General features: G+C 38.5%; 46 protein-coding genes. 12 read left to right on the forward strand and 34 right to left on the reverse strand.

The annotated features are described in order from the left end of the window. Positions 1-84: 84 nt before the first annotated feature. Together rraA and menA are read right to left on the reverse strand one after the other, a co-directional pair. Positions 85-582 (reverse strand): ribonuclease E activity regulator RraA, encoded by a 498-nt coding sequence (gene rraA, locus ABW51_RS06790; protein ID WP_053466115.1) that lies wholly within the window; start codon positions 580-582, stop codon positions 85-87. A gap of 51 nt (positions 583-633) precedes the next feature. Continuing rightward, positions 634-1,545, reverse strand: a complete 912-nt coding sequence (menA, locus tag ABW51_RS06795) for a 1,4-dihydroxy-2-naphthoate octaprenyltransferase (protein WP_053466116.1) — start codon at positions 1,543-1,545, stop codon at positions 634-636. A 61-nt stretch (positions 1,546-1,606) separates the two neighbouring features. Between menA and tsaA the strand changes: the two genes are divergently transcribed. Beyond that, positions 1,607-2,326 carry a tRNA (N6-threonylcarbamoyladenosine(37)-N6)-methyltransferase TrmO gene (tsaA, locus tag ABW51_RS06800; protein ID WP_053466117.1) on the forward strand — a complete coding sequence of 240 codons (720 nt, stop codon included), beginning with the start codon at positions 1,607-1,609 and terminating at the stop codon, positions 2,324-2,326. Between the two features lie 52 nt (positions 2,327-2,378). On the opposite strand, the gene tehA is transcribed toward tsaA, so the two are convergent. The 9 genes from tehA to ABW51_RS06845 form a co-directional block, all read right to left on the reverse strand. Continuing rightward, the gene (gene tehA, locus ABW51_RS06805; RefSeq protein ID WP_053466118.1) at positions 2,379-3,323 is read right to left on the reverse strand and encodes a dicarboxylate transporter/tellurite-resistance protein TehA; all 945 of its coding nucleotides are present in this window, start codon (positions 3,321-3,323) and stop codon (positions 2,379-2,381) included. Between the two features lie 194 nt (positions 3,324-3,517). Then, entirely contained in the window at positions 3,518-7,768 is a 4,251-nt protein-coding gene (gene rpoC / locus ABW51_RS06810) for a DNA-directed RNA polymerase subunit beta' (protein WP_053466119.1), read from the reverse strand. A 125-nt stretch (positions 7,769-7,893) separates the two neighbouring features. Next, a complete protein-coding gene (rpoB, locus tag ABW51_RS06815) occupies positions 7,894-11,922 on the reverse strand; it encodes a DNA-directed RNA polymerase subunit beta (protein WP_053466120.1) in 4,029 nt (1,342 codons plus the stop codon). Between the two features lie 383 nt (positions 11,923-12,305). Further along, positions 12,306-12,995, reverse strand: coding sequence for a 50S ribosomal protein L1 (rplA, locus tag ABW51_RS06820; RefSeq protein ID WP_005687003.1), 690 nt, complete (start codon positions 12,993-12,995; stop codon positions 12,306-12,308). A gap of 4 nt (positions 12,996-12,999) precedes the next feature. Then, positions 13,000-13,428 carry a 50S ribosomal protein L11 gene (gene rplK / locus ABW51_RS06825; RefSeq protein ID WP_005630840.1) on the reverse strand — a complete coding sequence of 143 codons (429 nt, stop codon included), beginning with the start codon at positions 13,426-13,428 and terminating at the stop codon, positions 13,000-13,002. 171 nt (positions 13,429-13,599) lie between these two features. Continuing rightward, positions 13,600-14,316: a purine-nucleoside phosphorylase gene (gene deoD / locus ABW51_RS06830; protein ID WP_005658023.1), complete on the reverse strand. Its 717-nt coding sequence runs from the start codon at positions 14,314-14,316 to the stop codon at positions 13,600-13,602. 81 nt (positions 14,317-14,397) lie between these two features. Continuing rightward, complete coding sequence (locus ABW51_RS06835; RefSeq protein WP_005649475.1) at positions 14,398-15,651, reverse strand: NupC/NupG family nucleoside CNT transporter; 1,254 nt, start codon at positions 15,649-15,651, stop codon at positions 14,398-14,400. A 98-nt stretch (positions 15,652-15,749) separates the two neighbouring features. After that, positions 15,750-16,538, reverse strand: coding sequence for a 4Fe-4S cluster-binding domain-containing protein (locus tag ABW51_RS06840; protein WP_053466121.1), 789 nt, complete (start codon positions 16,536-16,538; stop codon positions 15,750-15,752). 8 nt (positions 16,539-16,546) lie between these two features. Further along, positions 16,547-18,091: a YjjI family glycine radical enzyme gene (locus ABW51_RS06845; RefSeq protein ID WP_053466122.1), complete on the reverse strand. Its 1,545-nt coding sequence runs from the start codon at positions 18,089-18,091 to the stop codon at positions 16,547-16,549. 216 nt (positions 18,092-18,307) lie between these two features. Between ABW51_RS06845 and yczE the strand changes: the two genes are divergently transcribed. Continuing rightward, entirely contained in the window at positions 18,308-18,964 is a 657-nt protein-coding gene (yczE, locus tag ABW51_RS06850) for a membrane protein YczE (RefSeq protein WP_053466123.1), read from the forward strand. Here yczE and ABW51_RS06855 read toward each other — a convergent pair. The 4 genes from ABW51_RS06855 to ABW51_RS06870 all read right to left on the reverse strand — a co-directional run bounded on the left by ABW51_RS06855 (position 18,920) and on the right by ABW51_RS06870 (position 23,257). After that, positions 18,920-19,960, reverse strand: a complete 1,041-nt coding sequence (locus ABW51_RS06855) for a glycosyltransferase family 9 protein (protein ID WP_053466124.1) — start codon at positions 19,958-19,960, stop codon at positions 18,920-18,922. The genes yczE and ABW51_RS06855 overlap by 45 nt on opposite strands. A gap of 67 nt (positions 19,961-20,027) precedes the next feature. Continuing rightward, positions 20,028-21,107 carry a class II fructose-bisphosphate aldolase gene (gene fbaA, locus ABW51_RS06860; RefSeq protein WP_053466125.1) on the reverse strand — a complete coding sequence of 360 codons (1,080 nt, stop codon included), beginning with the start codon at positions 21,105-21,107 and terminating at the stop codon, positions 20,028-20,030. Positions 21,108-21,218: 111 nt separating this feature from the next. Continuing rightward, positions 21,219-22,379 carry a phosphoglycerate kinase gene (pgk, locus tag ABW51_RS06865; RefSeq protein WP_053466126.1) on the reverse strand — a complete coding sequence of 387 codons (1,161 nt, stop codon included), beginning with the start codon at positions 22,377-22,379 and terminating at the stop codon, positions 21,219-21,221. Between the two features lie 95 nt (positions 22,380-22,474). Continuing rightward, positions 22,475-23,257 (reverse strand): ribonuclease T2 family protein, encoded by a 783-nt coding sequence (locus ABW51_RS06870; RefSeq protein WP_053466127.1) that lies wholly within the window; start codon positions 23,255-23,257, stop codon positions 22,475-22,477. Between the two features lie 76 nt (positions 23,258-23,333). On the opposite strand from ABW51_RS06870, the gene ABW51_RS06875 reads away from it, so the two are divergent. Beyond that, on the forward strand, positions 23,334-23,594 hold the full coding sequence (locus ABW51_RS06875; RefSeq protein ID WP_053466128.1) for a YfhL family 4Fe-4S dicluster ferredoxin: 261 nt from the start codon (positions 23,334-23,336) through the stop codon (positions 23,592-23,594). 142 nt (positions 23,595-23,736) lie between these two features. On the opposite strand, the gene ABW51_RS06880 is transcribed toward ABW51_RS06875, so the two are convergent. From ABW51_RS06880 to tsaD, 3 genes are all read right to left on the reverse strand, one after another. Further along, positions 23,737-24,957, reverse strand: coding sequence for an aromatic amino acid transport family protein (locus ABW51_RS06880; RefSeq protein WP_053466129.1), 1,221 nt, complete (start codon positions 24,955-24,957; stop codon positions 23,737-23,739). A 36-nt stretch (positions 24,958-24,993) separates the two neighbouring features. Beyond that, positions 24,994-25,575 carry a thymidine kinase gene (locus ABW51_RS06885; RefSeq protein ID WP_053466130.1) on the reverse strand — a complete coding sequence of 194 codons (582 nt, stop codon included), beginning with the start codon at positions 25,573-25,575 and terminating at the stop codon, positions 24,994-24,996. Between the two features lie 140 nt (positions 25,576-25,715). After that, positions 25,716-26,744 carry a tRNA (adenosine(37)-N6)-threonylcarbamoyltransferase complex transferase subunit TsaD gene (gene tsaD / locus ABW51_RS06890; RefSeq protein WP_053466131.1) on the reverse strand — a complete coding sequence of 343 codons (1,029 nt, stop codon included), beginning with the start codon at positions 26,742-26,744 and terminating at the stop codon, positions 25,716-25,718. Between the two features lie 231 nt (positions 26,745-26,975). On the opposite strand from tsaD, the gene rpsU reads away from it, so the two are divergent. The 3 genes from rpsU (at position 26,976) to rpoD (ending at position 31,061) form a co-directional block, all read left to right on the forward strand. Beyond that, positions 26,976-27,191: a 30S ribosomal protein S21 gene (gene rpsU / locus ABW51_RS06895; RefSeq protein ID WP_005627632.1), complete on the forward strand. Its 216-nt coding sequence runs from the start codon at positions 26,976-26,978 to the stop codon at positions 27,189-27,191. Between the two features lie 133 nt (positions 27,192-27,324). Continuing rightward, entirely contained in the window at positions 27,325-29,106 is a 1,782-nt protein-coding gene (gene dnaG / locus ABW51_RS06900; protein ID WP_053466132.1) for a DNA primase, read from the forward strand. A 71-nt stretch (positions 29,107-29,177) separates the two neighbouring features. Next, entirely contained in the window at positions 29,178-31,061 is a 1,884-nt protein-coding gene (rpoD, locus tag ABW51_RS06905) for an RNA polymerase sigma factor RpoD (protein ID WP_053466133.1), read from the forward strand. Between the two features lie 99 nt (positions 31,062-31,160). On the opposite strand, the gene rplI is transcribed toward rpoD, so the two are convergent. The 5 genes from rplI to infA all read right to left on the reverse strand — a co-directional run bounded on the left by rplI (position 31,161) and on the right by infA (position 32,974). Then, positions 31,161-31,610 (reverse strand): 50S ribosomal protein L9, encoded by a 450-nt coding sequence (rplI, locus tag ABW51_RS06910; protein ID WP_005627626.1) that lies wholly within the window; start codon positions 31,608-31,610, stop codon positions 31,161-31,163. Between the two features lie 16 nt (positions 31,611-31,626). Continuing rightward, positions 31,627-31,854: a 30S ribosomal protein S18 gene (gene rpsR / locus ABW51_RS06915; RefSeq protein ID WP_005598105.1), complete on the reverse strand. Its 228-nt coding sequence runs from the start codon at positions 31,852-31,854 to the stop codon at positions 31,627-31,629. 12 nt (positions 31,855-31,866) lie between these two features. Continuing rightward, entirely contained in the window at positions 31,867-32,193 is a 327-nt protein-coding gene (gene priB, locus ABW51_RS06920) for a primosomal replication protein N (RefSeq protein ID WP_046949346.1), read from the reverse strand. After that, positions 32,180-32,557, reverse strand: a complete 378-nt coding sequence (gene rpsF, locus ABW51_RS06925; RefSeq protein ID WP_005627620.1) for a 30S ribosomal protein S6 — start codon at positions 32,555-32,557, stop codon at positions 32,180-32,182. The genes priB and rpsF overlap by 14 nt, the downstream gene beginning before the upstream one ends. Positions 32,558-32,755: 198 nt before the next feature. After that, positions 32,756-32,974, reverse strand: a complete 219-nt coding sequence (infA, locus tag ABW51_RS06930) for a translation initiation factor IF-1 (protein WP_005627617.1) — start codon at positions 32,972-32,974, stop codon at positions 32,756-32,758. 212 nt (positions 32,975-33,186) lie between these two features. On the opposite strand from infA, the gene ABW51_RS06935 reads away from it, so the two are divergent. From ABW51_RS06935 to ABW51_RS06960, 6 genes are all read left to right on the forward strand, one after another. Beyond that, positions 33,187-33,864: a glycosyltransferase family 25 protein gene (locus ABW51_RS06935; protein WP_053466134.1), complete on the forward strand. Its 678-nt coding sequence runs from the start codon at positions 33,187-33,189 to the stop codon at positions 33,862-33,864. Next, the gene (locus ABW51_RS06940; RefSeq protein WP_053466135.1) at positions 33,857-34,888 is read left to right on the forward strand and encodes a glycosyltransferase family 9 protein; all 1,032 of its coding nucleotides are present in this window, start codon (positions 33,857-33,859) and stop codon (positions 34,886-34,888) included. Before ABW51_RS06935 ends, ABW51_RS06940 begins: the two co-directional genes overlap by 8 nt. 40 nt (positions 34,889-34,928) lie before the next feature. Further along, the gene (rsmA, locus tag ABW51_RS06945; protein WP_053466136.1) at positions 34,929-35,792 is read left to right on the forward strand and encodes a 16S rRNA (adenine(1518)-N(6)/adenine(1519)-N(6))-dimethyltransferase RsmA; all 864 of its coding nucleotides are present in this window, start codon (positions 34,929-34,931) and stop codon (positions 35,790-35,792) included. A 16-nt stretch (positions 35,793-35,808) separates the two neighbouring features. Then, positions 35,809-36,636, forward strand: coding sequence for a bis(5'-nucleosyl)-tetraphosphatase (symmetrical) ApaH (gene apaH, locus ABW51_RS06950; protein ID WP_053466137.1), 828 nt, complete (start codon positions 35,809-35,811; stop codon positions 36,634-36,636). 9 nt (positions 36,637-36,645) lie between these two features. Further along, positions 36,646-37,269 (forward strand): glucose-6-phosphate 1-dehydrogenase family protein, encoded by a 624-nt coding sequence (locus ABW51_RS06955; protein WP_053466138.1) that lies wholly within the window; start codon positions 36,646-36,648, stop codon positions 37,267-37,269. A 102-nt stretch (positions 37,270-37,371) separates the two neighbouring features. Further along, positions 37,372-38,706, forward strand: a complete 1,335-nt coding sequence (locus ABW51_RS06960; RefSeq protein WP_053466139.1) for an NAD(P)/FAD-dependent oxidoreductase — start codon at positions 37,372-37,374, stop codon at positions 38,704-38,706. 40 nt (positions 38,707-38,746) lie between these two features. Here the strand turns inward: ABW51_RS06960 and rseB are convergent, their stop codons facing one another. From rseB to ABW51_RS07020, 11 genes are all read right to left on the reverse strand, one after another. Then, positions 38,747-39,694, reverse strand: a complete 948-nt coding sequence (gene rseB, locus ABW51_RS06965; protein ID WP_053466140.1) for a sigma-E factor regulatory protein RseB — start codon at positions 39,692-39,694, stop codon at positions 38,747-38,749. A 79-nt stretch (positions 39,695-39,773) separates the two neighbouring features. After that, positions 39,774-40,361: a sigma-E factor negative regulatory protein gene (locus ABW51_RS06970; protein WP_053466141.1), complete on the reverse strand. Its 588-nt coding sequence runs from the start codon at positions 40,359-40,361 to the stop codon at positions 39,774-39,776. Between the two features lie 16 nt (positions 40,362-40,377). Beyond that, positions 40,378-40,956 (reverse strand): RNA polymerase sigma factor RpoE, encoded by a 579-nt coding sequence (gene rpoE, locus ABW51_RS06975; protein ID WP_053466142.1) that lies wholly within the window; start codon positions 40,954-40,956, stop codon positions 40,378-40,380. A 108-nt stretch (positions 40,957-41,064) separates the two neighbouring features. Further along, positions 41,065-41,322 carry an FAD assembly factor SdhE gene (locus ABW51_RS06980; RefSeq protein WP_005643996.1) on the reverse strand — a complete coding sequence of 86 codons (258 nt, stop codon included), beginning with the start codon at positions 41,320-41,322 and terminating at the stop codon, positions 41,065-41,067. A 94-nt stretch (positions 41,323-41,416) separates the two neighbouring features. Next, on the reverse strand, positions 41,417-41,803 hold the full coding sequence (mscL, locus tag ABW51_RS06985; protein ID WP_053466143.1) for a large-conductance mechanosensitive channel protein MscL: 387 nt from the start codon (positions 41,801-41,803) through the stop codon (positions 41,417-41,419). 74 nt (positions 41,804-41,877) lie between these two features. Further along, the gene (gene trkA / locus ABW51_RS06990) at positions 41,878-43,254 is read right to left on the reverse strand and encodes a Trk system potassium transporter TrkA (protein WP_053466144.1); all 1,377 of its coding nucleotides are present in this window, start codon (positions 43,252-43,254) and stop codon (positions 41,878-41,880) included. Between the two features lie 12 nt (positions 43,255-43,266). Next, complete coding sequence (gene rsmB / locus ABW51_RS06995; RefSeq protein WP_053466145.1) at positions 43,267-44,619, reverse strand: 16S rRNA (cytosine(967)-C(5))-methyltransferase RsmB; 1,353 nt, start codon at positions 44,617-44,619, stop codon at positions 43,267-43,269. Beyond that, entirely contained in the window at positions 44,619-45,575 is a 957-nt protein-coding gene (fmt, locus tag ABW51_RS07000) for a methionyl-tRNA formyltransferase (protein WP_053466146.1), read from the reverse strand. The genes rsmB and fmt overlap by 1 nt, the downstream gene beginning before the upstream one ends. 74 nt (positions 45,576-45,649) lie before the next feature. Next, positions 45,650-46,159: a peptide deformylase gene (gene def / locus ABW51_RS07005; protein WP_053466147.1), complete on the reverse strand. Its 510-nt coding sequence runs from the start codon at positions 46,157-46,159 to the stop codon at positions 45,650-45,652. 468 nt (positions 46,160-46,627) lie between these two features. Next, positions 46,628-47,113: a hypothetical protein gene (locus ABW51_RS07015; RefSeq protein ID WP_053466149.1), complete on the reverse strand. Its 486-nt coding sequence runs from the start codon at positions 47,111-47,113 to the stop codon at positions 46,628-46,630. Further along, positions 47,106-47,291, reverse strand: coding sequence for a hypothetical protein (locus ABW51_RS07020; protein ID WP_053466150.1), 186 nt, complete (start codon positions 47,289-47,291; stop codon positions 47,106-47,108). Before ABW51_RS07020 ends, ABW51_RS07015 begins: the two co-directional genes overlap by 8 nt. Positions 47,292-47,557 lie beyond the last annotated feature (266 nt).

A 47,557-nucleotide genomic window follows, 5' to 3' on the forward strand; every position in this document is an offset into this window, starting at 1 on the left:
AAAAATCTGCACCTCAATTGTTGGTTTGTTGAGTCCAACTTTTGGGGTGCAGATCATTTTTAACCGCACTTTTGCTCTTTCGTATTATTCGTCCGAATCATCTAAATCTAAGGGCTCTTGCGAAAGTATAATGCCTGTCAGATCTGCGTAAATATAATCTTCTGGGAAAAAGGTGACACCACCAAAATTCACTGGAACATCACTCTCACCAGCGCTGCTCTCATCTGCACTGACTGGAATTGGCGCAAGGGCATGAATACCAATATCGAGGTTTTCTAATTGCTGAATTTGGCGTACTGCACCATATACAATAATTCCCTCCCAACCATTATCAACGGCAAGTTGAGCCAATTCTGCATCAATCAAACCACGGCGTACCGCACCACCGCCATCAACGACAAGCACTCGACCTTCGCCGTTTTCTTCTAATACTTCAGCAATTAATCCATTACTTTCAAAGCATTTTACCGTAGTGACTTTACCATAAAAATTACTTACGCCACCAAAGCTTGAAAAAATTGGCTCCACGACATCCACTTGTTCTGCATAAAGATCGCAAAGTTCTGAAGTATCAATAAACATAACTTTCCCCTATAGATTGTTGAAATTTTGTTTGCTTTAGTATATGCCGATTTAGCCGATAAGCAAGCCTAAACTAAACAAGATATTGATTAATAACGAAATCATAGACATTTGAGCCAACATTGGACGCAATTCACTTGGCTGCTGACTACGATAAACAAAAATCGCGTGTTTAGCTAACAATGGCATTGCCAATACAAATAAATAATTTGTCCAAGAAATGGCCGTTACCACCGCAAATGCTAAATAACATAGGGCCGCCAAACTTAATAAAATACAATGATAAACACGCCCTTTATATGCACCTAAACGAACGGCTAGGGTATTTTTGCCAGCTTTTGCATCCTGTTCAATATCGCGTAAATTATTGATATTTAATACCGCACTTGCCAATAAGCCAGAACCCATAGCAGGCAAAATAATGTGGCTATCAATACTGTGAGTTTGCAAATAATAAGTGCCGCCAACTCCAAGCAAACCAAAAAATACCAATACGGAAATATCGCCCAATCCCATATAGCCATAAGGTTTTGCGCCAACCGTATAAGTAATGGCTGCAACAATAGCTAAAATGCCAAGCCCTGCGAAAGCGAATAAATCGGAGAGGTTTTCATAAGCGATACCAATCAAAAAGCTTCCTGAAAGAAAACTTGCCACCACCATTAGAATTAATCCCCATTTCAGTTCTTTTGCTGAAATTGCGCCTTTTTGAATGCCACGTAATGGTCCAATACGTTCTTCAGTATCTGAACCTTTTTTATGATCCCCATAATCATTGGCAAAATTAGAAAGCACCTGTAATAAAATTGTCGTAAGTAAACAAAGTGCCATTACAAGCCCATTAAAACCTTGTGGATTCGCCCAATAACCTAATGCTGAACCTGTAAAAATCGATGCCAACGCTAAGGGCAAAGTTTTTGGTCGAGCCGTTTCCCACCACATTTTCAATTTTTCATTTGTCATTTTTTTTGACCGCACTTTTGATTACAATAGGTCGCGTATTCTACACTAAGACACCCAATTTATGAATGATTTAACCTTATCGCCTATCGCCATTATCCACACGCCTTATAAAGAAAAATTCTCCGTACCACGCCAACCTAATTTAGTTGAAGACGGAGTAGGCATTGTAGAACTCTTACCGCCGTATAATTCTCCTGAAGCTGTGAGAGGATTGGAACAATTCAGTCATCTTTGGTTAATTTTTCAGTTCGACCAAATCCAACAAGGAAAATGGCAACCCACCGTACGTCCTCCGCGGTTAGGCGGCAATCAACGAGTTGGCGTGTTTGCTTCACGCGCAACGCACCGCCCGAATCCTCTCGGTTTATCCAAAGTCGAATTACGTCAAGTAGAATGTATCAACGGTAACGTTTTTCTCCATTTAGGTGCGGTAGATTTAGTGGATGGCACGCCGATTTTCGATATCAAACCCTATATTGCCTATGCGGATAGTGAGCCAAATGCGCAATCGAGCTTTGCCCAAGAAAAACCACCAGTAAAACTGACTGTTGAATTTACCGAGCAAGCTAAAAGTGCGGTAAAAAAACGAGAAGAAAAACGACCGCACTTAAGTCGTTTCATTCGCCAAGTGCTAGAGCAAGATCCGCGCCCAGCCTATCAACAAGGTAAACCGAGTGATCGTATTTATGGAACGAGTTTGTACGAATTTAATGTGAAATGGCGAATTAAAGAGGGTACGCTTGATTGCGTAGAAGTAATTGAAATAGAAAAAGACAAATAGATGGAATATATCAATAAGGTAGGTAATCCCTGCCTTAGTTAATTTAAATGTCTTATTTTAGGAAAAATTGCCCTTTAGTTAATTTATAGATTGTCATTAAAACCAATAAGCCAATCATTACATTTGAGAAAACAAAGACAAAAATAGACACGCCTTGTAAAACATCACTGTAATAAAAAACAGTTGCGCTATTTGCCATAGAAGCTAATCCGAATGAAAATCCCCATAAACCAACGTTAAGCCCTTTTTCTATAACCCAAGGGAATAATCGCAATAAGAAAAATAATTGCAAAAACCCATATCCCCAAAGAATTTTAGCTAAAGTATCTACTTCGCCGTGATTGAGCGATAAATAAGCAGATACACACACAAACGCAGGTGCTAAAACAATCCCCATTGTGGCCCTAAATTGTGGCTCAAGAGATGAAATACGTAAATGTTGTAATAATACAGGTTCAAAAATAATCCAAGCAATCATTCCTGCGCCAAAGAATAAATGGCCTAAATCATGATAGCCAAGTAATGCTAGTGAACTTGCACTGGTGAAATTTGCAGCTACCGCAGGCAAATAAAACGGAGGACGAGTAGATTTTTGTTCAAATACACCACCTTGCCATAATTCACTGACACGTAATGTTGAGAAAAGCAATTGACCAATCGTTCCAATCCAAATCATCACTTCAGCAATTAAAGGGTTCCAACGATAAATAATATCGCCCACTAACATGGTTGTAATAGGAATCAACGCAATAAAGGAAAAACGAACTGGGCAATGATACTCTGCTCGAACTTCCTCAAAGTAATAACGAAGTTTATACGCATACATTAAAATGAATAAAATCCAGACCGCACTTGCTACAATGCCGAGAACATCACTGACCATTCGCACAGCAGGAAATAAGTTTTCTAAATGAAGCCAAGCTAAAGATAAGGCTGCCAAACCAAGAGGAATACCGAAATATCCCGTTGGAATAGGGAAAGGTTTAGTTGTATTCATAATATGATCCTTATTTTGAAAAAATCTGAGCAAAGTATAACATAACTACCAACAACAGACTTTTCTAAAAATCTCAAATTTTTGTGAAATTTCTATAAAGAAACAAACTTATTGTTATGGAATAAAGCGTCTACCAATTTTCATACAAATAAAAAACCCGAACTTTCATTCGGGTTTTCTTATGTAGGAATTAATTATTCCGCATCATCTGCCATGTTAAGCATTTCAGCTAAGTTTGCACTCGCATCATCTGCAGTCATGACAAATTCATCAGCGATAGCAGCTTCATCTTCTTCAGATAATTTCGCTACAACATCATCAACTAAACGATGTTTATGACGATTTTGATGATACGCAAAACCTGTACCCGCAGGGATTAATCGACCTACGATTACGTTTTCTTTCAAGCCACGTAATTCATCACGTTTACCTGCCACTGCTGCTTCGGTAAGAACACGAGTAGTTTCTTGGAACGATGCAGCAGAAATGAAAGATTCAGTCGCAAGTGACGCTTTAGTAATACCCAATAATTCGCGTTCAAATTCAACTGGCGGTTTACCTTCTGCTTCACGTTGACGGTTAACGATTTTCACGCGAGCCACTTCGACTTGTTCCCCTTCAAGGAATTCGGAATCATAGGCTTTCGTTACAATCGCTTTACGCAACATTTGGCGAACAATCACTTCGATATGTTTATCGTTGATTTTTACCCCTTGTAAGCGGTAAACATCTTGTACTTCGTTCACGATGTACTCGGTAACTGCACGCACGCCACGTAAACGTAAAATATCATGTGGTGTTTCAGCACCATCAGAAATTACGTCACCACGTTGTACCATTTCACCTTCAAACACGTTGAGCTGACGCCATTTTGGAATCATTTCTTCGTAAGTTTCGCCTTCCGCAGGAGTAATTAATAAACGGCGTTTACCTTTGGTTTCTTTACCGAAAGATACGATACCAGAAATTTCAGCCAAGATAGCAGGCTCTTTTGGTTTGCGTGCTTCAAATAAATCTGCAACGCGCGGTAGACCACCGGTAATATCTTTAGTACCCACAGATTCTTGCGGAATACGTGCTAATGGTTCACCCACTTTTACTGCTGCGCCATCGTCTAAACTTACGATTGCTTTACCCGGTAAGAAATACTGCGCAAGAACATCAGTTTCAGGTAAGAAAATATCGTTGCCATTTGCATCAACTAATTTAATAGTTGGACGTAAATCTTTACCCGCAGTCGCACGTTCACCCACATCTTGAACGACGATTGATGATAAACCTGTTAATTCATCGGTTTGACGCGTTACAGTTAAGCCATCAATAATATCAACGAATTTCACAAAACCAGATACTTCAGAGACAACTGGCATTGTATGTGGATCCCAATTTGCGATAGTTTCACCTGCTGTTACATCTTGGCCGTCACCTTTGCTTAACACCGCACCGTAAGGCACTTTATAGTGTTCTTTAGTACGACCAAATGCATCGGTAATAGTTAATTCAGTATTACGAGAAGTTAATACTAATTTACCTTCATCATTAGTAACGAATTTCGCATTCATTAAGTGTAATGTACCAGTGTTTTTAACTTGTACACTCGATTCTTTTGCTGCCGCAGATGCCGCACCACCGATATGGAACGTACGCATGGTTAACTGTGTACCCGGCTCACCGATAGATTGGGCAGCGATAACACCTACTGCTTCACCTTGGTTGATGAGGTGACCACGAGCTAAGTCACGACCATAACATTTCGCACATACACCAAAATCAGTATCACAAGTTACAACAGAACGTACTTTTACGCTGTCTACAGAGTTTGCATCCAACACATCACAGAGTTTTTCATCTAATAACGTGTTACGAGGAATTAATACTTCTTCTGTACCTGGTTTTAAAATATCTTCTGCCGCTACACGACCTAACACTAATTCACGAAGTGGAACTTTTTCATCACCACCTTCGATTAATGGGGTCATGACTAAGCCTTCGTGCGTACCACAGTCATCTTCTACGATCACTAAGTCTTGTGCTACGTCAACTAAACGACGAGTTAAGTAACCTGAGTTCGCTGTTTTTAATGCGGTATCCGCCAAACCTTTACGCGCACCGTGAGTTGAAATAAAGTACTGTAATACGTTCAAACCTTCACGGAAGTTTGCTGTAATTGGGGTTTCAATGATCGAACCATCTGGACGAGCCATCAAACCACGCATACCTGCTAACTGACGAATCTGCGCTGCAGAACCACGCGCACCAGAATCAGCCATCATAAAGATACTGTTAAAGGACGCTTGCTTTTCAGGATTACCTTCTCGGTTGATGACTTCTTCTTGAGATAGGTTTTCCATCATCGCTTTCGCTACGCGCTCATTCGCTGCAGCCCAAATATCGATTACTTTATTATAGCGTTCGCCAGCAGTCACAAGACCTGATTGGAATTGCTCTTGGATCTCAGCCACTTCTTCTTCCGCTGCAGAAATAATTTCATATTTCTTCGCTGGAATTTCCATATCATCAATACCAACTGATGAACCAGAACGTGCCGCATACGCAAAACCGGTATACATAATTTGGTCAGCAAACATTACCGCTTCTTTTAAACCTAAACGACGATATGCTTCGTTAATCAGTTTAGAAATAGCTTTTTTACCTAATGTTTGGTTAAACAATGAATAAGGCATTCCTTTTGGTGCAATCATCCATAAAATCGCACGACCGATAGTTGTATCAGTAAGCGTTGTTTTCGCATCAAATTCGCCCGCTTCATTTTTCACATATTCAGTAATACGTACTTTAACGCGAGAATGTAATTCTGCTTCACCTGTACGATATGCTTTTTCAGCTTCGCGAGGATCTTGCAATAACATACCTTCGCCTTTACCGTTCACTTTTTCGCGGGTCATATAATAAAGACCTAATACCACGTCTTGTGATGGAACGATAATTGGATCACCGTTTGCTGGTGAAAGCACATTGTTAGTGGACATCATCAACGCACGCGCTTCTAATTGAGCTTCAAGCGTTAATGGAACGTGTACCGCCATTTGGTCACCATCGAAGTCTGCGTTGAACGCCGCACAAACGAGTGGGTGTAATTGAATCGCTTTACCTTCGATTAAGATCGGTTCAAACGCTTGGATACCCAAACGGTGAAGTGTTGGCGCACGGTTCAATAGAATTGGATGCTCACGAATAACTTCTGCAAGAATATCCCAAACGATCGCATCTTCACGCTCAACCATTTTCTTAGCTGCTTTGATTGTCGTAGCATAACCACGGCTTTCTAATTTAGCGTAGATAAACGGACGGAATAATTCCAAGGCCATTTTCTTCGGCAAACCACATTGGTGTAAGTGCAAGTATGGACCTACAGTGATTACAGAACGGCCTGAATAGTCAACACGTTTACCTAATAAGTTTTGACGGAAACGACCTTGTTTACCTTTAATCATGTCCGCTAATGATTTTAATGGACGACGGTTAGAACCCGTAATCGCACGACCGCGGCGACCATTATCTAATAACGCATCAACAGATTCTTGTAACATACGTTTTTCGTTACGCACAATAATATCTGGCGCAATTAAATCTAATAAACGTTTTAAACGGTTGTTACGGTTGATCACACGACGATATAAATCGTTCAGATCTGAAGTCGCAAAACGACCACCATCAAGCGGTACTAATGGACGTAAATCTGGTGGAAGAACTGGTAATACAGTCATCACCATCCACTCTGGTTTATTACCAGATTGAACAAATGCTTCTAATAATTTTAAGCGTTTAGTGATTTTTTTACGTTTAGTTTCAGAGTTAGTTTCTTGTAATTCTTCACGTAATTTTTCACATTCAACTTCAAGATCCATGCCTTTTAAGAGATCTTGAATCGCTTCAGCACCCATTTTCGCTTCGAATTCATCTTGCCAACGATCTTCAGCGTCAAGGTATTGTTCTTCTGTTAATAATTGACCACGCTCTAAATCAGTCATACCTGGCTCGGTCACGATGTACATTTCAAAGTAAAGTACACGTTCGATATCGCGCAATGGCATATCTAAAAGTAAACCAATACGAGATGGCAATGATTTTAAGAACCAAATATGTGCAACTGGCGATGCAAGTTCAATGTGGCCCATACGTTCACGTCGAACTTTAGTTTGAGTAACTTCAACACCACATTTTTCACAAATCACACCACGGTGTTTTAAACGTTTATATTTACCACATAAACATTCGTAATCTTTTACAGGCCCGAAGATACGCGCACAGAAAAGACCATCACGTTCAGGTTTGAACGTACGGTAGTTAATGGTTTCAGGTTTCTTCACTTCACCAAATGACCAAGAACGGATCATATCTGGGGAAGCTAACCCAATTTTAATCACATCAAAATCTTCACTGGTTTTTGATTGTGCTTTTAAAAACTTAACTAAGTCTTTCACAAATGTTCTCCTGTCGGAGTTAAAGGTTTAAAGTGCGGTTAAAAATTTCAATGTTTTTTCACCGCACTTCGGCGATTTTTATTTCGTAAGGTGAGTGAATCAGAAATTTTTCACTCCCCTACTGATTACTCTTCGTCTAACTCGATATTTAAACCAAGTGAGCGGATTTCTTTCATAATTACATTGAAAGATTCCGGTGTGCCTGGGTCCATGTGTTGGTTACCACTTACGATGTTTTTATACATCTTCGTGCGACCATTCACATCATCAGATTTCACCGTTAACATTTCTTGTAAGGTGTAAGCTGCACCGTATGCTTCAAGTGCCCATACCTCCATCTCACCGAAACGCTGACCACCAAATTGCGCTTTACCACCCAATGGCTGTTGTGTAACAAGGCTATAAGAACCTGTTGAACGAGCGTGCATTTTATCATCAACTAAGTGGTTCAATTTGAGCATGTACATATAACCCACGGTTACTGGACGTTCAAATTTCTCGCCAGTACGGCCATCGTAAAGGGTAATTTGACCTGAAGTTGGTAATCCACCAAGTTTTAATAGCTCTTTGATTTCCGCTTCGTCTGCACCATCGAACACTGGCGTTGCAACTGGTAAGCCCTTACGTAAATTTCCCGCTAAACGCAATACTTCTTCATCAGTGAAGGTGCTTAAATCCACTTTTTGTGAACCATTACCTAAGTCATACGCTTTTTGGATATAACCACGTAATTTTTCCACTTCTTGTTTTTGTTTAAGCATTGTATTGATTTGATCACCAATACCTTTTGCTGCTAAACCTAAATGAGTTTCAAGGATCTGACCGATGTTCATACGAGACGGTACGCCCAATGGGTTTAATACGATCTCAACTGGTTGGCCATTCTCATCGTATGGCATATCTTCAACTGGGTTAATTTTCGAGATAACACCTTTGTTACCATGACGACCCGCCATTTTATCACCCGGTTGGATTTGACGTTTCACCGCGAGATAAACTTTAACCACTTTTAACACGCCCGGTGCAAGATCATCACCTTTGATGATTTTCTTACGTTTCACTTCAAGTTTATGTTCAAACTCTTTACGAAGTTCTTCGTATTGCTCTGCAAGCTGTTCTAATTGATTTTGTTTTTCTTCATCTGCAATGGTTTGTTCTAACCATTTAGTACGATCTAATTTATCTAATTGCGCTGCATCAACACCACTAGAAATAAGAAGATGACGAACACGAGCAAATAAGCCAGCTTCTAAAATCTCTAACTCTTCAGTTAAATCCTTTTTCGCTTCACGAAGTTGCATTTCTTCGATTTCTAATGCACGTTTATCTTTTTCTACGCCATCACGAGTGAAGACTTGAACATCAATAACCGTACCTGATGTACCGTTTGGCACACGTAATGAAGAATCTTTAACATCAGAAGCTTTTTCACCAAAGATTGCACGTAAAAGTTTTTCTTCTGGGGTTAATTGAGTTTCACCTTTAGGCGTTACTTTACCTACTAAGATGTCACCACCTTTAACCTCTGCACCAACATAAACAATACCAGATTCATCAAGTTTGCTTAGCGCTGACTCACCTACGTTTGGAATATCTGCAGTAATTTCTTCTGCACCTAACTTGGTATCACGCGCAACACAAGATAATTCTTGAATATGGATGGTAGTGAAACGGTCTTGTTGAACAACACGTTCAGAAACTAACATTGAGTCTTCGAAGTTATAGCCGTTCCAAGGCATGAATGCCACGCGAATATTTTGACCTAATGCAAGCTCACCTAAATCAGTAGAAGGACCATCTGCTAATACTTCACCACGATTGATTGGATCGCCTAAATTCACACAAGGAATTTGGTTAATACAAGTATTTTGGTTAGAACGGGTATATTTGATTAAGTTATAAATATCAATACCAGCTTCACCTGCAATGGTTTCATCTTCATTTACTTTAATGACGATACGAGAAGCATCGACGTACTGAACTGTACCACCGCGTTTTGCAACAACTGCAACACCTGAGTCAAGTGCGATTGGTTTTTCCATACCTGTACCAACTAATGGTTTGTCAGCACGTAATGTTGGAACTGCTTGACGTTGCATGTTCGCACCCATCAACGCACGGTTCGCATCGTCATGCTCAAGGAATGGAATTAATGCAGCCGCAACAGATACCACTTGTTGTGTCGAAACGTCCATATAGTGAATATCTTCAGGTTTGTATAAACCTGATTCACCACGTTCACCACGCGCAGTAACAAAGGCATCAGTAAAGCGGTTATTTTCGTCTAAATTTGAGTTTGCCTGTGCAATGATATAGTTTGCTTCATCAATTGCAGATAGGTATTCAATTTCTTCAGTAACTTGGCCATCAACCACTTTACGATATGGTGTTTCTAAGAAACCATAATCATTAGTACGTGCAAAAGCAGAAAGTGAGTTGATCAAACCGATGTTTGGACCTTCAGGGGTTTCAATCGGACATAAACGACCATAGTGGGTATTATGTACGTCACGCACTTCAAAGCCTGCGCGCTCACGAGTTAAACCGCCTGGACCTAATGCAGAAATACGACGTTTGTGTGTCACTTCTGATAATGGGTTGTTTTGGTCCATAAATTGCGAAAGTTGTGAAGAACCAAAGAATTCTTTCACCGCTGCAGAAATTGGTTTTGGATTAATTAAGTCTTGCGGTGTGATTGCATCTAAATCACCTAAAGATAAGCGTTCTTTGACCGCTCTTTCAACACGCACTAAACCGATACGGAATTGGTTTTCAGCCATTTCGCCCACGCTACGGATACGACGGTTACCTAAGTGGTCAATATCATCTACTTCGCCGCGACCATTACGGATGTCGATTAATTTACGCATTACCTCAATAATATCTTCATTGCTTAAAGTGCCTGAACCTTCACCTTCTGCGATCGCTAAAGAACGATTGAATTTCATACGACCGACAGCAGATAAATCATAACGCTCTGCAGAGAAGAATAAATTATTGAATAACGCTTCTGAAGATTCTGGTGTTGGCGGCTCGCCCGGACGCATCATACGATAAATTTCGTAAAGCGCACTAGTTTTATCATAAGTAGGATCAACACGTAGCGTTTCAGAAATATATGGGCCATAATCTAAATCGTTAGTAAATAGAGTTTCGATCGTGGTGTAACCAGCTTGTGCTAATTTTGCGAGGGTTTCTAACGAAATTTCGCCATTTGCAGGACAAATAATTTCGCCAGACTCTAAATCAACATAATCTTTAGATGCAACTTTACCTAAAATATATTCAGAAGGCACAACCACTTGTGAGATATTATCTTTTTCTAATGCTTTAATATGACGTGCGGTAATACGACGACCACGTTCAACATAAACTTTACCATTTGCTTCAATATCAAAAGAAGCTGTTTCACCACGTAAACGTTCTGGCACTAAAGTCATTAACAATTTATCGCCAGCGATTTCAAAGGTAATTTTATCAAAGAATAGATTTAAGATTTCTTCAGTGGTGTAACCTAATGCACGAAGAATGATTGTTGCCGGTAATTTACGGCGACGGTCAATACGTGCAAATAAGTTATCTTTTGGATCAAATTCAAAATCCAACCAAGAACCACGGTAAGGAATGATGCGTGCGTTATAAAGCACTTTACCTGAAGAATGGGTTTTACCTTTGTCAGAATCGAAGAATACGCCTGGGCTACGGTGTAATTGTGAAACAATAACACGCTCGGTACCATTAATTACGAAAGTACCGTTATCAGTCATTAATGGGATTTCGCCCATATAAACTTCATTTTCTTTAATATCTTTAACTGCGCGTGAAGAAGATTCTTTATCGTAGCTCACTAAACGTAATTTTACACGTAAGCCTGCTGCATAAGTTGATCCACGAATTTGGCACTCACGTACATCAAACTCTGGTTCTTCTAAACGATAATCTACATATTGTAATTCTGTATAGCCATTATTGCTTACAATAGGGAATACAGAACGGAATGCCGCTTCTAAACCTTGCTGACCTTCAGGATCTTTTTGAATAAATTTATCAAAAGAATCCAACTGAATGGTTAATAAATAAGGAACATTTAAAACTTGCGGACGTTTACCGAAATCTTTACGAATTCGTTTTTTTTCAGAATAGGAGTAACCCATTGGTTTTCCTCTGCTAACTGTTCAGTGACCTAGCCACAAACTAACTGTGACGTGAATGACCGTTAAAATGACCGCACTCTGAACCTTACTTCTGTAGTGGGGTGACAACTCAAATTACATAGGACGACAACTTGAGCAAAACAACGACAAATAACGGTGAATTTGCCATTGTATGGATGTGCTTTCTATCAAAAACACAGTTAAATTAAACAATAAAAGGTCAAAATTGATTAAAAATCAATCTAAACCTTTGCTAATTTTAAGGCGGTAAATTCTAAATGAAGATAGCGTTTTCGTCAAGTTGAAAAATTATGTAGAAATTTTATGAAATAAAAAAACCGCACTTTCAAAAAGTGCGGTTTAAAATCTATCAATTCTTTAAATTATAAAGAAGCTTGATCAACAGCAACACCTGCCCCCATAGTGGTAGAGATGCTTACTTTCTTGATAAAGATACCTTTAGCTGTAGTTGGTTTTGCTTTGTTTAAAGCTACCAATAATGCTTGAAGATTTTCTTTTAATTGAACTTCAGAGAAGTTTGCTTTACCGATAGTGGTGTGGATGATACCGTTTTTATCATTACGATAACGGATCTGACCAGATTTAGCATTTTTAACTGCTTCAGCAACATTTGGAGTTACAGTACCAACTTTAGGGTTTGGCATTAAACCACGTGGGCCTAATACTTGACCTAATTGACCAACAACACGCATTGCATCAGGAGAAGCGATAACAACATCAAAGTTCATTTCGCCTTTTTTGATTTGCTCTGCTAAATCTTCCATACCAACTAAATCAGCACCAGCTTCTTTAGCTGCATCTGCGTTAGCACCTTGAGTGAACACAGCTACGCGTACTTCACGACCAGTACCGTGTGGTAATACAGTTGCACCACGAACGTTTTGATCTGATTTACGAGGATCGATACCTAAGTTTACTGCAACATCAACACTTTCAACGAATTTAGCCGTTGCAAATTGTTTTAATACCGCGATCGCTTCGTTGATTTCGTATGCTTTAGTAGAATCTACGCCAGCTTTGATTGCTTTCATTTTTTTAGTCAATTTAGCCATCGTATTATTCCTCCACCACTAAGCCCATTGAACGAGCAGTACCAGCGATTGATTTCATTTTGGTTTCGATAGTCGCACCAGTCATATCTGCTGCTTTAGTTTCAGCGATTTGACGAACTTGATCTAAAGTTACTTTACCCACTTTATCTTTGTTCGGTTTACCAGAACCAGATTTGATACCTGCAGCTTTTTTCAATAATACTGCTGCTGGTGGAGTTTTAGTGACGAAAGTAAATGAACGGTCTGCATATACAGTGATAACAACTGGAATTGGTAAACCTTTTTCTAAACTCTCAGTACGAGCGTTGAATGCTTTACAGAATTCCATGATGTTCACACCTTGCTGACCTAATGCAGGACCAACTGGTGGTGATGGGTTTGCCATACCCGCTGCAACTTGCAACTTAACATAGGCTTGGACTTTTTTTGCCATTTTAGTTTTCCTCTAATTGGGTAATAACGCTATTAAATAGCTCCCCGATAATTTTCAGTGCAACATCATTGCACCACACAAAAATATGAGCCGCGAACGGCTCACAATGGGCTCGGATTATATAAAAAGTGCGGTTGTTTTTCAAGCACTTCTTAAATCCGCTATAAGAAATTATTGCGCATCACCAATTAATACGGAATCTAACGCAATTTCAATCATATCATTGAATGTTAATTGACGTTCTTCTGCCGTGGTTTGTTCGTGAGTACGAATATGATCAGACACGGTACAAATCGTTAAGGCTTTCGCACCATATTCTGCAGCCACACCATAAATACCTGCAGCTTCCATTTCCACGCCTAAGATGCCGTATTTTTCCATTACATCGAACATTTCTACATCAGGTGTATAGAATAAATCCGCCGAGAATAAGTTACCGACACGAACGGCTTTGCCTTTTGCTTTTGCAGCTTGAACAGCAGCTTGCGCCATATCGAAGTCAGCAATAGCTGCAAAGTCGTTATCTTTAAAACGAATACGGTTCACTTTTGAATCGGTACATGCACCTAAACCGATAATCACATCACGTACTTTTACGTCCATACGAACAGCACCACAAGAACCTACACGGATGATTTTTTTCACGCCATATTCAGTGATTAATTCTTTCGCGTAAATAGAGCAAGATGGGATCCCCATTCCGTGTCCCATAATAGAAATTTTACGACCTTTGTAAGTTCCAGTAAAACCAAGCATATTACGAACATTCGTCACTTCGACAACATCTTGTAAAAAGGTTTCTGCAATGTATTTTGCACGAAGTGGATCGCCAGGCATTAAAACAACATCAGCAAATGCACCTTCAGGCGCGTTAATATGTGGAGTCATAATTTTTCCTTATTTTTAACAATGAATAAAATGAATAAAGTGCGGTCATTTTTACCGCACTTTTTAATTGATTAAGATAAATTAAAGTGCTGCAGCACCTAAGCCGATAAATAAACCAGCAATAGTTGCACTCATTAAGTTAGCGAGAGTACCAGCAATAACGGCTTTGATACCTAAACGAGCAACATCACTACGACGGCTTGGTGCCATACCACCTAAACCACCAATTAAGATTGCAATTGAGCTGAAGTTAGCAAAACCACAAAGTGCGAAAGTAATAATTGCTTTGGTTTTTTCAGTTAATACAATCGCAGAATCTGGTTGTAAGTATTTTGCAAATTCAAGATAACCCACAAATTCATTAACCGCTAATTTCATACCGATCATTTGTCCTGCGATACCTGCTTCAGCACCATCTGTTACACCGATTAAGTATGCTAATGGTTTGAAAATTAAACCAAAGATAGATTGTAACGTTAAGTCGCCATAGCCAAACCAGCCACCAACGCCACTTAAAATACCATTAATTAATGCAATTAAACCAACAAATGCGATTAACATTGCACCTACGTTTAATGCAAGTTGCATACCTGCACTCGCACCGCCCGCCATTGCTTCAAGTACGTTAGTTGGTTTTTCTGAATCATTGTCTTCTGGTTGTTTATCTGTGAATTGTTCAGTTTGTGGGAACATTAATTTCGCAAATAATAAACCTGCTGGCGCTGCCATAAATGATGCTGCGATTAAGTATGTCAATGGCACGCCCATTCCTGCGTAACCCGCCATTACTGAACCCGCGATAGAGGCTGTTCCACCTACCATAATGGCAAATAATTCAGATTGGGTCATATTTTTAATGTAAGGACGAACAACTAGTGGTGCTTCAGTTTGACCAACGAAAATATTCGCCGCCGCAGACATTGATTCTGCTTTTGACGTACCCAATGCTTTTTGTAATGCACCACCTAATACTTTAATCACGACTTGCATAATGCCAAGATAGTAAAGTACAGAAATCAATCCAGAGAAGAACACAATAATCGGTAATACTTTCACTGCAAAAATGAAACCTGATGGTTTACTTGGATCTGCTAATCCGCCGAACACGAAATTAATCCCGTCATTACCGTAGGCAATAACGTTAGATACCATATCTGCAGCGGCACCCAACGCTTGTTTACCTGCAGGCACATATAAAATAAGGGCGGCAAATCCTACTTGGATTGCTAACGCCCCCACAACAGTTCGAATACTAATCGCTTTACGATTATTGGAAAGTAACACGGCAATAGCGATTAATACGACCATTCCCAAAATGCTGCTTAACACACTCATTTGATTCCCCTAGATTAGTTAAGTTAATAAAATTCGGCTTATTCTACTTGTTTTCTTATGAAAAGTCGGCGAATTTTCACCGCACTTTTTGTAAACGACTACAAAATAGTCAAAACCTTGTTAATTCCACATTGACGTGCATAAGCAGCTAACGCATTTGCTTCCTCTGCACTTGGAATATGCACTGATAACCCTGCTTCATCACGCGCACCTTTGCTATGCACACGGATAATTTTTAATGCCACGTCAGGATAATTTCGTAGTAGTTGAGCGACCTTGCTCACTAAATGTTCCGCATCAAAAAAATGCTTTAAAAAAACCAACCGCACTTCTTCCACTTTATTTAATGGCAATAAGGTAGCTAAATTTTGCAAATTCCGCTCCAGTTTATCATTTTTGATATGTAAACGTTCTGGTATCACTTGCTGTGGCACAATGCCAGCTTGATTTTTCGGATCGAAACAAAGTGTTTGCAAGCCAATACCCTCGCCTTTTAAATCAAATAAAAATTTGTCAGTAACATCGATTAACGAACGAATACGATCAAATTCAAAAAAACCACTACTATCCAAATAACAGGTTAATCCTTGCGAACGTAAAGCCTCAAATAGCGGGACGAGTTTTTTATGATGGATAGTCGGTTCACCGCCTGAAATTGTTACGCCGCGAATAAATGGAACCGCCTCCATAACCTGTTCATACAAATACTGCAAACTAACCAATTTCGCATTTTCCGTATAACGAGGAATAGTTTCTGGATTATGGCAATACAAGCAATTTAACTTACAACCTTGCAGAAAAATACTCGAACGATTGCCTTGCCCCTCTACATTTGAAAAAGGAATAATCCGATGCAACGGCACAAAAATCTCAGAAAGTGCGGTCATTTTTCCAATTATTTTTCAGCAGTGACATCTTTTTCATCGCGTAACTGGCGATCAAACACGTTGGCACATTCATCCGTACCCGAGCCATACCAGGTTGTATCGCGTAATGCGACTTCGCCTTTACGGTATTTTTCAACTTCGCTTTTCTTCACTAGATAACCTGTAACACGAATTAAATCTGTATTTTTCAAATAGGTAGTAATGTAGCGATAGCCTAAAGAGAATGCACCATCAATAATATCCACCACCGCATCGCAGTGATCTACATAAGTTTGATCAAAGGCGAATAAATCCCCTGTACCAGATGGGAAATATTTATGGAACGGTGCAGACTGTTTCAAATGTGTAAGTAACGTTGGTTCTTCGCCTACACGAATACGGTGAGCCGGTGCGTTACGTTTGTCTTCTTCGTGGTTACTTGCACCGACTTGCGCATGTAATAAATAACGATTGCCTGTGCGTTCTGCATAAACCCCTTCATGTGCATCGGTGATTTCTTTAAGTTTATCCATAATTGCTGTCGCAATTTCATCACCACGAGCACTCTTACCAAAGGTTTCATTTAAGCCTTCACATTGCAATAAGTGGTTTGCTGCATCTGCCAAGCCCACAATTGCGAACATCCCCGTAAAATTAGTGCGTTTGATAAAGCCTTCTTTTTCAAGGAATGAACTGTTAAAGAAATTACTTTCTTCCACTACAAACTTATGGCGTTTATCCATGGTTGAAAGAGCACATTTCGCCACACGTGGTAATAATTCGTTCACCATTTCATCCGCACTTTTACACGCGCGCGCAATCGTCCCTAGACGTAAACGTGTTAATGTGTAAGCGCCGCCACATTCGGGAAGTGCGTTATAGCAACTTGCTACGCCATATTCTTCACCTAGATCAGAAATATAGTAAGCATCGTTCGCAAAAGATGGTTTAGAAACTAATAAACAGGCTTTTGCTGCAAGTTCAGCAAACTCACGGCTCGTTTTGGATTTATCATAACGAATGGTCATATTCGGTGTTGGCGCTTCAAGCTCAATCACCGCGCGTAAAATCAAGCGACCCGCTTTCGTATCATAAGGCCCAATATTGGCATGACAGAATGAATCAGGCACAGTTTTGTCGATATGATTTAAGAAACGTTTAATTTTGATGTAGTCTTTTTCTTCATCAGTAATGAAAGGTTCGAGCAACACATCAAGACGGCCAACATAAACAGGATAAGTTGTAATAGATGGCACGTGAGAGTAAAGAATCAATAATCCGTCAAGTGCTTCATCTAGATCTTTTGGTGGCGGCAATTCTAAAAATTCGCAGCCTTTTTGGATATACACATTGTAATCAGGCAGGATATAACGAGGGCGATAAATCGCGTAACCTTCACATAAATCACAGATCATCTGATTCTGTAAAAAGCCCCATTCTTCATCGGTATAGCCAAGCAAATCACGAGGATCAAATAAACGCTCGGCAATATTGCCTAATGTCATTAATTTTTGATGATAAGTCAGATTATTGGCTTTAACCGTATCGAGAATATCTTGAAGTGAAGCTAACATAATGTCCCCCTTTAAAAATGGTTTTGTATTGTACGCAATGGTAACAAAATAGACAATTTTGAAAACGTGAGGAAGATCACAGTTTTAGAAAATAAACATTATGCAAACGGTTACTCAAAATAAATAATATGTTTTTGATATAAATGAACTGACAAAATTATTTCTGTTTTTGCATCTTTCCTTTTATGATAAAACGGAATATGAAAGGTAATAAATATGAAGAAAAAAGCACGCGTTATACCCCACACATCTTGGGCTGCCACATCATTATGGACAGTGCAATATAAAACCATTTCAATCTTACTTTTTGCTCTTTCTATTTTAGGTATTGGAGATGGGCTTATTGTATTGTCAGGTTTAGGATCGACACCTTGGACTGTACTTTCACAAGGCATAGCAATACAGACAAATTTTGATATTGGCTGGTCATCTTTTTTAATTAGTTGCGCAGTAATGTTGGTATGGAAACCTCTCAAATTACGGCTTGGGCTTGGGACATTATTAAATATTATCGTTATTGCTCTATTTCTAGGGATCACAACAAAAATACTGATGCCACCAACCGCACTTTTTTCAAAAATGATCTTCTGTCTGATCGGTATATTACTCTATGGTTTTGGAACTGCCTTACATCTCACTTGTCACTTAGGTGCAGGCCCTCGAGATGGATTAATGGTTGGTATTTGCCAACGTTTTCATTTAAGCATCAACGTGGTACGTACAAGCCTTGAAATATCAGTTTGTTTACTTGGTTTTTTACTTGGTGGTGTTGTTGGCTTAGGTACTGTACTTTTCGCCACCAGCATAGGTGGCATTGTTCAATTCTTCTTAAATATTATTGCTCGTTTGCCACATATTCCGTATGAAAAGTGATATTTCAGCTAACGCATTGTCTATTGAAATTAACTCTAAATTCATTTGAGTCTCCTTCCCCGCAGGTGGGCAAAAGGCAAGATGCTTATCTATATCATTAATGGGTTTCCAACGTCTTGGCTGAGAAGAACGGCTATTTGGATAAAACCCGATAGTCGGAATATTAAACGCACTGCTTAAATGCAATGGTCCTGTAGATCCCGCAATAAATAAATCCGCACAAGCCAAAGAATAGGCAAAATCCACTAAACCTTTATTCTTATCGTAAACGACTACTCGTAAATCATTGACAAGAGCTGCCAATTTATGGGCGTTTTCACTTTCGCCAGGCCCTGCTGTCAGCACAACATCGCAATCAAATTCAGCCAATAAGCCTTTAATTAAATCTGCATATTGTGCTAAAGAAAGATTCGTTGCTGAACCACCGGAACCACTATGCACAAAGATCCATTTTTTATTTGCGGAAAGCCCTAAACTCTCTTGCAAGAAAACACGTTGATTTTCCACCGCACTTTTCCCGAAAGTTAAATAAGGCGGTTTAGGTTCAACAACTGGCATATTATGCTTGTGCAAAAAAGCACGGACTAAATCTTGATTGTATTCAGCTTCTGATTTTTCAGAACGAGAACGGCGTTGTGTTAGACGATGATTATAAAGAATTTGAACCCATTTAGTCGCAGGTGCAAGGCGATATTTAATCCCACTTTTCCAAGCGAGTTTTCCATTATGGGTATTGGAAAAGAAACTAATCATTCCATCAAACTGCTGCGCTTTGATTTCCTGCACAAGACGTTTGAAATCCGTTTTATCATTTTTTTTGCTATCAATAATAATATGATCAATAAACGGACAAACTTCCGCTAGAGGTGCTGTATAAGCAGGCACAAGTGCGGTTAATTTTAGCTCTGGATTGGAGGCTTTCAACATTGCAAAAGCTGGGAATGCTTGAACAAAATCGCCTAATTTATCGTTACGAATAACTAAAATCTTTTCCATAATTTCTCCACTAAAATAAAAAAACCGCACTTGAAAGTGCGGTCGTATTTTATGTTATTTTTGTGGATTATAAAACATCAACACAATTTAAGTCTTCGAAAGATTGCTCTAAGCGTTTAGACATAGATTCTTCCATTTTACGTAACCAAACACGTGGATCGTAATATTTTTTGTTTGGCGCATCAGGGCCTTCAGGGTTACCTAATTGACCTTGAAGATAAGCTTCATTTGCTTTATAGAAATTCAAAATACCATTCCAAGATGCCCATTGAGTATCGGTATCAATGTTCATTTTGATTGCACCATAACTAATTGCTTCGCGGATTTCTTCGCGGCTAGAACCTGAACCACCGTGGAAGACAAAGTTAATTGGTTTCGCAGGAAGATTGCGTTCTTTTGCCACGAACTCTTGTGACGCACCTAAAATAGATGGTTTTAATTTTACATTACCTGGTTTGTAAACACCATGTACGTTACCGAATGCCGCAGCAACGGTAAAATTAGGACTTACTGGGTGTAATTGATCGTAAACATAAAGCACATCAGATGGTTGAGTATATAAACGTGATTCATCTACATCAGAGTTATCTACGCCATCTTCTTCGCCACCAGTAATACCGATTTCGATTTCAAGGGTCATCCCCATTTTATCCATACGAACAAGATATTCACGGCAAATCGCCATATTTTCTTCCATTGGTTCTTCTGATAAATCAATCATATGTGAAGAGAAAAGTGGGCGACCCGTTTCAGCAAAATGTTTTTCGCCTGCATCTAATAAACCGTCGATCCAAGGTAATAATTTTTTCGCTGCGTGGTCAGTATGAAGAATAACAGGCACACCGTATTCTTTCGCTAAAGTATGAACCTGTTTCGCACCAGCAATCGCCCCTAAAACATCAGGACGAGTACCACTCGTTGGTTTGATACCTTTACCAGCATAGAAAGCTGCACCACCATTTGAGAATTGAATAATCACTGGCGCTTTTACGCGAGCAGCAGTTTCTAACACAGCATTAACAGAGTCAGAACCCACACAGTTTACCGCAGGAATAGCAAAGTTATGCTCTTTTGCATAAGCAAAAACTTTTTGCACATCTTCGCCTGTTACAACACCGGGTTTCACGATATCTAATAATTTAGCCATACTTGTGTTTCCTTTTTTATGTTTAGCGAGACAAGCCCGCAATTTGAAGAATTTGTATTGATGATGGCATTTTTGATGCCACCATCAATATGTTATAGAGGAAAAGTGCGGTTAGTTTTTCGCACGTTTTTCAAGAATTTCTACTGCAGGTAATACTTTGCCTTCTACGAATTCTAAGAACGCACCACCACCTGTTGAAATGTAAGAGATCTTGTCAGCAATACCGAATAAATCAATAGCCGCTAAGGTATCTCCGCCACCAGCAATAGAAAAAGCATCGCTGTTTGCAATAGCGTGAGAAATGATTTCAGTCCCTTTACGGAAGTTAGGAAACTCAAACACGCCAACTGGGCCATTCCATAAAACGGTTTTTGCATTTTTGATGATTTCTGCTAATTGTTCTGCAGATTTATCACCGATATCGAAGATAGATTCATCATCTTTCACTTCATTTACCGCTTTTTCTGTTGCTGCTGCCGTTTCAGAGAACTCTAAACCTACACGAACATCAACTGGCACAGGAATATCAGTGCTTTCTGCTAATTCTTTTGCCACAGGAATTAAATCTTCTTCATATAAAGATTTGCCTACATTGTGACCCGCTGCCGCGATGAAAGTATTCGCAATGCCACCGCCCACAATAATTTGGTCAGCGATTTTTGAAAGAGAATTTAATACTTCTAATTTAGTTGAAACTTTAGAACCACCAACAATAGCCACCATTGGACGAGCAGGTTCTTTTAATGCTTTACCTAATGCATCTAATTCAGCAGCTAATAATGGGCCTGCACAAGCAATTGGTGCAAATTCTGCAACGCCGTAAGTTGATGCTTGCGCACGGTGTGCTGTACCAAACGCATCCATTACAAATACGTCGCAAAGTGCGGCATATTTTTTACCTAATTCTGGATCGTTTTTCTTTTCACCTTTGTTCACGCGTACGTTTTCTAAAACAACAATTTCGCCTTCTTTAATATCTACGCCGTTTAAATAGTCTTGTTCTAAACGAACATTAAAGCCCGCGTCTTTTAAGTAATCAACAACTGGTTGTAAAGAATCTTCTGGTTTGAATTCACCTTCAGTTGGACGACCTAAGTGAGAAGTCACCATCACTTTTGCGCCTTTTTCTAAGGCTAATTTTAAAGTAGGAATGGTCGCACGAATACGCGCATCTGAGGTCACTTTGCCATCTTTTACTGGCACATTAAGATCCGCACGGATAAATACACGTTTACCGGCTAAATCTAAATCGGTCATTTTGATTACTGACATAATCTATCCTCTTATTAAGTTAAAATTAAAATTGAAAACTTTTCGTATTATACCTACTTCGCGCTAGGTTGTAACGATTTAGATCAAAGAAATTCTTATTTGCTTTGGCAATTCATTACCCGCCATTTTTTATCATAACAAATGAATAATTCGTTTCGACTTGCACCTAAATAAGCATTTTTTAATTGTGGATTATGTTGTTTCATCCAACGAAAAAGTTCATTACGGCTTAAATTTTGATTCGGTAATTTTAATGAACTAAATAATTCCTGCTCCTTAGCAAAATATTGCTGGGCAGAATCAAATGCACAGCTGCCGTGTTTTTCCCATTCGCCTTGTAATAATTGTTCACCTGGTGAGATAGCCAAATATCGTGCTAATAAATCTTTTGGCAATGCGGGTAAATCGCCCTTGCAAAAACGTGGATGATCCGTCACTGAAAGTGCATTTGCATTTTGAGGCCATAGCCCATGAACAACCCAACCTAAAGTGCGGTTATTTCCGCATTGATATTGAGAAGAGGAAGGCAGCTGATTACCATATTTTTCACGCTGAATATCACAAAATCCAGGCGACCAAGATAATGCCAATATATAATAATCGACAGGCGCCTTTGCATTTTGCCCGATAGGATCATCGCGCATAATCACATCATAATTGGCAAAAACATCTGGATTTTTTACCGCACTTTTTTCAATATCCATCCGCTTTGTCTCAAATTGAGGCTCTAATTTAGGTTCAGGTGCTTTTGTTTGCTTAGCCTGTTCGATTACTGGAGAAGACGATTGATGTTTAGCTTTGGTTGGATCAGTAAAATATTGCCAAATTGCTAATACAACAAGGATAATAAGAGAAAGAATGGAAGTAAGTTTTTTCATAAATTTTGTTTAGTTTTTGTCAATCAAGTTTTTGTCAGCTATAATTCGCCGCTTTCAACTTCTATTAAGGATCACAATGGCATTACTCATCACTAGCAAATGTACCAACTGCGATATGTGCTTACCAGAATGCCCAAACGAAGCCATTTCCATTGGCGATGAAATTTATGTGATCGATCCTGTACTTTGTACGGAATGTGTCGGCCACTACGACACGCCAACCTGCCAAAAAGTTTGCCCAATCACTAACTGCATTAAGCCCGATCCTGAATATCAAGAAACCGAAGAACAGCTTTGGGAACGCTTTGTGATGATTCATCATTCAGATAAATTGTAATTTTTAAAGCAACTGAAATATGACTTATCATCTTCGAAAAGAGTGCGGTTAATTTTGAGCTTATTTTTATTATCAAAAAAACTGAAATTTTTCACCGCACTTTTCTCTATAAAAGAACTACATTGAGTTACTTTTCTTCACATTACCCCGCCACCGCTGGTAAATATCCCCATTGAATTAAAAATGGAATGACCATAATCACGACGCCAATTAATAACGCAAACACCAAAGCAAAATTACCGCCAGCAACACGATATGGCAATGTCGGATTGGCAATACGTGTACGCCACGCCAAACCAATTGGTAAAATTAAGCAATAAAACGCACACAACAACCCTGCGTAACTTAATGCAGTAATAAACCCTTCAGGGTAAAACAATGCAAATACAAGTGGCGGTAAAAATGCGGCAATGGTTAAAACAAAACGATTATTTGGCAAATGATAACGCTTGAATAAATCCCCCAAGCCTTCAAATACACCAAGCATTACGCCTAAGAAAGAAGTAATCAGTGCAAGTGATGAAAACGCACGCACAACCTCTCCCATAAAATGCGAACCTGTGATTTCACGTGTTGCATTCACTAAGCCATTTAGGGTTGGATCGGCTTTTAAAATTCTCACAAATTCGCTTTGGCTTAATACACCGTGGGTTGCTAACTGCCATACAAGATAAGCGGCTAATGGAATCGCAGTACCAATCAAAATGGCACGACGAAACTTATCAACACTTCCACCTAAGTAGCTATTTACACTTGCCATAATGACATGGAAACCGAAAGAAGTAAAAAATATCGGCGCAGCAGAAACCACAAAAGCATAATCCAAAGGCAATGCCATTAAATTATCTGTTGCCACTTTGGGAAGCATCATAAATAGCACAAAAGCAAAGGCGATTAACTTACCAATAAATAACACGCGAGTTAAACCATCCACACCTTTCGTTCCTACAACCACAAAAGAACCTAATACCACAGTAAAGATAATAATCGCGGTTTTAAGCGACATCGCTTCCATTCCAAAAGCTGTTGGCAAGCCTGAAAGCAAAGATCCACCACCGGTAATATAAGCGGCTGAAAGCGCATAAAGTAAAATTAACAAACTCAACGTTGCTAAAATACGTCCCGGAACACCAAAATATTTTTCAGCTAGCGTGGCAACACCATCATCCAACTGATCCGCTGTTTGATACACTTCTACAAACAACAATCCACTGTAAACCAACAAAGCCCACAAGCCCACGAGCAATAACACGGTATAACCAAAGCCCATGCCCGCTGATGTAAGCGGCATAGCAAGCATACCTGCGCCAATGGTTGTGCCTGCAATAATCAGCGCACTCCCAAATGTTTTATTCTGTAACATAAAATTATCCTTATAGTGTTGTGTTTGAAAACTAATTTAAAGTTGACCGCACTTTTCTTTATAGTGTAAACGGCAAACAGAAAGGTAAGAGTCATTACCCCCAATTTGAATTTGCGCACCTTCTTTAATAACCTCGCCTTGATCATTTAAGCGCAAAACAAAGTTAGCCTTGCGGCCACAATAACAAATTGTTTTTAATTCTTCGAGTTGATCCGCCCAAGCCAGTAAATATTTACTTCCCTCAAAAAGCTCCGCTTGAAAATCTGTACGCAAGCCATAACAAAGCACAGGGATTTTGAGTTTATCAACGACATTACTCAATTGATAAACTTGTTGTTTATTAAGAAATTGTGCTTCGTCCACCAGCACGCAATGTACTTTTTCTTTTTTTATGTGCTCATTGATTTCATCAAACAAATTGGTTTCCGAGCGAAATAAAAAGGCATCTTGCGAAATACCAATACGCGATGTGACTTTCCCCACGCCAAAACGATCATCAATCGCAGCCGTATAAACTACTGTGTTCATATCACGCTCACGATAGTTATAAGAGGATTGTAACAACGTCGTTGATTTCCCAGCGTTCATTGTAGAGTAATAGAAGTAGAGTTTTGCCATTTTTTCCTTCATACCTAGGGTAGGTATACCCTAGGTTCATTTCAGTATTATCCCTTTGGGGTAAAGTGATTGTTCTCCAAAAGGTAAGTTTATTACTATAATTAGCTGTAGATATACCTACCCACGATAAAACATAAACATTAAATCGCTTCTAATTCCGTCATTGCCCAACGAGGCTTAACATCAATAACCAAATCGCTATGCTGACCTTGTTTTAAACGTAAAAAACCTGTGTAAGCAATCATTGCACCATTATCTGTACAAAATTGAGGTTGTGGATAGAACACTTCGCCGCCTAAATTCTGCATTAAGTGCGCAAGCGTTTCTCGGAGCTTTTTATTTGCACTTACTCCGCCCGCAATCACTAAACGTTTATAGCCTGTTTCTTTCAATGCGCGCTTACATTTAATGGCAAGAGTATCTACCACTGCATCTTGGAAAGCATAAGCAATATCCGATTTAGTTTGTTCTGTCAGTTCACCCTCGTTTTTAATCGCTTGATTAATCGTATTCGCGGCAAAGGTTTTTAAACCTGAAAAACTAAAATCAAGGCCTGCACGATCTGTCATTGGGCGTGGAAATTTGAAACGATTTGGCGTGCCTTTTTCTGCTAAACGAGAAAGTGCCGCACCACCTGGATAATCTAGTCCAAGTAATTTTGCTGTTTTATCAAAGGCTTCGCCAGCAGCATCATCAATGGATTCGCCAATCACTTCATATTTTCCTACGCCATCTACACGTACCAATTGAGTATGACCACCCGATACCAATAAAGCAACAAAAGGAAAGTGCGGCGAATTTTTATCAAGCATTGGCGCAAGTAAATGCCCTTCCATATGATGAATGCCAATCGCTGGCACATTCCAAGCATAGGCTAAAGAACATGCAATAGTTGCGCCTACAAGCAATGCGCCTACAAGCCCTGGACCACTCGTATAAGCAATACCATCAATATCGCTCTCCGTTATCTTAGCTTCTTCTAACGCTGCTTTAATAAGAGGAGCTGTTTTACGAATGTGATCGCGCGATGCTAATTCAGGAACCACACCACCATAATCTGCATGCAGGGCAATTTGAGTATAAAGTTGATTAGCAATTAACCCTTTTTCTTCATCATAAATTGCCACGCCCGTTTCATCACAGGAGGTTTCAATACCTAAGATTTTCATTGATTTTATTAATTTATTACCTAAAATGTTGTGCGATTTTACCCTGTTTAAGCGGTTTTAACCAGTTGAAACCACAAATATTAAGGTTAATTGGCATTCTTTCCTTTACTTTTTCCCTAAAAGTAGATTAGAATTGCGTCCTTTATTAAATTTGTCATTTGCACACAGGTGCTTTGGCAAAAATAAAATTTTAAATTGCAATTAAATTAAACTCATTGAGGTGATTGGCTTATGCCTGTAATTAAAGTACGTGAAAACGAATCATTTGACGTAGCTTTACGTCGTTTCAAACGCTCTTGCGAAAAAGCGGGAATCTTAGCTGAAGTACGCGCTCGCGAATTTTACGAAAAACCAACTACAATTCGTAAACGTGAAAATGCAACACTTGCAAAACGTCACGCAAAACGCAACGCTCGCGAAAATGCGCGCAATACCCGTTTATACTAATTTATAGTATTTTCTGACTCGAGTTAAGACAAACCGTGAATCCTTTGGACTCACGGTTTTGTTACTTTAAGCACAACAAAAATCTGCGCCAAAAACGACCGCACTTTCACACCACGATCACGGAGGCTCGACAATGAAAGGTTCTATTCCACGCCCCTTTATTGATGATTTGCTAACAAAATCCGATATTGTCGATGTGATTAACACGCGCGTAAAATTAAAAAAAGCCGGCCGCGATTATCAAGCCTGCTGCCCTTTTCATCACGAAAAAACCCCTTCTTTCACGGTTAGTCAAAAGAAACAGTTTTATCATTGCTTCGGCTGTGGCGCACACGGTAATGCCATTTCCTTTCTAATGGATTATGACAAACTTGAATTTGTAGAGGCTATTGAAGAACTTGCAGCGATGGCAGGGCTTGAAGTGCCTTACGAAAAACGCGCTAATCACAGCAAAAAACCTCAAGCGAATTATCAAACTAAACGAAATCTCTATGAATTAATGCAAGAGATTGCCAAGTTTTACCAAAGCCAATTGCCATTAAATGCACAAGCGCAAGGATATTTACAACAACGTGGGCTTTCGCCTGAAATTATTGAGCGTTTTCAAATTGGATTTGTGCTGAATGCGATGGATACGGTATTGCGTAAATTTGGTATCAATCGCGAAGAACAACAAAAACTCATTGATTTAGGGATGCTTTCGCGCAATGATCGTGGCAATGTTTACGATAAATTCCGCAATCGCATAATGTTCCCAATTCGTGACAAACGTGGGCGCACAGTGGCTTTTGGAGGGCGGGTATTAACGGATGAAAAACCAAAATATCTAAATTCACCAGAAACCATTACTTATCATAAAGGTAACGAACTTTATGGCTTGTACGAAGCCTTACAAGCCAACGATGAACCCAAACAATTACTTGTTGTTGAAGGTTATATGGATGTAGTGGCATTAGCACAATTTGGCGTGGATTATGCGGTAGCCTCTTTAGGGACATCCACGACATCAGAACAAATTCAGCTTATTTTTCGTTCGACCGAACAAGTTGTTTGTTGTTACGATGGTGACCGTGCAGGACGTGATGCAGCGTGGCGTGCATTAGAAAATGCATTGCCTTATTTAGAAGATGGCAGACAACTCAAATTTATTTTCTTGCCAGAAGGAGAAGATCCTGATACTTACATTCGCCAATATGGCAAAGAAAAATTTGAAGAATATATCGAAAGTGCGCAATCTTTAAGCGAGTTTATGTTTGCTCACTTAAGCCCGCAAGTTGATTTTTCTAGCAAAGAAGGACGAGGAAAATTAGTTGCTCTGGCTGCACCGTTAATTCGTCAAATTCCTGGAGAAATGCTACGCTTGTCACTACGCAATATGTTGGCTCAAAAGCTAGGAATTTTTGATCAAACTCAGCTAGAAAATCTTATCCCAAAACAATTAGAACAAGCCAATACACAACAAAAAGTCGCTAATAATAAGATCAAGAAGACACCAATGCGAATGGTCATTTCATTACTTCTGCAAAATCCTGAATTGGTAAAACGTATGTCTGAAAGCGGCGTACAAGCATTACGTGCGGAAGCTGGTTTTGAAATTCTGGAAAAATTGACCGCACTTTGTCGCCAACGAGAAGGTATTACGACAGGGCAGATTTTAGAGCACTTCCGTGATACGCCTTACAGCAATCCCCTTGAAATACTAGCAACTTGGGATCATTTATTAGACGAAGCAGAAATGATCAATGCATTTTCACAAAACTATCGTCGCTTAAATATTCAAGCCATTGAGCGAGACATTGAAATGCTTATTGCTAAAGAACGAGCTGAAGGACTTACTAACGAGGAAAAAACAATGCTCGTTCACCTTTTGGCTGGTAAAGAACAGCAGAAAAAACAGTTAGTTAATCCGCAATAACAATGATAAAATTCTAAGTTTGTAACAAGAATTATATTGCTACTATCACATCAAGCAAAATGGATATAAAAATGGAAAAAAATCAACAATCTACGGCTGAACAATATTCAGAACAAATTGAACAACTGATGGAATTAGGTCGCACTCAAGGTTATTTAACCTACGCAGAAATTAATGATTTATTACCAGAAGATCTCATCGACCCTGAATATTACGATAAGTTGCTACAAACGCTGCAAAATGATGCAGGGATTCCTGTCTTGGACGAAGCCCCAGAAAGCGATGAGATGATGTTGAATGACACCATTCCGGATGAAGATGCGGTGGAAGAGGCAACCCAAATTCTTTCAAATGTAGAATCTGAAATCGGTCGAACAACAGATCCTGTCCGTATGTATATGCGTGAAATGGGAACAGTTGATCTTCTTACTCGTGAAGATGAAATCAGCATTGCAAAACGTATTGAAGAAGGAATTGATGAAGTTCAAACATCCATTGCTGCATACCCTGAAGCATTAAACGGATTGCTAAAAAATTATGATGATGTGGAAAAAGGAAACTTCCGTTTAGCTGACTTAATTACAGGTTTTGTCGATCCAAATGCAGAAATAGAAGAACATAATGTCATTGATGAAAACTTTTCTGAAGACGGAGAAGAATCAGAAAGTGCAGATGTTGAAGACAATGAAGATGAAGACGAAAGCGAGTCAGAATCTACATCAGATTCAAGCGAGTCTGATAATAGCATCGATCCAGAAGTTGCAAGAGAAAAATTCCAACAATTAAAAGAGCAACACACCAAAACACTTGCTGTTATTGAAAAACATGGTCGCTCAGGAAAACGCGCCCAAGATCAAATTGCGCTGCTTGGTGAAATTTTTAAACAATTCCGTTTAGTACCAAAACAATTTGATTTACTCGTTTTATCAATGAAAGAAATGATGAAATCTGTACGTCACGAAGAACGTCAGTTGCAAAAAATAGTAGTGGATATTGCAGGAATGCCAAAAGATGATTTTGAGAAACTCATTACTACTAATGGCAGCAATACTGAATGGGTACAAAAAGCCTTAAAATCAAGCAAACCATGGGCAAAACGCTTACCCAAATATGAAGAACGTATTTTTGAGGCATTAAACAACTTAGCTAACATTGAAGAAAATACGAAACTTACCATTACTCAAATGCGCGATATTTGTGATGCAGTCGCCCGAGGTGAACAAAAAGCTCGTCGCGCTAAAAAAGAGATGGTAGAAGCTAACTTGCGTTTAGTAATTTCCATCGCGAAAAAATACACGAATCGCGGTTTACAATTCCTAGACTTAATTCAAGAAGGAAATATTGGCTTAATGAAAGCGGTAGATAAATTTGAGTATCGCCGTGGTTATAAATTCTCTACATATGCGACTTGGTGGATTCGCCAAGCCATTACACGCTCTATTGCGGATCAAGCGCGTACAATCCGTATTCCAGTGCATATGATCGAAACAATCAATAAACTTAACCGCATTTCTCGCCAGTTATTACAAGAAATGGGACGTGAAGCAACGCCAGAAGAATTAGCTGAACGTATGGGAATGCCTGAAGATAAAATCCGTAAAGTATTAAAAATTGCAAAAGAGCCGATTTCTATGGAAACACCTATTGGTGATGATGATGACTCACATTTAGGTGATTTTATTGAAGATTCAACCCTAGAACTTCCTTTAGATTCTGCAACAGCACAAAGCTTAAGAGTTGCGACTCACGAAGTTCTTGAAGGCCTAACACCACGAGAAGCAAAAGTATTACGTATGCGTTTTGGTATCGATATGAATACCGACCATACGCTTGAAGAAGTGGGTAAACAATTCGACGTTACACGTGAACGTATTCGTCAAATTGAAGCAAAAGCGTTACGTAAATTACGTCATCCTAGCCGCTCAGAAACATTAAGAAGTTTCCTTGACGACTAAAAGTTACAAATAAAAAGGAGCTATAGCTCCTTTTTATTACGTTAAACTAATAATAAAAACCCGATCTAAGACCGGGTTTTATTTTGCCTATCTGACAAATTATTCTGCAACAACGATTACATCTAATGTTGCAAATACTTCACCGTGAAGTTGGAAACGAACATCGTGGTCACCAAGAGTACGGATTGGACCGTTTGGTAAACGAACTTCACTTTTCGCAATTTTAACGCCTGCTGCAGTTACTGCTTCAGCCACATCACGAGTAGTGATTGCGCCGAATAAACGACCTTCATCACCTGCTTTAGATGCGATAGTCACAGAACCTAATGCAGTAACTTCTGCTGCACGAGCTTGAGCTGCTGCAAGATTTGCTGCCGCTGCCGCTTCTAATTCTGCACGACGTGCTTCAAAGTGTTCAATGTTAGCTTTAGTTGCCATAACTGCTTTACCTTGTGGGATTAAGAAGTTACGTGCAAAACCTGATTTAACATTTACTTGATCGCCCACTTGACCTAAGTGAACAATTTTATCTAAAAGAATTACTTGCATTACCGTGTCTCCTTAATTACTGATGATTGTCAGTGTATGGAAGTAACGCTAAATAGCGAGCTCGCTTGATTGCACGAGCTAATTGACGTTGGTACTTCGCACGAGTACCGGTAATACGGCTAGGTACAATTTTGCCGCTTTCTGAAATATAGTTCTTTAATGTAGCGATATCTTTGTAATCGATTTCAACAACATTTTCCGCTGTGAAACGGCAGAACTTACGACGACGGAAATAACGTGCCATTTGGCTAGTCTCCTAATCTATAAATTCGATTTGCTCGGCATGTAAAACTAATTGGTATAACCCACTTTGGGTTTTATGTGATGTAATAAATCCCACCACCAAAATTTTACTACCGACCGTAATGCTTTGAGTTTTTTCTATCAATTGATTACCACTAATTTGAACTGGCATTTTTAACCAAGCTTGACGTGTGAAACCACTTTCAATCTGATCAGAACGATGTTCTAACAAAAACTTACAATGCTCAATTCCACTAGGGCTTTTTAATCGCTTTGGTAACTGAGAAACGACTCCCATAACCGAAAAACGATTATCAATTTTTAAATTACTCTTCAGCATCCTCAAAATCGTTGTTTTCAACTTCAGCTAAAGGTTTACGTTCTTCTTTAGCCGCTTTCATTGGGGACGCTTCTGTTACGGCGTGCTTAGTATGGATAACAAGACTGCGTAATACAGCATCGTTATAACGGAAAGTCGTTTCTAGCTCGTCGATGACTTGTTGAGGCGCTTCTACATTCATAAGCACATAGTGTGCTTTGTGTAATTTGTTAATTGGGTACGCTAATTGGCGACGACCCCAATCTTCTAGGCGATGAACTTGACCACCAGCTTCTTTTACAGAACCGGTGTAACGTTCGATCATACCTGGTACTTGCTCGCTTTGGTCCGGATGAACCATAAACACGATTTCGTAGTGACGCATTACTGCTCCTTACGGGTTAATCAGCCTTTGACGTAGATCAGCCACCAATCTGCAAAGGCAAGGAACGAAAAATTCAATGTGGCTAAGGGTTGCGGATTATACCGATTTTTTCATATTCCGCAACCCGTTTGAGTTCTTTTTGAGCAAAAAAGAAGGCCGATATTGTAACAATATCAGCCTATCTCAAATCTTCTGTAATTAACGACTGCGGAAAATAATACGACCTTTGCTTAAATCATAAGGCGTCATTTCTACAGTCACTTTATCCCCAGTCAAAATACGGATATAGTTTTTACGCATTTTTCCAGAAATATGCGCAGTAACCACGTGACCGTTTTCCAACTCCACGCGGAACATAGTATTCGGTAAAGTCTCTAAAATTGTGCCTTGCATCTCAATGCAATCTTCTTTCGCCATTGTATCCTCTAAAAATAATCGATTTTTTATCCGCACTTTAGGCGGAAAAGTTAAGAAAAACGGGCGGATTATAGCCGTTTTAGAGAAAGGAAGAAAGATAAAATGGCAGGAAATAGAAAAATAACTTTGCACATTAATAATAACAAGTTACACTGCTCTAAAAAAGATCCAACGCAGTCTATTCTTGTATAACAACTAAAGGTTTAGATCAAATGCAATTTCCAAAAATTATTGTTATCAGTTTAAAAAATTCATCAAGAAGAGCAATTATTTCAAAACGACTTTTAGGACTTGGATTAGAATTTGAATTTCTTGATGCAACTTATGGAAAAACATTACCGCAAGAAATATTAGACTCCGTTGATTATGAATTTTACCCAAAATATTATTTATCCCCAAAACCTTTAACACTAGGTGAAATTGGATGCGCAATCAGCCATATACGAGCATACGAGCATATTGTAGAAAATAAAATTGAAAGTGCAATTATTTTAGAAGATGATGCAATAGTTTCACATTTTTTTAAAGAAATTGTTCAAGATGCATTAAATAAAGTCAAAAAAAACTATGACTTAATCTTTTTAGATCATGGTAAAGCTAAATCGTATCCTTTTAAGAAAAAACTTTATGAAGGCTATCGACTTGCTCATTATAGAGTTCCCTCCAAAAATTCTAAACGATGCATTATTTACACTACAGCATATTTAATTACACAATTAGGTGCCTCAAAATTACTTAATTATGCTTATCCCGTAAGAATGCCTTCGGACTACCTAACTGGGCTTATTCAAAAAACAAAAATTAATGCCTATGGAATCGAACCACCTTGTGTATTTAGAGGATTAAGTATTGATTCTGAAATAAACCAAATTGATCATCGATATGAATAAACTAAAATCCCTAAGGTTAAAAGTGAGGAAATGGATGCTCTATAAAGCATCAAGAGCAAACAATCCTCAAAGTTTAAAACATCCTAAGAGTTTCTTATTTTTGCGACAAGATGGAAAAATTGGCGATTATATCGCGAGTTCTTTTGTTTTTAGAGAAATAAAGAAATTTAATCCTTTGATAAAAATTGGTGTCATCTGCACGAAACAGAACGCTTATCTGTTTCAAAGAAACCATAACATTGATGAGATTTATCTTGTAAAGAAAAGAAACATTCTTGATTACGTCAAGACGGCACTACTTATTAGAAAAGAAAGATACGATGTTGTCATTGACCCAACCATCGTACTTAGAAATCGAGACTTATTGCTATTGAGAATAATCAATGCCCGAAATTATATCGGCTATAGAAAAGCAGATTATAATATTTTTAATATAAATATTACTAAAGACGGCCATTTTTCAGAAATTTACAAAGAGGCTTTAGCTCAGTCAAACATCAGTCTAAGTGATGATAACTATGACATTCCACAAGATGACTCAACCAAAGAAGAAATTCTTCAGTTTATTACTGATAACCAGTTAAATAACTTTATTACAATTAACTTTTATGGTGCGGGGAAAAATAGAAAATTTAACGACACTCACATTATAGATTACTTAGCATATATTAGAAGTCATCATAAATATCCATTGGTCTTACTCTCAACACCAGATACTCATAAGCATTTAAGTAAAATCGCTAATCAATTTGATGATGTATTTATTTATTCAAAGCCTCACACAACGATCTATCATACAATTGAATTGATTAGAAATTGCGCTCTACTTATTTCAGTTGATACATCAACAATTCATATAGCTTCAGGGTTAGATAAACCTATGATTTGTTTTTACTCTCAAGATAAAGAAAATTTTATACATTGGCACCCTAATTCTAAAAATGCATGCCATATTCTTTATTATCACGATAATGTTAATGAGATCTCTCCGAAAGAAATAAAACCAGAATGGTTAGATATTTAAAGATGCCAACCACAAACTTTATCATTTACTAAACTATTTTATGAATTCAAAAAAACACTTAGGCCATACGGCGCGTAAACGCTTTGGTCAAAACTTTTTACATGATACTTCTGTAATTCAAGGTATCGTGGCGGCGATTTACCCACAACCTAATCAATTCTTAGTGGAAATTGGTCCGGGACTTGGTGCATTAACAGAGCCTGTTGGTGAACTTGTCGATCATCTGACAGTGGTAGAACTTGACCGAGATCTTGCAGAACGTTTACGTCACCATCCATTTTTACATCAAAAGCTCACCGTTATTGAAACGGATGCGATGCAATTTGATTTTGGTAAGCTTTATACAAAAGAAAATTTAGCTGAAAAAGGTCAGAAATTACGTGTATTTGGTAACTTACCTTACAACATTTCTACTCCATTGATGTTCCACTTATTTAAGTATCATGATGTGATTCAAGATATGCACTTCATGTTGCAAAAAGAAGTGGTGAAACGCTTATGCGCAGGGCCAAATAGCAAAGCTTACGGCCGCTTAACCATTATGGCTCAATACTTCTGCCAAGTGATGCCAGTACTTGAAGTGCCACCTTCGGCCTTCAAACCTGCGCCGAAAGTGGATTCAGCCGTTGTGCGTTTAATTCCTCATAAAGAATTGCCACACCCTGTAAAAGATTTATATTGGTTGAACCGTGTTTGCTCCCAAGCGTTCAATCAACGCCGTAAAACGCTGCGTAATGCGCTTTCAACATTATTTTCAGCCGAAAATCTGACCGCACTTGGTATTGATTTAAATGCACGTGCAGAAAATTTGGCTATCGCAGATTATGCACGTTTAGCAAACTGGTTGGCGGACAATCCACCAGCTGATGTCAATAAAGATGAAATCTTAGATTCAGAAGAGTAAAAAGAGCGACCAAAAAATGGCAACCTATTTCGTTGGTGATTTACAAGGCTGTTATGATGAATTACAGCTTTTATTAGAACGTGTAGATTTCAACCCGACTCAAGATAAACTTTATCTTGTGGGGGATCTTGTGGCGCGTGGGGATAAATCACTTGAATGTCTTCGTTTCGTAAAATCACTCGGTAATGCCGCGCAAACCGTACTAGGTAATCACGATTTACACTTAATTGCGACCGCACTGGGTATTAAAAAAGTAAAACCACGTGATCGTGTTGATGCCATTTTTAATGCTCCAGATTTTGATGAACTGATTCATTGGTTACGTCATCAGCCATTACTTGTCCATAGTAAAGAGTTAAATTTCCTGATGGCACACGCAGGCGTTTCGCCTGATTGGGATTTGGAAACTGCGAAATCTTGTGCGGCTGAAGTTGAACAGATTTTACAGCACGGCGATTTTCATTATCTTATTAAAAATATGTATTCTGAACAGCCAGATCGCTGGTCGCCAGATTTACAGGGCTTAGCACGTCATCGTTACATTATTAATGCTTTCACTCGAATGCGTTTTTGCTATTTAGATCATCGCTTTGATTTTACTTGTAAATCCCCTTTAAAAGATGCGCCAGCAGAGCTCACGCCTTGGTTTAATTTAGATAATCCACTTTATAAACAAATTCCTATTGTCTTTGGGCATTGGGCAAGTTTAGTGGATGAACCTACGCCACAAGGTATTTATGCTTTGGATACTGGTTGTGTGTGGAATAATCGAATGACCCTGTTGCGTTGGGAAGACAAACAGTTCTTCACGCAAAGTGCGGTCAAAAATTACAGTGATTTTTAAGGAAACACTATGCTCTTGCTTACGGCTGAATCTTGCGAATTGTTCAATATTCCTTTCTATCAATTCGCCCAAATGAAAAAATTTTGCCCAGAAGATATTCCAGCGATTAAAGCTGATTACAAATTACATTGGGATAACTGGAAAGCGATTATTCAAGAAGTCGCAAAACAACTAGACATGCCTTTTGCGAAACCACATATTGAAAGTTGGACCAATGGCTGGCAAGTACGGGCGCATTTCTTCGCTTATTTTAAATACGAGTTTAACCAAAATTCTGCAGCAATCTTTTCTGTGCTATTAAATCGTCGCCGACTAAGAGTGTGTTTAGATTGGCATTGCTATCGTGCGGATCGCTCACAAATTAATGTGCAACAATATAATCAGTGGCTTGATCAATTTGATTTCAAACAATTTGCTGATTTTGATATTTGGCGAGAGGGTGAAAGTGAATATGATGATTTTCGCCAAGTAAAACAAATGACTAAAAACGATCTCATTTTACGCTCAGAAGAAGATTTTTGGTGCATAGGCAAAAGCATTGAAAAATCGGAGCTCAGCCAAATAAATCCCGTATCTTTTATCACTCAAACTATTCAAGCATTACAACCAATTTACGAATATTGCCATCAATAAAAGTGCGGTTATTTTCATGAAAGTTTTTCTTGCTGTTTAATTGTTATGATATTATTACAACAATTTAACATTTTTAACAATTTAAACTTTTAGGAGAGCTTTATGAAAAACGTCGTGATCGTTGGCGGGGGTGCTGGCGGCATTGAATTAGCGACATTCTTAGGTAACAAATTAGGTCGCAAAAAACAAGCTAAAGTGACACTTGTTGATCGCAATGCCACTCATCTATGGAAACCCTTATTACATGAAATTGCAACAGGTGTAATGGATGATGGCACGGACTCTCTTAGCTATCGCGCACATGGTAAAAATCACCATTTCAGTTTTGAACAGGGTTCAATCACTCGTATTAATCGTGAACAAAAATATGTTGAACTTGCCCCCGTTTATGGGCAAGAAGGCGATATGCTCGTGGTTGCACGTCGTATTCCTTATGATTACTTAGTGATTGCGATCGGTAGTAAATCGAACGATTTCAATACAAAAGGCGTCGCTGATAACTGTATTTTCTTAGACAACTCTGATCAAGCACTTCGCTTTCAACAACGAATGTTGGAATTATTCCTTAAATTCTCAGAAAACCGTGTATTAGACGATATTGGTGAAGAAGAATTTAAACAAAAATTAGTGGATGAGGGCAAAGTAAATATTGCGATTGTTGGCGGTGGTGCAACTGGCGTGGAATTAACCGCTGAGCTTTATCATGCCACGGAAGATTTATCTTCTTACGGCTATGGCAAGATTGATAACTCATGTTTACAAGTCACACTCATTGAAGCAGGACCTCGCTTACTGCCAGCATTACCCGAAGATTTATCTGCTGCGGTATTAGACGAGTTGCAAGAAATGGGCGCGAACGTGAAATTAAATACAATGATCACGGAAGCCCAACCAAATACACTTATCACCAAAGATGGCGAAGAAATCAAAGCTGATCTGATTGTGTGGGCGGCGGGTGTTCGTACCTCAACCGTGACACAGCAATTTGATGGATTAGAGCTTAACCGCATCAATCAATTAGTAGTAAAAGATACCCTTCAAACTACGGTGGATGACAGTATTTTCGCGATTGGTGACTGTGCAGCATTAATGCAACCACACGGTAAATTAGTCCCGCCAAGAGCTCAAGCCGCACATCAAATGGCAAAAGCTTGTGCAAAAAATATCTTTGCACTTCTTGAGCAAAAACCATTAAAAGCATTTAAATATAACGATAAAGGAACCTTAGTTTCTCTGTCAGATTTCACCGCACTTGGTAGCTTAACCAATAAATTCGGTAAAAATCCACTTACCGTTCAAGGTAAATTTGCACAATTTGCCTATGTATCTTTATATAGAATGCATCAACATGCTTTGCACGGTTGTATTAAAATTGGTTTGATTATTCTGGTTGATAAACTAAATCGTTATTTAAAACCAAGATTAAAATTACACTAATCTTTAAAGATAAAAATGCGGTGAAAAATCACCGCACTTGTTATCGAAATTTAACTTCTTGTACAATTCGCTTAGCTGCAGCTATGGGCAATTGCCCAATAAAAGTAATTTCTTTTCCGCCACTCACTTCACTATAAATCGTATAAGCTCCTTGTTTCCAAGTATTTTCTGGTAGATTATTAGAGCCTGCATTAGAAACAAACAACGTAAAAGTAAATAAACCGTCGCTATATAATGCGCTATCTATGATTTCATTTTCCAATGTTTCTTGAGTATATCGAATTAAAGAAAAACCTTGTGGCAACCAACCTGCAGACCAAGTTATATCTGAATTTTGTTCATTTTTACTTTCTTTCAACAAAGGGGGCGTTGAGACTTTGTTAATATACTCCGTCAATCCTCTTAGTCTATCATCGATATAAAGTGTTACGACTCTGAACTGATCAAGTAATTTACCTTCACGATCAAGCATATCGCCGCGTAATAATAAACCATTTTCTTCATCTATAAACACTAAATACTGATATCGGAAATCATCTTTAGGGATAATACGAATCGTGTCAGCAAAACGACCAGCCACTCGATCTTTGCCTAGTTTTATAAAATCATAAACTGAAGAAAGTTTATCAAAATTAGCGCGAACAACTGCCGGCATTGCATCGACGATATTGCCACTATTAAGCGTAAATGCTTGAGTATTTGGTTGAAAATAACTAACTAAGTTATCACGCTGAATAATTTCTTGCTGACGGCCATCTAAAGTGACTAATTGTGCGTAGGTTTTCTTATCTTGTTTGATATGTCGATAACGAAACGAATCCATATTTGCTGGAGTAGTTTGCACAAAGGCAATTTCATAATTGAGATTATCCAATGCTTGCGTCATTTTATCTAAAGACTGCTTCGCAGAAAGCTCTTCAGCAGAAGCAATGCTACTTAATAGCAAAGAAAGAGAAAGTGCGGTAAATTTTAATAGGATTTTTTTCATAGAAATCTAAAGGATAAAAATTTACCACACTAAATAACAATTAGGTGGTGAATCAATCATCTGAACAAAGGAAACCAATTTATCTTACTTGACTGCTACTCACATCTAAAGCATCAGAGTGCATACGACGTTGCAATTCATAGTTTTGCAACATTGCGCCAATACGACGACTTTTTTTCTCAAGCTGATCTGAAGTTAATGTATCTTTACTCGGCGCATTGTAGCTAACTTCTTGAACTGCATTATTAAATGGCAAGGTTTGCAATACTGGCGCTTCTGGTAAATTAGACGCTTCGTTTTTACTATTAAAAGATTGAACACCAAGTACTGCCACTAAACATACGCCAGCAGCAACAGCAACTTGAGTCATTGGCGCAAAGAACGCTTTTAATTTTTGCATAAATACAGAATTATGTGAGTCTTCTGGTTCAGGTTGAGACACAGCAATGACATCAACTTTCTTCACTTCTTCAGATTCTATTAAACCTGCCATTTTAGCGGTAAAATCAGCCCCTAAAAAGACCGCACTTTCTTTACGCATCACTGCACGTACAGCATGGAATGCCTGCCAAGATTCTTGTAATTCTTCGTCTTTCAATAAAGCATCTATCAAACCAGCCTCGACTTGTTCGCCATCCATATAGGCTGAAAGTTGCTCTTTTTGCATAGTAAACTCCGACTTTTTATTCGCGTTGCATCAGTGGTTGAATTTTATTCTCAATAATTTCCCTTGCGCGGAAAATACGAGAACGAACTGTACCAACAGGGCAATCCATAATTTCTGCAATCTCTTCATAGCTTAAGCCTTCTAGCTCCCGCAAGGTGATTGCTGTTTTTAAATCTTCTGGCAAACTGTGAATCGTACTAAACACGATTCGTTCAAGTTCACTAGATAACATCTCGTTTTCGGGTGTATCTACATCCCGCAAGTGCGTACCCACATCATAATTTTCAGCATCCTCAGCTAAAATATCTTCATTAGGTGGACGACGCCCTTGAGCCGTTAAATAATTTTTTGCCGTATTAACGGCAATTCGATAAAGCCATGTATAGAAAGCACTTTCGCCACGAAAAGATTCAATTGAGCGATAAGCCTTTATAAAGGATTCTTGCACTACATCAGGAATATCGTTACGTGATACATAGCGAGTCAAAAGCCACGCCACTTTATTCTGATAACGAGAAACCAACAAATTGAAGGCTTTCTTATCCCCTTGCTGCACTCTTTCTACCAAAGCCTGATCTGTTAGCTGTTCAGCCATATTTCTCCTATGCCAATATCTAACACGCCTTAATATTCAAGACAGCAAGCTCTTGTTGCAATCTCAGACACAAGTGTGTGAAAAAAGTTCATACGTATCTTAATAATTTTAATTAGTTGTGATTTTTTGTACGTTTTGGATATATTCCACCATGGATTGAATTTCTGAATCTGATGATTGACCACGATTAAAAAACCAAGAAAACAGCTGCAGATCTGTACTTGCTAATAAGCGAATAAATATATCTTTTTTGTCATCTGTTAATTCATCAAAATGCTTCAAATAAAAAGGCATAATGATTTTATCCAACTCCAACATCCCTCGGCGGCAGTCCCATTCAATACGGAGTTTATTATATTTTTCCATTTTTAATTCCTTAAATTTTAAGGGGCGATTATAGCCTAAAAAATAACAATAAAAAAAGGTTGGCATATTTACCAACCTTTATTTTTCAATTTCATTATTTATTTTTTAATAAATCACGAATTTCTGTGAGCAAATCTTCCGATGTAGGACCTGCTTTTTTCTCTTCTGGTTTTCTCACTTTATTAAGTGCCTTAATCATCATAAAGATTGCGAAAGCAATAATAATGAAATCAATCACATTCTGAATAAACACACCGTAGTTTAAAGTAACAGCTGGAACACCGCCTTGTGCTTGAGCTAATACAAATTTCATATCTTTAAAATCAATTCCACCCGTTAAAATACCAAGCACAGGCATAAAAATATCACTAACAAGTGAACTTACAATCTTACCAAACGCACCGCCGATAATCACACCGACAGCCATATCTACAACATTACCGCGCATTGCAAATTCGCGAAATTCTTTAATAAAACTCATAATAATTTTTCCTTTAGAGATTGAATAAAAAGAGCGACGATTATAATCAGCCGCTCTTAAAAGTAAATAAATCGTTAAATAAAGAATGCACTTGGTTGGAATAATTTTTCAATTTCAGGCACATTCTTCTTATCACTCAAATAAATCACCACATGATCGCCTTCTTCAATCACAACTTGGCGTCGTGCAACAATTACATCATTGCCACGCAATAAAGCACCAATAATTGTACCCATAGGCAAACGCAACTCACCAATTTTTCGGCCCACTACATTTGAGGTATTCGCATCACCATGCGCTACAATTTCAATAGCTTCAGCAATACCATGTCGTAATGTAGCCACATTTTTCACATCACCTTTACGAACATGTCCAAGCAAAGCAGAAATTGTCGCTTGCTGTGGTGAAACAACAATATCGATACTTCCACCTTGAATCAGGTTTATATAAGCAATTCGTTGAATCAGCACCATTGCCTTCTTGGCACCCAAACGTTTTGCCAATAAAGCGGACATAATATTAGCTTCATCATCACTACTCAATGAAAGGAATACATCAACATTTTCAATATGCTCTTCAAACAATAAATTTTGATCAGACGCATCACCATAAAAAACTAGGGTTTTTGAAAGTTTTTCAGCTAACAAATTAGCCCGTTCTTCATCGCGCTCAATTAATTTTACGGTACAAACATTTTCCAAACATTTCGCAACACCAGCGGCAACATTTCCTCCCCCAACAATCATTACGCGTTTATAAGGTTTTTCTAAGCGTTGAAGTTCACTCATTACAGCTTTTATATGCTCAGTTGCACAAATAAAAGTAATTTCATCGCCGGCTTCAACAATAGTAGAACCCTGCGGGCGAATCGGTTTGCCATTACGCAAAATAGACATAATACGGCAATCAATATGTGGCATATGTTCACGAAATGCGGAAAGCGCATATCCAACCAAAGGACCACCATAATAAGCTCTCACCACAACCATGCTAATACGATTATTAGCAAAATGAGCAACTTGTAATGCTCCTGGATAAGCAATTAAGCGTGTAATTTCATCTGTCACAAGATTTTCAGGCGAAATCAAATGATCAATAGGTACATTTTCATCATTGAATAACTTATCTTTTTCACGCAAATATTCTGAATTACGAATACGGGCAATACGCGTTGGTGTATTAAATAATGTATAGCCCATTTGGCAGGCTACCATATTAATTTCATCAGAGGCTGTTACGGCAACCATTAAATCGGCATCGGCCGCACCTGCATCACGAAGCACTTTTGGTGATGATGGCGAGCCTTGCACCACACGCAAATCATGCTTTTCTTGTAAGGCTTGTAACTGTGGGGATTCGTTATCAACGAGTGTGATATCGTTATCTTCACTAACCAAATTTTCGGCAAGCGTTGTTCCTACCTGACCTGCGCCCAAAATGATAATTTTCATTATCGCTCTCCTTTATGCTCGTTTAAGCAATTTCGCATAATAGAACCCATCACCACTATTTGGTTGCGGAATGAATTGAAAACCCACCGCACTTTTATCATCACTAAAGGGTAATGGCAATAATTCAGCATCCGCGTGAGCATTTAAAAATGCTTGAATTTGTTCGCAATTTTCTTCTGGCAATACAGAACAAGTAGCATAAAGCAAAACACCGTTTGGCTTAAGTTTTTCCCAAAGCGCACTCAGAATTTTCTTCTGTAATTCAACAAGCTGAGCGATATCTGTTTCTTTGCGTAACCATTTTATATCGGGGTGACGTCGAATCACTCCTGTAGCAGAACAAGGCGCATCAAGTAAAATTCGGTCAAATTTCACCGCACTTTTACCGATTTCAGCTAACCATTCATCAGGCTGACTCGCATCACCACACACCACTATCGCTTGCTGATTTAAACGTTCAAGATTTTCTTCTACTCGTTTTAAGCGATGAGATTCTACATCTAATGCAATCACATTAGCTTGAGGTGCCAATTCCAAAATATGAGTTGTCTTACCGCCCGGTGCCGCGCAAGCATCGAGGATCCATTCCTTATTTTTTGGCTCAAGCAAAGTTGCTGCCCATTGAGCACTCAAATCTTGCACCGTAACAACCCCTTCTTCAAAGTGCGGTAATTTTTGCACAGCAATCGGTATATCTAAACATAGCGCATTAGGATGATAACTTGTTTTTGTAGAAACACCTTGTTCTTCAAGTAAAGTGCGGTAAGTTTCTAGGGCGTTTTTTTGTGAATTCACTCGTAGCCACATTGGTGGTTTCTGATTGTTCGCCTCAATGATCTCACGCCAATTCGGATAGGCTTTTTTTAATTTATTCACGAACCATTCAGGGTGAAGCGTTTGCCAATTTTTATCGATAATTGCCAAAATTTCATCTTGCTCACGTAAAAATCTACGCAAAACCGCATTCACTAATCCTCTAAAACTATCAGATTTTAATGATTTTGTTGCATTCACAACTTCATCAACTGCCGCATGAGCAGGCACTCGCATATAAAGCAATTGGTATAATCCCACAAGTAACAGGCAATGAACAATGCGAGTTTTACCTTTAAGCGGCTTATCCACAAGACGTTTGATAATTTGCTCTAAGCGAGGCAATACGCGACACACGCCAAAACAAATTTCTTGTAGTAAGGGAAAATCTTGAGCTTTTACAGAAAGTTGCACTTCTGGAATTAACGCCGACAAGGATTTACCTTCATCCAATACTTGCAAAATTAAGTTTGCAGCAATAGCTCTGGTCGAAAGTGCGGTCATTTTTACTGAGTTTTTTACTTTGATAGTTTTAGAAGAAAATTTTTTCATTATGCAAGCACCTTACCAATAGTAAACCATTCTGCACGACCATTTAATAAATCTTGTACAGACATAGGCTTTTTACCTGCAGGTTGCAATTGCAATAAGTTTAAGACGCCATCGACAGTCGCAATTTGAATACCATTTTTATCCGCACTTAAAATAGTTCCCGCAGGTTTATCTTGATGAGGCAATACTTCTGCTTGATATACTTTTAACGTTTGAGGATTGCCATCCTTATCTTCTGTTGAAAAATAAGCAATCGGCCAAGGATTAAAAGCACGTATATTACGCTCAAGTTGCATTGCAGGAAGTGACCAATCTAATTGCGCCTCTTCTTTGGAAAGTTTTTCTGCATAATTGCTTTGGCCGTCATCTTGTTTTTCGGCTATAAATTTACCGTTTTCAAGATTATCCAAAACATCGATTAATGCTGATGGCGCAAGCTCCGCCAGTTTATTATAAAGACTTGTTGAAGTTTCAGTCGGTAAAATATCACAATAGACTTTGTGTAACATATCACCTGTATCTAAACCCTCATCCATTTGCATAATGGTTACACCAGTTTGTGCATCACCAGCCCAAATTGAGCGCTGAATGGGTGCCGCTCCTCGCCAACGAGGAAGAATAGAACCATGCACATTCAAACAACCTAAACGAGGGGCGTCTAATACAGCTTTCGGTAAAATTAATCCATAAGCGACAACAACCATTACATCTGCATTTAACGCTTTTAGTTCAGATTGCGCCTCTTCTTTACGTAAGGATTTAGGTTGATAAATGGGAATGTTATTTTGCTCAGCAAGTTGCTTGACAGGGCTTGCTTGCAGTTTTTTACCGCGACCAGCTGGTTTATCAGGTTGAGTATAAACAGCGATCACGTTATGTTGAGAATTTAGAATAGCTTGTAAATGCTGTGCAGCAAAATCTGGCGTACCAGCAAAAATAATATTAAGTGATTTCATAATGTTCTACGTTATGGTGATTGATAGGAAAAGTGCGGTTAAAATCAACCGCACTTTAATTAAGAATCAGAAGCTTATTGTTTCGCAATTTGTTTTTTATATTTCACCAATTTTTCTTTAATACGTTGGCGTTTAAGTGGAGAAAGATAATCAACAAATAAAATACCATTTAAATGATCAATTTCGTGTTGAATACAGATCGCAAGCAAACCATCCGCATCTAAAGTAAATTCTTTACCATCACGATCTAACGCTCTCACTTTCACTTTTTCTTTACGAGGAACCAAAGCACGGAACCCCGGAATGGATAAGCATCCTTCTTCAATTCCCGTTTCGCCTTCAGAAGCCAAAATTTCTGGATTGATGAGGACAAGTTGATTTTGTTTATCACCTTCAACATCAATAGTAATAATACGTTGCAAAATATCTACTTGAGGTGCAGCTAAACCAATACCTTCCTCTTGATACATCGTGTCAAACATACCATCAACAATTTTACGAATTGCATCATTAACTTCAGTAACAGGCTCACAAACAACCTTTAAGTGATCATCAGGATAAATTAATACATTAAGTGCGGTCATAATTTCTCTTATTTTTAAGAATAAAATTCTGGCGAGATTGTAGCACAGGTAAGGAAGGATGTGTAGAAAAGCCCCGAATAGGGCTTGAGAATATTAAATAGGAAATCCACAAAATTAAATTCAGTAACTATAACTAGCAAAATATGAGTATTCCTGATATAGATACGTATCTAACTCCAATAGTTTCTTATATTTCTGAATTTCATCGTCTAAAGAAACATCATCGTTTAAAATATAGGAATAAATAGATGAGAACGTGCATAGCACCTCTTTTGTTTCACTTATACACTCCAGTGCCAAATTCTTCGCATGTGCTACTACTAAGGATAGCGGAAAAGAGAGAGTTTGGGGAGGGAATACCTGTTTCGGGGAAAACAGGTATTTATCTATATATTACTTATTTAATTTCAACTTTCATTTTTTTCAAAACAAGCTTTAAAAACAAGTAGTTAGTGTACCGTATGTATTTCAATATGTTGTTCTAGGAACATAAGAATATGGATTTTGAACTCTCCAAGTATTTTTCGATTCGCTAGCAGAGCTTATTGCTGCAGCCTGTCTCTCAATGGCAGCAGCCTGCTTTCTTTGTCCATCAAATTGAATATCTATATTCTTAACACTTTTACTAGAAACATGTGTAGTATAGCTTGCACCATTAGGAGTAACAGTAAATTTAGCTGGATAATCTTCATTTGCCCCACCAACCCAAACAGCTTTACAAGGTGATGTTTGAACATACCCATTTTGTAAATCAATATCAGTTATCCTATATTGTAATGTACTCGGTGTATAGCCCTGATCTTGAAAAACACCATTAGCATTCACACATAATAATCTTGCAGATTCTGGGAATGAATTGTATTGCACATACAATGTCGGTATAGGAGGAACAGAACTACCGCATCCATAAATAGCTATTAACAATATTCCAGATAAGCATAAACGTTTAATCATAAATTCCTCCACCAAGTTCATTTCGTGTTGGAATCATACATAATTTATCTCGTAATTGAGCATCAGTATCCACTGCATAATTCTGAACATCTATCAAATCTTCTAAATTATATTGATATTTATGACCTAAGTTATCTTGGTAAAACTTTCTACCATTTTCAAATTTAGCTATTAACATATCTCTACCTATGTAAAAGTTTTTTCCATTATGTTTTTATTCTTTCTGTCAAGAAAGAATAAACCCAGTATACTGGGCAAAAAAATGGCTTCTATTTGAGGGTAAATAATGAGAATGAAGATGAATATAATGAATTAGAAAAGCAAAAAACCCCAGTCGTTAAACTGGGGTTCTTCTGTTTTTACTTAATTTAGATATGTATTTGGTAACCTAGCGGTGCCCTACTCTCACATGGGGATGCCCCACACTACCATCGGCATTACAGC

The sequence above is a fragment of the Haemophilus sp. C1 genome (assembly GCF_001276515.1).
In the GTDB taxonomy this organism is placed as follows: Bacteria; Pseudomonadota; Gammaproteobacteria; order Enterobacterales; family Pasteurellaceae; genus Haemophilus.

Bases quoted from the DNA above. Each gene is read 5' to 3' on its own strand.
- rraA (WP_053466115.1), bottom strand. From the start codon at position 582: ATGTTTATTGATACTTCAGAACTTTGCGATCTTTATGCAGAACAAGTG.
- menA (WP_053466116.1), bottom strand. From the start codon at position 1,545: ATGACAAATGAAAAATTGAAAATGTGGTGGGAAACGGCTCGACCAAAA.
- tsaA (WP_053466117.1), top strand. From the start codon at position 1,607: ATGAATGATTTAACCTTATCGCCTATCGCCATTATCCACACGCCTTAT.
- tehA (WP_053466118.1), bottom strand. From the start codon at position 3,323: ATGAATACAACTAAACCTTTCCCTATTCCAACGGGATATTTCGGTATT.
- rpoB (WP_053466120.1), bottom strand. From the start codon at position 11,922: ATGGGTTACTCCTATTCTGAAAAAAAACGAATTCGTAAAGATTTCGGT.
- rplA (WP_005687003.1), bottom strand. From the start codon at position 12,995: ATGGCTAAATTGACTAAAAAAATGAAAGCAATCAAAGCTGGCGTAGAT.
- rplK (WP_005630840.1), bottom strand. From the start codon at position 13,428: ATGGCAAAAAAAGTCCAAGCCTATGTTAAGTTGCAAGTTGCAGCGGGT.
- deoD (WP_005658023.1), bottom strand. From the start codon at position 14,316: ATGACTCCACATATTAACGCGCCTGAAGGTGCATTTGCTGATGTTGTT.
- ABW51_RS06835 (WP_005649475.1), bottom strand. From the start codon at position 15,651: ATGAGTGTGTTAAGCAGCATTTTGGGAATGGTCGTATTAATCGCTATT.
- ABW51_RS06840 (WP_053466121.1), bottom strand. From the start codon at position 16,538: ATGACCGCACTTTCTGAGATTTTTGTGCCGTTGCATCGGATTATTCCT.
- ABW51_RS06845 (WP_053466122.1), bottom strand. From the start codon at position 18,091: ATGTTAGCTTCACTTCAAGATATTCTCGATACGGTTAAAGCCAATAAT.
- yczE (WP_053466123.1), top strand. From the start codon at position 18,308: ATGAAGAAAAAAGCACGCGTTATACCCCACACATCTTGGGCTGCCACA.
- ABW51_RS06855 (WP_053466124.1), bottom strand. From the start codon at position 19,960: ATGGAAAAGATTTTAGTTATTCGTAACGATAAATTAGGCGATTTTGTT.
- fbaA (WP_053466125.1), bottom strand. From the start codon at position 21,107: ATGGCTAAATTATTAGATATCGTGAAACCCGGTGTTGTAACAGGCGAA.
- pgk (WP_053466126.1), bottom strand. From the start codon at position 22,379: ATGTCAGTAATCAAAATGACCGATTTAGATTTAGCCGGTAAACGTGTA.
- ABW51_RS06870 (WP_053466127.1), bottom strand. From the start codon at position 23,257: ATGAAAAAACTTACTTCCATTCTTTCTCTTATTATCCTTGTTGTATTA.
- ABW51_RS06875 (WP_053466128.1), top strand. From the start codon at position 23,334: ATGGCATTACTCATCACTAGCAAATGTACCAACTGCGATATGTGCTTA.
- ABW51_RS06880 (WP_053466129.1), bottom strand. From the start codon at position 24,957: ATGTTACAGAATAAAACATTTGGGAGTGCGCTGATTATTGCAGGCACA.
- ABW51_RS06885 (WP_053466130.1), bottom strand. From the start codon at position 25,575: ATGGCAAAACTCTACTTCTATTACTCTACAATGAACGCTGGGAAATCA.
- tsaD (WP_053466131.1), bottom strand. From the start codon at position 26,744: ATGAAAATCTTAGGTATTGAAACCTCCTGTGATGAAACGGGCGTGGCA.
- rpsU (WP_005627632.1), top strand. From the start codon at position 26,976: ATGCCTGTAATTAAAGTACGTGAAAACGAATCATTTGACGTAGCTTTA.
- dnaG (WP_053466132.1), top strand. From the start codon at position 27,325: ATGAAAGGTTCTATTCCACGCCCCTTTATTGATGATTTGCTAACAAAA.
- rpoD (WP_053466133.1), top strand. From the start codon at position 29,178: ATGGAAAAAAATCAACAATCTACGGCTGAACAATATTCAGAACAAATT.
- rplI (WP_005627626.1), bottom strand. From the start codon at position 31,610: ATGCAAGTAATTCTTTTAGATAAAATTGTTCACTTAGGTCAAGTGGGC.
- rpsR (WP_005598105.1), bottom strand. From the start codon at position 31,854: ATGGCACGTTATTTCCGTCGTCGTAAGTTCTGCCGTTTCACAGCGGAA.
- priB (WP_046949346.1), bottom strand. From the start codon at position 32,193: ATGCTGAAGAGTAATTTAAAAATTGATAATCGTTTTTCGGTTATGGGA.
- rpsF (WP_005627620.1), bottom strand. From the start codon at position 32,557: ATGCGTCACTACGAAATCGTGTTTATGGTTCATCCGGACCAAAGCGAG.
- infA (WP_005627617.1), bottom strand. From the start codon at position 32,974: ATGGCGAAAGAAGATTGCATTGAGATGCAAGGCACAATTTTAGAGACT.
- ABW51_RS06935 (WP_053466134.1), top strand. From the start codon at position 33,187: ATGCAATTTCCAAAAATTATTGTTATCAGTTTAAAAAATTCATCAAGA.
- ABW51_RS06940 (WP_053466135.1), top strand. From the start codon at position 33,857: ATGAATAAACTAAAATCCCTAAGGTTAAAAGTGAGGAAATGGATGCTC.
- rsmA (WP_053466136.1), top strand. From the start codon at position 34,929: ATGAATTCAAAAAAACACTTAGGCCATACGGCGCGTAAACGCTTTGGT.
- apaH (WP_053466137.1), top strand. From the start codon at position 35,809: ATGGCAACCTATTTCGTTGGTGATTTACAAGGCTGTTATGATGAATTA.
- ABW51_RS06955 (WP_053466138.1), top strand. From the start codon at position 36,646: ATGCTCTTGCTTACGGCTGAATCTTGCGAATTGTTCAATATTCCTTTC.
- ABW51_RS06960 (WP_053466139.1), top strand. From the start codon at position 37,372: ATGAAAAACGTCGTGATCGTTGGCGGGGGTGCTGGCGGCATTGAATTA.
- rseB (WP_053466140.1), bottom strand. From the start codon at position 39,694: ATGAAAAAAATCCTATTAAAATTTACCGCACTTTCTCTTTCTTTGCTA.
- ABW51_RS06970 (WP_053466141.1), bottom strand. From the start codon at position 40,361: ATGCAAAAAGAGCAACTTTCAGCCTATATGGATGGCGAACAAGTCGAG.
- rpoE (WP_053466142.1), bottom strand. From the start codon at position 40,956: ATGGCTGAACAGCTAACAGATCAGGCTTTGGTAGAAAGAGTGCAGCAA.
- ABW51_RS06980 (WP_005643996.1), bottom strand. From the start codon at position 41,322: ATGGAAAAATATAATAAACTCCGTATTGAATGGGACTGCCGCCGAGGG.
- mscL (WP_053466143.1), bottom strand. From the start codon at position 41,803: ATGAGTTTTATTAAAGAATTTCGCGAATTTGCAATGCGCGGTAATGTT.
- trkA (WP_053466144.1), bottom strand. From the start codon at position 43,254: ATGAAAATTATCATTTTGGGCGCAGGTCAGGTAGGAACAACGCTTGCC.
- rsmB (WP_053466145.1), bottom strand. From the start codon at position 44,619: ATGAAAAAATTTTCTTCTAAAACTATCAAAGTAAAAAACTCAGTAAAA.
- fmt (WP_053466146.1), bottom strand. From the start codon at position 45,575: ATGAAATCACTTAATATTATTTTTGCTGGTACGCCAGATTTTGCTGCA.
- def (WP_053466147.1), bottom strand. From the start codon at position 46,159: ATGACCGCACTTAATGTATTAATTTATCCTGATGATCACTTAAAGGTT.
- ABW51_RS07015 (WP_053466149.1), bottom strand. From the start codon at position 47,113: ATGATTAAACGTTTATGCTTATCTGGAATATTGTTAATAGCTATTTAT.
- ABW51_RS07020 (WP_053466150.1), bottom strand. From the start codon at position 47,291: ATGTTAATAGCTAAATTTGAAAATGGTAGAAAGTTTTACCAAGATAAC.